Source organism: uncultured Microbacterium sp. (genome assembly GCF_945952435.1).
Taxonomy (GTDB): domain Bacteria; phylum Actinomycetota; class Actinomycetes; order Actinomycetales; family Microbacteriaceae; genus Microbacterium.
Map to the genome: position 1 here is coordinate 1 of NZ_CAMFHZ010000011.1, position 54,010 is coordinate 54,010.

The 54,010-nt window shown below is 70.6% G+C and carries 63 protein-coding genes and 1 tRNA gene (1 of these 64 cut by a window edge); 37 read left to right on the forward strand and 27 right to left on the reverse strand.

Features of this window, described 5'->3' with window-relative positions; translation table 11 throughout:
* Positions 1-204 precede the first annotated feature (204 nt).
* The 18 genes from Q0P88_RS07440 to Q0P88_RS07525 all read left to right on the forward strand — a co-directional run bounded on the left by Q0P88_RS07440 (position 205) and on the right by Q0P88_RS07525 (position 17,112).
* The gene (locus tag Q0P88_RS07440; RefSeq protein ID WP_295012679.1) at positions 205-1,077 is read left to right on the forward strand and encodes a hypothetical protein; all 873 of its coding nucleotides are present in this window, start codon (positions 205-207) and stop codon (positions 1,075-1,077) included.
* A gap of 20 nt (positions 1,078-1,097) precedes the next feature.
* A complete protein-coding gene (locus tag Q0P88_RS07445) occupies positions 1,098-1,922 on the forward strand; it encodes a hypothetical protein (protein ID WP_295012681.1) in 825 nt (274 codons plus the stop codon).
* The gene (locus tag Q0P88_RS07450) at positions 1,919-2,950 is read left to right on the forward strand and encodes an HAD-IIA family hydrolase (protein WP_295012683.1); all 1,032 of its coding nucleotides are present in this window, start codon (positions 1,919-1,921) and stop codon (positions 2,948-2,950) included. Before Q0P88_RS07445 ends, Q0P88_RS07450 begins: the two co-directional genes overlap by 4 nt.
* 24 nt (positions 2,951-2,974) lie before the next feature.
* On the forward strand, positions 2,975-3,145 hold the full coding sequence (locus Q0P88_RS07455) for a hypothetical protein (protein WP_295012685.1): 171 nt from the start codon (positions 2,975-2,977) through the stop codon (positions 3,143-3,145).
* Positions 3,145-3,945 (forward strand): TlyA family RNA methyltransferase, encoded by an 801-nt coding sequence (locus Q0P88_RS07460; protein ID WP_295012687.1) that lies wholly within the window; start codon positions 3,145-3,147, stop codon positions 3,943-3,945. Before Q0P88_RS07455 ends, Q0P88_RS07460 begins: the two co-directional genes overlap by 1 nt.
* Positions 3,942-4,850, forward strand: a complete 909-nt coding sequence (locus tag Q0P88_RS07465; protein WP_295012689.1) for an NAD kinase — start codon at positions 3,942-3,944, stop codon at positions 4,848-4,850. Before Q0P88_RS07460 ends, Q0P88_RS07465 begins: the two co-directional genes overlap by 4 nt.
* Positions 4,847-6,538, forward strand: a complete 1,692-nt coding sequence (gene recN / locus Q0P88_RS07470; RefSeq protein ID WP_295012691.1) for a DNA repair protein RecN — start codon at positions 4,847-4,849, stop codon at positions 6,536-6,538. Before Q0P88_RS07465 ends, recN begins: the two co-directional genes overlap by 4 nt.
* 17 nt (positions 6,539-6,555) lie before the next feature.
* Positions 6,556-8,241: a CTP synthase gene (locus Q0P88_RS07475; RefSeq protein ID WP_295012870.1), complete on the forward strand. Its 1,686-nt coding sequence runs from the start codon at positions 6,556-6,558 to the stop codon at positions 8,239-8,241.
* Between the two features lie 3 nt (positions 8,242-8,244).
* Entirely contained in the window at positions 8,245-8,811 is a 567-nt protein-coding gene (locus Q0P88_RS07480) for an NUDIX hydrolase (protein ID WP_295012693.1), read from the forward strand.
* Between the two features lies 1 nt (position 8,812).
* Complete coding sequence (gene xerD, locus Q0P88_RS07485; protein ID WP_295012696.1) at positions 8,813-9,715, forward strand: site-specific tyrosine recombinase XerD; 903 nt, start codon at positions 8,813-8,815, stop codon at positions 9,713-9,715.
* A 153-nt stretch (positions 9,716-9,868) separates the two neighbouring features.
* The gene (locus Q0P88_RS07490) at positions 9,869-10,732 is read left to right on the forward strand and encodes a ParA family protein (RefSeq protein ID WP_295012698.1); all 864 of its coding nucleotides are present in this window, start codon (positions 9,869-9,871) and stop codon (positions 10,730-10,732) included.
* A complete protein-coding gene (locus Q0P88_RS07495; protein WP_295012700.1) occupies positions 10,716-11,543 on the forward strand; it encodes a ScpA family protein in 828 nt (275 codons plus the stop codon). Before Q0P88_RS07490 ends, Q0P88_RS07495 begins: the two co-directional genes overlap by 17 nt.
* A complete protein-coding gene (scpB, locus tag Q0P88_RS07500) occupies positions 11,533-12,108 on the forward strand; it encodes an SMC-Scp complex subunit ScpB (RefSeq protein ID WP_295012702.1) in 576 nt (191 codons plus the stop codon). Before Q0P88_RS07495 ends, scpB begins: the two co-directional genes overlap by 11 nt.
* Before the next feature lies 1 nt (position 12,109).
* Positions 12,110-12,853 (forward strand): pseudouridine synthase, encoded by a 744-nt coding sequence (locus Q0P88_RS07505; protein WP_295012703.1) that lies wholly within the window; start codon positions 12,110-12,112, stop codon positions 12,851-12,853.
* A complete protein-coding gene (locus tag Q0P88_RS07510; RefSeq protein ID WP_295012705.1) occupies positions 12,850-13,971 on the forward strand; it encodes a prephenate dehydrogenase in 1,122 nt (373 codons plus the stop codon). Before Q0P88_RS07505 ends, Q0P88_RS07510 begins: the two co-directional genes overlap by 4 nt.
* Entirely contained in the window at positions 13,964-14,683 is a 720-nt protein-coding gene (cmk, locus tag Q0P88_RS07515; protein WP_295012707.1) for a (d)CMP kinase, read from the forward strand. The genes Q0P88_RS07510 and cmk overlap by 8 nt, the downstream gene beginning before the upstream one ends.
* Positions 14,676-16,196 (forward strand): ribosome biogenesis GTPase Der, encoded by a 1,521-nt coding sequence (gene der / locus Q0P88_RS07520; RefSeq protein ID WP_295012709.1) that lies wholly within the window; start codon positions 14,676-14,678, stop codon positions 16,194-16,196. Before cmk ends, der begins: the two co-directional genes overlap by 8 nt.
* Positions 16,197-16,206: 10 nt before the next feature.
* Entirely contained in the window at positions 16,207-17,112 is a 906-nt protein-coding gene (locus Q0P88_RS07525) for an NUDIX hydrolase (protein WP_295012711.1), read from the forward strand.
* Positions 17,113-17,238: 126 nt separating this feature from the next.
* On the opposite strand, the gene Q0P88_RS07530 is transcribed toward Q0P88_RS07525, so the two are convergent.
* Complete coding sequence (locus Q0P88_RS07530) at positions 17,239-17,604, reverse strand: RNA-binding S4 domain-containing protein (protein WP_295012871.1); 366 nt, start codon at positions 17,602-17,604, stop codon at positions 17,239-17,241.
* Between the two features lie 14 nt (positions 17,605-17,618).
* Positions 17,619-18,200 (reverse strand): GNAT family N-acetyltransferase, encoded by a 582-nt coding sequence (locus Q0P88_RS07535; RefSeq protein WP_295012713.1) that lies wholly within the window; start codon positions 18,198-18,200, stop codon positions 17,619-17,621.
* A 211-nt stretch (positions 18,201-18,411) separates the two neighbouring features.
* Between Q0P88_RS07535 and Q0P88_RS07540 the strand changes: the two genes are divergently transcribed.
* Positions 18,412-18,488 (forward strand) — tRNA-Pro (locus tag Q0P88_RS07540).
* Here the strand turns inward: Q0P88_RS07540 and Q0P88_RS07545 are convergent.
* Positions 18,451-18,966, reverse strand: a complete 516-nt coding sequence (locus tag Q0P88_RS07545) for a hypothetical protein (protein ID WP_295012715.1) — start codon at positions 18,964-18,966, stop codon at positions 18,451-18,453. The genes Q0P88_RS07540 and Q0P88_RS07545 overlap by 38 nt on opposite strands.
* Between Q0P88_RS07545 and Q0P88_RS07550 the strand changes: the two genes are divergently transcribed.
* Both Q0P88_RS07550 and Q0P88_RS07555 read left to right on the forward strand, forming a co-directional pair.
* A complete protein-coding gene (locus Q0P88_RS07550) occupies positions 18,965-19,264 on the forward strand; it encodes a transposase (RefSeq protein ID WP_295012717.1) in 300 nt (99 codons plus the stop codon). The two genes, Q0P88_RS07545 and Q0P88_RS07550, sit on opposite strands and share 2 nt — an antisense overlap.
* A 47-nt stretch (positions 19,265-19,311) precedes the next feature.
* A complete protein-coding gene (locus Q0P88_RS07555; RefSeq protein WP_295012872.1) occupies positions 19,312-20,121 on the forward strand; it encodes an IS3 family transposase in 810 nt (269 codons plus the stop codon).
* 100 nt (positions 20,122-20,221) lie between these two features.
* Here Q0P88_RS07555 and Q0P88_RS07560 read toward each other — a convergent pair whose 3' ends face one another.
* The 10 genes from Q0P88_RS07560 to Q0P88_RS07605 all read right to left on the reverse strand — a co-directional run bounded on the left by Q0P88_RS07560 (position 20,222) and on the right by Q0P88_RS07605 (position 25,639).
* A complete protein-coding gene (locus tag Q0P88_RS07560; RefSeq protein WP_295012718.1) occupies positions 20,222-20,536 on the reverse strand; it encodes a hypothetical protein in 315 nt (104 codons plus the stop codon).
* The gene (locus tag Q0P88_RS07565; RefSeq protein WP_295012720.1) at positions 20,533-20,694 is read right to left on the reverse strand and encodes a hypothetical protein; all 162 of its coding nucleotides are present in this window, start codon (positions 20,692-20,694) and stop codon (positions 20,533-20,535) included. Before Q0P88_RS07565 ends, Q0P88_RS07560 begins: the two co-directional genes overlap by 4 nt.
* A gap of 23 nt (positions 20,695-20,717) precedes the next feature.
* Positions 20,718-20,993 carry a metal-sensitive transcriptional regulator gene (locus Q0P88_RS07570; RefSeq protein ID WP_295012722.1) on the reverse strand — a complete coding sequence of 92 codons (276 nt, stop codon included), beginning with the start codon at positions 20,991-20,993 and terminating at the stop codon, positions 20,718-20,720.
* Between the two features lie 12 nt (positions 20,994-21,005).
* Positions 21,006-21,281 carry a YgaP-like transmembrane domain gene (locus tag Q0P88_RS07575; RefSeq protein WP_295012724.1) on the reverse strand — a complete coding sequence of 92 codons (276 nt, stop codon included), beginning with the start codon at positions 21,279-21,281 and terminating at the stop codon, positions 21,006-21,008.
* Positions 21,274-22,968: an FAD-dependent oxidoreductase gene (locus Q0P88_RS07580; RefSeq protein ID WP_295012726.1), complete on the reverse strand. Its 1,695-nt coding sequence runs from the start codon at positions 22,966-22,968 to the stop codon at positions 21,274-21,276. Before Q0P88_RS07580 ends, Q0P88_RS07575 begins: the two co-directional genes overlap by 8 nt.
* The gene (trxA, locus tag Q0P88_RS07585; RefSeq protein WP_295012728.1) at positions 22,965-23,345 is read right to left on the reverse strand and encodes a thioredoxin; all 381 of its coding nucleotides are present in this window, start codon (positions 23,343-23,345) and stop codon (positions 22,965-22,967) included. Before trxA ends, Q0P88_RS07580 begins: the two co-directional genes overlap by 4 nt.
* A gap of 23 nt (positions 23,346-23,368) precedes the next feature.
* Positions 23,369-23,743, reverse strand: coding sequence for a rhodanese-like domain-containing protein (locus Q0P88_RS07590; RefSeq protein WP_295012730.1), 375 nt, complete (start codon positions 23,741-23,743; stop codon positions 23,369-23,371).
* Positions 23,744-24,064: 321 nt separating this feature from the next.
* On the reverse strand, positions 24,065-24,496 hold the full coding sequence (locus Q0P88_RS07595) for a helix-turn-helix domain-containing protein (RefSeq protein ID WP_295012732.1): 432 nt from the start codon (positions 24,494-24,496) through the stop codon (positions 24,065-24,067).
* Positions 24,497-24,576: 80 nt separating this feature from the next.
* Positions 24,577-24,819 carry a tyrosine-type recombinase/integrase gene (locus Q0P88_RS07600; protein ID WP_295012734.1) on the reverse strand — a complete coding sequence of 81 codons (243 nt, stop codon included), beginning with the start codon at positions 24,817-24,819 and terminating at the stop codon, positions 24,577-24,579.
* 148 nt (positions 24,820-24,967) lie between these two features.
* Complete coding sequence (locus Q0P88_RS07605) at positions 24,968-25,639, reverse strand: flavin reductase family protein (RefSeq protein ID WP_295012736.1); 672 nt, start codon at positions 25,637-25,639, stop codon at positions 24,968-24,970.
* Positions 25,640-26,051: 412 nt separating this feature from the next.
* Between Q0P88_RS07605 and Q0P88_RS07610 the strand changes: the two genes are divergently transcribed.
* Positions 26,052-26,459, forward strand: coding sequence for a DUF6264 family protein (locus Q0P88_RS07610; RefSeq protein WP_295012738.1), 408 nt, complete (start codon positions 26,052-26,054; stop codon positions 26,457-26,459).
* A 65-nt stretch (positions 26,460-26,524) separates the two neighbouring features.
* On the forward strand, positions 26,525-27,247 hold the full coding sequence (locus Q0P88_RS07615) for a CocE/NonD family hydrolase C-terminal non-catalytic domain-containing protein (protein ID WP_295012740.1): 723 nt from the start codon (positions 26,525-26,527) through the stop codon (positions 27,245-27,247).
* 52 nt (positions 27,248-27,299) lie between these two features.
* On the opposite strand, the gene Q0P88_RS07620 is transcribed toward Q0P88_RS07615, so the two are convergent.
* On the reverse strand, positions 27,300-27,734 hold the full coding sequence (locus Q0P88_RS07620) for an SRPBCC domain-containing protein (protein ID WP_295012742.1): 435 nt from the start codon (positions 27,732-27,734) through the stop codon (positions 27,300-27,302).
* A 145-nt stretch (positions 27,735-27,879) separates the two neighbouring features.
* On the opposite strand from Q0P88_RS07620, the gene Q0P88_RS07625 reads away from it, so the two are divergent.
* Both Q0P88_RS07625 and Q0P88_RS07630 read left to right on the forward strand, forming a co-directional pair.
* The gene (locus Q0P88_RS07625) at positions 27,880-28,530 is read left to right on the forward strand and encodes a YoaK family protein (protein ID WP_295012744.1); all 651 of its coding nucleotides are present in this window, start codon (positions 27,880-27,882) and stop codon (positions 28,528-28,530) included.
* Positions 28,531-28,590: 60 nt separating this feature from the next.
* Positions 28,591-29,019, forward strand: a complete 429-nt coding sequence (locus Q0P88_RS07630; RefSeq protein ID WP_295012746.1) for a hypothetical protein — start codon at positions 28,591-28,593, stop codon at positions 29,017-29,019.
* 67 nt (positions 29,020-29,086) lie between these two features.
* On the opposite strand, the gene Q0P88_RS07635 is transcribed toward Q0P88_RS07630, so the two are convergent.
* Genes Q0P88_RS07635 through Q0P88_RS07645 form a run of 3 tightly spaced genes read right to left on the reverse strand, consistent with a single transcriptional unit; the run spans position 29,087 to position 31,074 of the window.
* Positions 29,087-29,248 (reverse strand): hypothetical protein, encoded by a 162-nt coding sequence (locus Q0P88_RS07635; protein ID WP_295012748.1) that lies wholly within the window; start codon positions 29,246-29,248, stop codon positions 29,087-29,089.
* Positions 29,249-29,276: 28 nt separating this feature from the next.
* Complete coding sequence (locus tag Q0P88_RS07640; RefSeq protein ID WP_295012750.1) at positions 29,277-29,870, reverse strand: HPP family protein; 594 nt, start codon at positions 29,868-29,870, stop codon at positions 29,277-29,279.
* Positions 29,871-29,886: 16 nt separating this feature from the next.
* A complete protein-coding gene (locus tag Q0P88_RS07645; protein WP_295012752.1) occupies positions 29,887-31,074 on the reverse strand; it encodes an NAD-dependent formate dehydrogenase in 1,188 nt (395 codons plus the stop codon).
* 127 nt (positions 31,075-31,201) lie between these two features.
* Here Q0P88_RS07645 and Q0P88_RS07650 point away from each other — a divergent pair, with 127 nt between their 5' ends.
* Positions 31,202-32,146 (forward strand): LysR family transcriptional regulator, encoded by a 945-nt coding sequence (locus Q0P88_RS07650; protein WP_295012754.1) that lies wholly within the window; start codon positions 31,202-31,204, stop codon positions 32,144-32,146.
* Here Q0P88_RS07650 and Q0P88_RS07655 read toward each other — a convergent pair.
* The 5 genes from Q0P88_RS07655 to Q0P88_RS07675 all read right to left on the reverse strand — a co-directional run bounded on the left by Q0P88_RS07655 (position 32,136) and on the right by Q0P88_RS07675 (position 37,967).
* On the reverse strand, positions 32,136-32,609 hold the full coding sequence (locus tag Q0P88_RS07655) for a carboxymuconolactone decarboxylase family protein (protein WP_295012756.1): 474 nt from the start codon (positions 32,607-32,609) through the stop codon (positions 32,136-32,138). The two genes, Q0P88_RS07650 and Q0P88_RS07655, sit on opposite strands and share 11 nt — an antisense overlap.
* 98 nt (positions 32,610-32,707) lie before the next feature.
* Positions 32,708-33,256 (reverse strand): type 1 glutamine amidotransferase domain-containing protein, encoded by a 549-nt coding sequence (locus Q0P88_RS07660; protein WP_295012758.1) that lies wholly within the window; start codon positions 33,254-33,256, stop codon positions 32,708-32,710.
* Positions 33,257-33,373: 117 nt separating this feature from the next.
* Positions 33,374-34,861 (reverse strand): amino acid permease, encoded by a 1,488-nt coding sequence (locus Q0P88_RS07665; RefSeq protein WP_295012760.1) that lies wholly within the window; start codon positions 34,859-34,861, stop codon positions 33,374-33,376.
* Positions 34,862-34,973: 112 nt separating this feature from the next.
* On the reverse strand, positions 34,974-36,389 hold the full coding sequence (gene pntB / locus Q0P88_RS07670) for a Re/Si-specific NAD(P)(+) transhydrogenase subunit beta (RefSeq protein WP_295012763.1): 1,416 nt from the start codon (positions 36,387-36,389) through the stop codon (positions 34,974-34,976).
* A gap of 3 nt (positions 36,390-36,392) precedes the next feature.
* Positions 36,393-37,967 (reverse strand): Re/Si-specific NAD(P)(+) transhydrogenase subunit alpha, encoded by a 1,575-nt coding sequence (locus Q0P88_RS07675; protein ID WP_295012765.1) that lies wholly within the window; start codon positions 37,965-37,967, stop codon positions 36,393-36,395.
* Positions 37,968-38,288: 321 nt separating this feature from the next.
* Between Q0P88_RS07675 and Q0P88_RS07680 the strand changes: the two genes are divergently transcribed.
* Together Q0P88_RS07680 and Q0P88_RS07685 are read left to right on the forward strand one after the other, a co-directional pair.
* Positions 38,289-38,792, forward strand: a complete 504-nt coding sequence (locus Q0P88_RS07680; RefSeq protein ID WP_295012767.1) for a flavin reductase family protein — start codon at positions 38,289-38,291, stop codon at positions 38,790-38,792.
* A 115-nt stretch (positions 38,793-38,907) separates the two neighbouring features.
* Positions 38,908-39,303: a hypothetical protein gene (locus tag Q0P88_RS07685; protein WP_295012769.1), complete on the forward strand. Its 396-nt coding sequence runs from the start codon at positions 38,908-38,910 to the stop codon at positions 39,301-39,303.
* Between the two features lie 39 nt (positions 39,304-39,342).
* On the opposite strand, the gene Q0P88_RS07690 is transcribed toward Q0P88_RS07685, so the two are convergent.
* The 3 genes from Q0P88_RS07690 to Q0P88_RS07700 are packed head-to-tail and all read right to left on the reverse strand — an operon-like array spanning position 39,343 to position 45,187.
* Positions 39,343-42,819, reverse strand: a complete 3,477-nt coding sequence (locus tag Q0P88_RS07690; protein ID WP_295012771.1) for an error-prone DNA polymerase — start codon at positions 42,817-42,819, stop codon at positions 39,343-39,345.
* The gene (locus tag Q0P88_RS07695) at positions 42,819-44,378 is read right to left on the reverse strand and encodes a DNA polymerase Y family protein (protein ID WP_295012773.1); all 1,560 of its coding nucleotides are present in this window, start codon (positions 44,376-44,378) and stop codon (positions 42,819-42,821) included. The genes Q0P88_RS07690 and Q0P88_RS07695 overlap by 1 nt, the downstream gene beginning before the upstream one ends.
* Positions 44,375-45,187, reverse strand: a complete 813-nt coding sequence (locus Q0P88_RS07700) for a hypothetical protein (RefSeq protein ID WP_295012775.1) — start codon at positions 45,185-45,187, stop codon at positions 44,375-44,377. The genes Q0P88_RS07695 and Q0P88_RS07700 overlap by 4 nt, the downstream gene beginning before the upstream one ends.
* Positions 45,188-45,421: 234 nt before the next feature.
* Here Q0P88_RS07700 and Q0P88_RS07705 point away from each other — a divergent pair, with 234 nt between their 5' ends.
* The 6 genes from Q0P88_RS07705 to Q0P88_RS07730 all read left to right on the forward strand — a co-directional run bounded on the left by Q0P88_RS07705 (position 45,422) and on the right by Q0P88_RS07730 (position 49,894).
* On the forward strand, positions 45,422-45,892 hold the full coding sequence (locus tag Q0P88_RS07705) for an A24 family peptidase (RefSeq protein WP_295012777.1): 471 nt from the start codon (positions 45,422-45,424) through the stop codon (positions 45,890-45,892).
* Between the two features lie 80 nt (positions 45,893-45,972).
* Positions 45,973-46,185 carry a response regulator gene (locus Q0P88_RS07710; protein WP_295012779.1) on the forward strand — a complete coding sequence of 71 codons (213 nt, stop codon included), beginning with the start codon at positions 45,973-45,975 and terminating at the stop codon, positions 46,183-46,185.
* Positions 46,178-46,804, forward strand: coding sequence for a CYTH domain-containing protein (locus Q0P88_RS07715; protein WP_295012781.1), 627 nt, complete (start codon positions 46,178-46,180; stop codon positions 46,802-46,804). The genes Q0P88_RS07710 and Q0P88_RS07715 overlap by 8 nt, the downstream gene beginning before the upstream one ends.
* An 85-nt stretch (positions 46,805-46,889) precedes the next feature.
* On the forward strand, positions 46,890-48,056 hold the full coding sequence (locus tag Q0P88_RS07720; RefSeq protein ID WP_295012783.1) for a type III polyketide synthase: 1,167 nt from the start codon (positions 46,890-46,892) through the stop codon (positions 48,054-48,056).
* Positions 48,046-48,768 carry a methyltransferase domain-containing protein gene (locus Q0P88_RS07725; protein WP_295012785.1) on the forward strand — a complete coding sequence of 241 codons (723 nt, stop codon included), beginning with the start codon at positions 48,046-48,048 and terminating at the stop codon, positions 48,766-48,768. The genes Q0P88_RS07720 and Q0P88_RS07725 overlap by 11 nt, the downstream gene beginning before the upstream one ends.
* Positions 48,755-49,894, forward strand: a complete 1,140-nt coding sequence (locus Q0P88_RS07730; protein ID WP_295012787.1) for an NAD(P)/FAD-dependent oxidoreductase — start codon at positions 48,755-48,757, stop codon at positions 49,892-49,894. The genes Q0P88_RS07725 and Q0P88_RS07730 overlap by 14 nt, the downstream gene beginning before the upstream one ends.
* 75 nt (positions 49,895-49,969) lie before the next feature.
* Here the strand turns inward: Q0P88_RS07730 and lpdA are convergent, their stop codons facing one another.
* On the reverse strand, positions 49,970-51,367 hold the full coding sequence (gene lpdA, locus Q0P88_RS07735) for a dihydrolipoyl dehydrogenase (RefSeq protein WP_295012789.1): 1,398 nt from the start codon (positions 51,365-51,367) through the stop codon (positions 49,970-49,972).
* Positions 51,368-51,482: 115 nt separating this feature from the next.
* Between lpdA and Q0P88_RS07740 the strand changes: the two genes are divergently transcribed.
* The 3 genes from Q0P88_RS07740 (at position 51,483) to Q0P88_RS07750 (ending at position 53,315) form a co-directional block, all read left to right on the forward strand.
* On the forward strand, positions 51,483-51,959 hold the full coding sequence (locus tag Q0P88_RS07740; protein WP_295012791.1) for an FHA domain-containing protein: 477 nt from the start codon (positions 51,483-51,485) through the stop codon (positions 51,957-51,959).
* A complete protein-coding gene (locus Q0P88_RS07745; protein ID WP_295012793.1) occupies positions 51,959-52,636 on the forward strand; it encodes a MerR family transcriptional regulator in 678 nt (225 codons plus the stop codon). The genes Q0P88_RS07740 and Q0P88_RS07745 overlap by 1 nt, the downstream gene beginning before the upstream one ends.
* A gap of 133 nt (positions 52,637-52,769) precedes the next feature.
* The gene (locus tag Q0P88_RS07750) at positions 52,770-53,315 is read left to right on the forward strand and encodes a MerR family transcriptional regulator (RefSeq protein ID WP_295012795.1); all 546 of its coding nucleotides are present in this window, start codon (positions 52,770-52,772) and stop codon (positions 53,313-53,315) included.
* Positions 53,316-53,478: 163 nt separating this feature from the next.
* Here the strand turns inward: Q0P88_RS07750 and Q0P88_RS07755 are convergent, their stop codons facing one another.
* On the reverse strand, positions 53,479-54,010 hold the 3' portion of the coding sequence (locus tag Q0P88_RS07755; RefSeq protein ID WP_295012873.1) for a ParA family protein. It continues 278 nt past the right edge of the window; the window shows 532 of its 810 coding nt (coding positions 279-810); the start codon falls outside the window, past its right edge; it ends in the stop codon at positions 53,479-53,481.

A 54,010-nucleotide genomic window follows, 5' to 3' on the forward strand; every position in this document is an offset into this window, starting at 1 on the left:
CACCGCCGGACTTCCTTTACCAGAAAGGCCACCCAACGATGGGTGGCCTTTCTGCGTTAACATGCATTTGCGGAAGGAGTCATTTCATGGCTGATGATGAGGAGCGCCGCCGCGCGCGCAAGAGCGCAGGTTCGCAGGGGCCGCGACGCTACGTCGACGGAGATCGCTCTCCCCGTTCCTTCCGTTCGGACGGTGGTTCGTCGGGTGGCGATCGGAGCCGCCGCGACGGTGACCGGCCCTTCCGCACCAACGACGATCGCCCTCGCCGTGACGCGGGCCGTCCCTCTCGCGGGACGGACGACCGTCCCCGTCGTGACGGCGACCGTCCCTACCGTGGCGCAGATGAGCGTGCGCGTCGTGACGCCGATCGCCCCTACCGTGGCAGTGACGACCGTCCGCGTCGTGACGGGGGAACCCCCGCTCGGCAGGGAAGCGGTGATCGTCGGTACCGTGGCAGTGACGACCGTCCCCGTCGTGACGGCGATCGCCCCTACCGCGGCGGTGCGTCTGATCGTGTCGGTCGTGAGCGTGATCGGCCTTATCGGGGCGGTAGTTCCGATGGTCCGCGTCGTGAGGGTGACCGTCCGTACCGCGGCTCGGACGATCGTCCGCGTCGTGAGGGCGATCGTCCGTACCGCGGCTCAGACGACCGTCCGCGTCGCGACGGTGATCGCCCGCACCGCGGGACGACGGACCGTCCGCGTCGTGAGGGTGACCGTCCGTATCGCGGCTCAGACGACCGTCCGCGTCGCGACGGCGACCGTCCGTACCGCGGCTCAGACGACCGTCCGCGTCGTGACGGCGATCGCCCGTACCGCGGGACGACCGATCGACCGCGTCGCGACGGCGACCGTCCGTACCGCGGCGCAGATGAGCGTTCGCGTCGGGAAGGGGATCGCCCCTACCGCGGGAACTCCGATCGTCCGCGGCGAGACGGGGATCGGGCCTTCCGTGAGCGTGACGACAGGCCGCGTCGCACGCAGTACGCGAGTGACCGTCCCCGGGATCCTGAGATCCCCGGGGACGTCACGGCGCGCGATCTTCACCCGTCCGCACGCAACGAGCTCAAGACCCTGAGCAAGGAGAACGCCGAGCAGGTGGCGCGACACCTCGCGATGGCCGCGCGCCTCATCGAAGAGGACCCGGAGCTCGCCCATCAGCACGCTCTCGCGGCTTCGCGCCGTGCGGGACGTGTCGCCGTCGTGCGGGAGTCGGTCGCGATCACCGCCTACGCGATGGGCGATTTCGCGCTCGCGTTGCGGGAGCTGCGCACCTACCGGCGCATTTCCGGCAACGACGATCAGATCGCGCTCATCGTCGACAGCGAGCGCGGCATGGGGCGCCCGGACAAGGCCTTGGAGGAGGCGCGCACGGTCGATCGCGCGGCTCTGCCGACCGCGACCCGGGTGGCTCTCGCGATCGCGATGTCCGGTGCCCGCCTGGACCGCGGAGAGACCGAACTGGCTCTCGGCGAGCTCGAGATCCCCGAGCTCGACCCGGACGTGGCGTTCGACTGGAGTCCCGCGCTGTTCTCCGCGCGCGCCGCGGTCCTCGAGGACCTCGGCCGCAGCGAGGAGGCGGAGTTCTGGCAGGAGCGCGCTGAGGTCGCCTCGGCCGCGCTGGGCCACGGCGAGGACGACGAGATCGTGATCGAGGACGTGTTCGAGGACCTCCCCGATGACGAGCGCGGCGATGCCGCCGACGACGATGCCGACGCCGATGCTGTGGACGACGGCGCGCCCGACACCACGCCGGAGACCGGCGCACCCGACGACGACGCCGGGGCCGACGCTGCGGACGACGGCGCGCCCGACGCCCCCGCGCCGGAGACCGGATCGCCCGAGGCAGCGGATACGGGCGACGGCTCGGAAGGCCCGTCCGCGGGCGAGGAGCCGACATCGTCGCAGGAGTCCGCGGAGTGAGTCTGTTCTCCCGGGAGAAGCGCACTCCGCTCACCGGCGTCGACGTGGTCCTCGCCGACCTCGACGGCGTCGTCTACGCGGGACCGGGACCGTTGCCCTACGCGATCGAGAGCCTGCAGCGGGTCGAACGTACGCTCCGCACGGGGTACATCACCAACAATGCTTCGCGCACGGACGCGTCCGTCGCCGCGCACCTCACAGAGCTGGGGCTGACCGTCGCGCCGGATCAGGTTGTGACCAGTCCGCAAGCCGCGATGCGCTTGCTCGTCGAGCGCGTTCCCGCAGGGTCCACGATCCTCGTCGTCGGCGGCGAGGGGTTGGTCGACGAGGTCGTCAAGGCGGGCTTCTCGGTGACGCGCAGCGCAGACGATGCGCCGGCCGCGGTCGTCCAGGGCTTCGCTCCCGACGTCGCCTGGACCGACCTCGCCGAGGCGGCGTTCGCGCTCAAAGTCCCCGAGGACGAGGGCGGGATCCCGTGGATCGCGACCAACAACGACTGGACGATTCCGCAGGCGCGGGGCATCGCACCGGGAAACGGAACGCTCGTCTCCGCCGTGCACACCGCGGTCGGTCGGCTGGCGACGGTCGCGGGCAAGCCCGAGACTCCGATCTTCCGGGAGGCGATCGCCCGCTTCGCGGCCACGCACCCGCTGTTCATCGGCGATCGTCTCGACACCGACATCGCCGGTGCGTCCCGAGCCGGCATCGCGTCCGCGCTGGTGCTCACGGGGATCGACCGGCCGAAGCATCTGCTCGCCGCTCCTGAGGGGTCGCGACCGACCTACATCCTCGGCGATCTGCGGGAACTGCACGAGCCGTACCCCGAGACCCGGATCCGGGGCGACGTGACCTCCGTGCGCGGCGCGTCCGTGCTCGTCGACGGACCCGACATCACGATCCTCAGCGAGGGTGATCGGCCGATCGATCTCGTGCGTGCGGGCGCGGAGGCGATCTGGCGCACGGGGCGGCAGATCTTCGGCTTCCGTGTGCCGGAACGGCTCTACGCCGATCCGTTCCACCGTCCCTGAGGACAGGAGCCGTAGGCTGGACCGGTGAGCGACAACGAGCACGCCGATGGCCTGTGGAGCCGGCTCCGCCTGATCGAAGGGCAGCCGCTCGATCAGCGCGCCGCCGCCTATTCGGCTCTGCACGACGACCTCGCGCGACGGCTGGAGAGCGCGCCGCGCGACACCGCAACGCCGCGCGCGGGTTCCGATCTCTGATGGCGCCCCGACTCGACGCCGCGCTCGCCGAACGAGGGCTGGCGCGCTCCCGCACCCACGCCGCCCGGCTGATCGCCGATGGTCTCGTCTCGGTCAACGGCCAGCCGGTCGTCAAGGCATCGTGGAAGGTGGAGGACGCCGATGCGATCGACGTCGCCGTCACCGACCACTACGTGAGCCGGGGCGCGCACAAGCTGATCGCCGCGCTCAACGCGTTCGGGATCGATCCGGACGGCCTGATCGCGCTGGACATGGGGGCGTCGACCGGAGGGTTCACGCAGGTGCTGCGCGAGCGAGGAGCCCGTCGCGTGCTCGCGGTCGACGTCGGACACGATCAGCTCGCCCCCTCGGTCCGCGAGGATCCCGCGGTGACCGTCGTCGAGGGGTTCAACGTACGGGACATGGACGCGGAGGCGCTCGCGGCGGCGACCGGCGAAGCGGAGCGACCCGCGCTCGTCGTGGGCGACCTCTCGTTCATCTCGCTGGCGCTCGTGCTCCCCGCGGTCGCCGCAACGGCCGCGGAGGACGCCGATGTCGTGCTGCTGATCAAACCGCAGTTCGAGGTCGGGCGCACGGCCGTCCGGGGCGGCCTGGTCACGAACCCCGCCGTGCGCGCCGACGCGGTCGCCCGCACGCTCTGGAGCGCCTGGGACCAGGGCTTCGGGGTTCTGGGGCTGATCCCCTCCCCGCTGCTCGGAATCCACGGCAATGCCGAGTTCCTCGTGCACATCGCCCGTGGACGAGGGAGCAATCCGACAGAATGGTTGAGCACGATCGACCGGTTGACAGGAGGCCGATGAACGCCCGCAGGATCCTCGTCGTCGCGCACGCCCGTCGCGAAGACACGGTGCACGCCGCGCATCGCGTGGTCGCCGCGCTCCGTGCCGCCGGGGCGGTCCCCGTCCTGTCCGCGTCGGATCGTGCCGAGCTCGCTGCCGAGGACGAGGTGTTCTCCGATATCCAGGTCCTCGGCACCGACGTTCCGGTCGAGGACGTGGAACTGGCCATCGTGCTGGGCGGCGACGGCACGATCCTGCGCGCTGCCGAGCTCGTCCGTGAGGGGACCGCGCCCATCCTCGGCATCAACATGGGGCACGTGGGGTTCCTCGCCGAGATCGAACGCGACGACATGGACGCCGCGGTCGCCCGCGTGATCGACCGGGACTATGCGGTCGAGGAGCGGATGGCGCTCTCGATCCGGGTCAAGGACTCCCAGGGCCACGTGCTCTACAGCACGTGGGCGCTCAACGAGGCGACGGTCGAGAAGGCGAGTCGCGAGCGGATGATCGAGGTCGTGCTCGAGATCGACGGGCGCCCGCTCACGAGCTTCGGTTGCGACGGCATGGTCGTCTCCACGCCCACAGGGGCCACGGCGTACAACTTCTCCGCGGGCGGGCCGGTGATCTGGCCGGGCGTCGAAGCGATCGCCGTCGTCCCGCTCTCCGCGCACGCCCTGTTCGCGCGGCCGCTCGTCGTCGCGCCCGGCGCCCCGGTAGCGATCGAACTTCTCGACCGCAACGACGCGACCGCCATCCTCTGGTGCGACGGTCGGCGGTCGTTCGAGCTGCCGCGTGGCGCCCGTGTGGTGGTGCGGCGGTCCTCACGCCCTGTGCTGCTCGCTCGGCTGCACCCCAGCGTGTTCACGGATCGACTGGTGCGCAAGTTCCACCTGCCGGTCGCCGGATGGCGGGGGTCCGACCAGTGATCGAGGAGATGCGTCTGCGCGATCTCGGAGTGATCGCCGAGGCCGTGCTGCCGATCGGCCCTGGATTCACGGCCATCACGGGGGAGACGGGGGCGGGCAAGACCATGGTCGTGACCGGCCTCGGTCTGCTCCTCGGCGCCCGTGCCGATTCCGGCGCGGTCCGCGCGGGGGCAGCGCAGGCGTCGGTCGCCGGCGTGTGGATCGTGCCGAGCGAGGGACCCGTCGCCGACACCGTCGCGGACGCCGGCGGGGAGCTCGAACCCTACGACGACGGCCGTGGCGAGCTCTACGTCTCCCGGACGCTCACGTCGGAGGGGCGCAGCAGGGCGAGCGTCGGCGGTCGCGCGGCGCCGGCCGGAGTCCTGGCCGGACTCGCGGATGAGCTGGTCGTCGTGCACGGCCAGTCCGAGCAGCTGCGACTCCGCTCCGCCGCCGCGCAGCGAGACGCGCTGGACCGTTTCGGCGGCGCACCGGTCACCGCCGCCCGTGCGACGTACGAGGCCGCCTGGGAGCAGTGGCGGGCTCTCGCCGCGCAGCTCGACGAGATCGCGGGCAATCAGGACAGACGTCGCGCGGAGGCCGACGAGCTGCGGACGGCGTTGGCGCTCATCGAGGCGACGGATCCCCAGCCGGGCGAGGACGATGCCCTCGCGGAGCGTGCCGAGCGGCTCGCCAACGCGGAGGAGCTGCGCCAGGCCGCGGCGCTCGCCCGAGCCGCGTTCTCCGACGAGGACGGCGCGGTCGATGTCTCGACGCTCGTGGGGGAGGCCCGTCGTGCGCTGGAGCGGGCGGGAGATCCCGAGCTGACGCCGATCGCCGAGGCCGTGGCCGAGCTGGGCTATCGCGCCGCCGACATCGCGGTGCAGCTGAGCGGCTATCTCGCCGACCTCGACGAGTCCGGGCCACATGAGCTCGCGGCCGTGGAGGAGCGCCGCGCCGCCCTGGCCGCCCTCGTCCGTGCGCACGGCACCCTGGACGCTGCACTGGAGCTCTGGAACACCGGATCCACCCGGCTCGCCGAACTCGACGACGACACCGACCACCTCGAGCGCCTCGCGGTCGAGCGGGACGCGGCGCGCCTCCGGCTCGACGAGGCGGCCGCGGCGCTGAGCACCCTGCGGCTCGACGCGGCCGCGCGGCTCGGTGCCGCGGTGACCGAGGAGCTGCACGCCCTCGCCATGCCCGACGCGCGCCTGGTCGTCGCCGTCACGGAAGGGGCGGAGAGCGCGCACGGCCGTGACGACGTCGCGATCCTGCTGGCCCCGCACCCGGGGGCGGATCCGCGATCCGTCGCGAAGGGAGCATCCGGCGGCGAGCTCTCCCGGGTCATGCTCGCGATCGAGGTGGTGATCGCGGGAACCGACCCCGTGCCGACCTTCGTGTTCGACGAGGTCGATGCCGGGATCGGGGGTGCGGCCGCGATCGAGGTCGGGCGGCGCCTCGCGCGCCTCGCGCGCAACTCGCAGGTGATCGCCGTCACCCACCTCGCGCAGGTCGCCGCGTTCGCGAACAACCACCTCAGCGTGGTCAAGCAGAACGACGGGCAGGTGACGGCGTCGAGCGTGCGTCGGCTCGACGGCGCGGAGCGCGAAGCGGAGATGGCACGGCTTCTGTCCGGACTCGCCGATTCCGACGCCGCGCTCGAACATGCCAGGGAACTGCTCGCTCTCGGCGACGTGATCGGCTGATAGGATTAAAGCCCGTGATGGAGACTTCAACCGCGCGGACAGACAACGACACCACCAAGCACATCTTCGTGACGGGCGGTGTCGTTTCGTCGTTGGGGAAGGGGCTCACGGCCGCCAGCCTGGGCAATCTCCTGACCGCCCGCGGGCTGCGCGTCGTGATGCAGAAGCTCGACCCGTACCTGAACGTCGATCCGGGCACGATGAACCCGTTCCAGCACGGTGAGGTCTTCGTCACGGACGACGGTGCGGAGACGGACCTCGACATCGGCCACTACGAGCGCTTCCTCGACATCGAGCTCTCCCAGGCCGCGAACGTCACCACCGGCCAGATCTACTCGCAGGTCATCGCCAAGGAGCGCCGCGGCGAGTACCTCGGCGACACTGTGCAGGTCATCCCTCACATCACCGACGAGATCAAGCGCCGCATGCGGCTGCAGGCCGACGAGACCCCGCGGCCCGACGTCATCATCACCGAGATCGGCGGCACGGTCGGCGACATCGAGTCGCAGCCCTTCATCGAGTCCGCCCGCCAGATCCGGCACGAGCTCGGCCGCAAGAACGTGTTCTTCGTGCACGTGTCGCTCGTGCCGTTCATGGGCGCGTCCGGCGAGCAGAAGACGAAGCCGACGCAGCACTCGGTCGCGACCCTGCGCTCGATCGGCATCCAGCCGGACGCCCTCGTGCTCCGCAGCGACCGTCCCGTCACCGAGTCCAACAAGCGCAAGATCGCGCTCATGTGCGACGTCGACGAGGACGCGGTCGTGAACGCGGTCGACGTGCCGAGCATCTACGACATTCCCACGATGCTGCACGATCAGGGTCTCGACGACTACATCGTGGACGCGCTCGGCATCGCCCAGGCCGCCGACGTGGACTGGACCCGGTGGCAGAAGGTGCTGCAGGCCGTGCACAACCCGAAGCACGAGGTCACGATCGGACTCGTCGGCAAGTACATCGACCTTCCCGACGCGTACCTGTCCGTGACCGAGGCGCTCAAGGCGGGCGGGTTCGGCCACGAGGTCGCGGTCAAGATCCGGTGGATCCCGTCCGACTCCTGCGAGACGCCGGAAGGGGCCGCCAAGGCGCTCGCCGACGTCGACGGCATCTGCGTGCCCGGAGGATTCGGCATCCGCGGCATCGAGGGCAAGCTCGGCGCCCTCCGCTTCGCACGCGAGCAGGGCATCCCCACGCTCGGCCTGTGCCTCGGTCTGCAGTGCATGGTCATCGAGTACGCCCGCGACGTCGCGGGGATCGAGGGGGCGTCGTCCAGCGAGTTCGACCCCGACACCGCCGAGCCCGTCATCGCGACGATGGCCGAGCAGGTCGAGATCCTCGACGGCGGCGACCTGGGCGGAACCATGCGTCTCGGCCTCTACAAGGCGGCGCTCGCCGAGGGATCCCTCGCCGCCGAGCTCTACGGCGCCGCCGAGGCCTCGGAGCGCCACCGTCACCGCTACGAGGTGAACAACGCCTACCGCACCCGCCTCGCCGAGGCCGGGCTGCGCTTCTCCGGCCTGAACCCCGAGCTCGACCTCGTCGAGTACGTCGAGCTGCCGCGCGATGTCCATCCGTTCTACATCGCCACGCAGGCGCACCCGGAGCTGCGGTCGCGCCCGACCGAGCCGCACCCGCTGTTCCGCGGCCTGATCGGTGCCGCGATCGAACGGCATCGTGCCAGCGAGCTGTTCGACGACGAGGCCTGAGCCGTGGCGGAGCTGCGCGACGAGGCGTTCTCGCCGGAGATCGTCTCCCGCGAGACGGCCTATCGCGGAGCCATCTGGGACGTGCTCGAGGATCGCGTCCGCTACGGCGAGGGCGAGATCGTACGCCAGTACATCGAGCATCCCGGCGCGGTCGCCGTGGTCGCGCTCGACGCGGAAGGGCGCGTCCTGCTCATCCAGCAGTACCGTCATCCGATCCGTCATCGCGACTGGGAGCTTCCGGCGGGACTTCTCGACGTGGTGGGGGAGGACCCGCTCGACGCGGCGCGGCGCGAGCTCGCCGAGGAGGCGGATCTCGTCGCCTCGGCGTGGGAGCCGCTCGTGTCGATCTGGAGCACCCCGGGCAGCAACTCCGAGCTCATCCACCTCTATCTCGCGAGCGGGCTGAGCGCGGCGCCCGAGGCGTTCGCGCGCGAAGACGAGGAGGCCGACATCCGCACGTCCTGGATCCCGCTCGCCGAGGCCGCCGACGCCGTCCTCGCCGGCCGGTTGCGCAACGGGATCCTGGCGACGGGCGTCCTCGCCGCGGAGCGCCTTCTCCGGCGGGACTGACGTGCGGCTCGACCGCGCCCTCGACGCGTACCTGCGGCACGTGACGATCGAGCGCGGTCTCGCCGACCACACGCTCGCCGCGTACCGACGGGATCTCGACGGCTACCTCGCCTGGCTCCAGGCCCGGGGGATCGACGACACCGCGGAGATCACCGCGGAGACGGTCGCCGCCTTCGCCGCGGAGCGCGCGTCGGCGGAGCCGCCCCCGGCGGCATCGAGCCTGGCGCGGCTGCAGTCGTCGGTGCGCGGCTGGCATCGCTTCCTCGCGAGGGAGGGGATCGCCTCGGTGGATCCGAGCGCGCGGCTGCGTCCGCCCCGGCAACCGCAGCGGCTCCCGAAGGCGCTCACGATCGACCAGGTCGAGCGGCTGCTCTCCGCGCCGTCCGCGGATGATCCGATCGGGATCCGCGACCGCGCGCTGCTCGAACTGCTCTATGCGACGGGCGCGCGCGTTTCGGAGGCGATCTCCCTCGACGTCGACGATCTCGCCCACGGGGACTTGCTCCGCCTGCGAGGCAAGGGGTCGAAGGAGAGGATCGTGCCGGTCGGGTCTTACGCGAGGGCGGCCATCGAGGCCTACCTCACCCGGGTGCGTCCGGCGCTCGCCGCCCGGGGGAAGTCTTCCGCGAAGCTCTTCCTGGGCGCACGGGGAGCGCCTCTGAGCCGGCAGAGTGCCTGGCTCGTGATCCGAGCAGCCGCGCAGAGCGCGCAGATCACGGCCGATGTCTCCCCGCACACCCTGCGGCATTCCTTCGCGACTCACCTGCTCCAGGGCGGCGCGGACGTGCGCGTCGTCCAGGAGCTGCTGGGGCACGCCTCCGTCGCGACGACGCAGATCTACACGCACGTCTCGGTCGATGCGCTCCGCGACGTCTACGTCACCGCGCACCCCCGTGCGCGATGAATCCCAGGGGTGAGAAGTGATCGGGGTGCAGTGGCACCCCGAGACCGACGACGATCCCGCGCTGTTCGACGGTTTGGTCCGTGCGGCGCGTGAGCACGTCCGAGGGCGGGGGCACGGCTAGACTCGACCGAGCACGACGAAGCAGGAGAACTGGTGGCGAAGAAGACGACGGACGACACCCCGATCGGCCCGACCGGACGTCCCTATCAGGGCTTCCCCATCCCGGCCCCTCTGAAGGCGCACGGACCCGCCCGCATCATCGCGCTGTGCAATCAGAAGGGCGGCGTCGGCAAGACGACCACCTCGATCAACCTCGCCGCCTCGCTCGCCGAGTACGGCCGCAAGGTGCTCGCCGTCGACTTCGACCCGCAGGGCGCGCTCTCCGCGGGGCTCGGCATCCCCACGCACGACATCCCGACGGTCTACGACCTGCTGCTCGACACCAAGCGTGACGTGCACGAGGCGATCGTGCACACGGGCGTCGAGGGACTGGATTTGATCCCGGCGAACATCGACCTGTCCGCGGCCGAGGTGCACCTCGTCAACGAGGTCGCACGCGAGACCATCCTCTCGCGCGTCCTGCGCCAGGTGTCCGGGGAGTACGACGTCATCCTCATCGACTGCCAGCCCTCGCTGGGCCTGCTCACCGTGAACGCCCTCACCGCGGCGCACGGCGTGCTGATCCCGCTCGAGTGCGAGTTCTTCGCCCTGCGCGGAGTGGCGCTGCTCATCGAGACCATCGACAAGGTGCGCGACCGGCTCAACCCGTCGATCACCCTCGACGGTCTGCTCGCGACGATGTACGACGCCAGGACGCTGCACTCCCGGGAGGTCCTGGAGCGCGTCGTGGAGGCCTTCGGGGACGACGTGCTGGAGACGGTGATCGGACGGACGGTGAAGTTCCCCGACGCCTCCGTCTCGGGCGTGCCGATCACCGAGTTCGCGCCGGAGCACCCCGCCGCGCAGGCCTACCTGCGTCTTGCCCGGGAGCTGGTCGCCCGTGGCGCCGTCGCCTGAGACGGATCCCGCGATCGCGGATCCCGCGACGGGGCCCGCCGAAGGGTTCCGGGTGTCGCTCGCGAACTTCGACGGTCCGTTCGATCTGCTGCTCACGCTCATCTCGAAGCACGAGATGGACATCACGGAGGTGTCGCTGAGCAAGGTCACCAACGAGTTCATCGCGTATCTGCGCGCCGACACGGATCTCGACGAGACCAGCGAGTTCCTCGTCGTCGCGGCGACGCTGCTCGACATGAAGGTGGCGGGCCTGCTTCCGCAGGGCGAGCTGGTCGATGCGGAGTCGGTCGCGCTGCTCGAGGCGAGGGACCTGCTCTTCGCCCGGCTCCTGCAGTACCGGGCGTTCAAAGAGGTCTCGGCGTGGTTCGCGCGGAGCCTGCAGCGCGAGGACCGAAGGCATGCCCGCGCCGTGCGGCTCGACGAGCGACATCGTGCGCGCACCCCCGAGCTCGTGTGGACGCTCAGCGCCGCCGACTTCGGCACCCTGGCGCTGCTCGCGTTCGCGCCCAAGGAGATCCCCTCCGTGGGGCTCGACCACCTGCACGCGCCGCTCGTGAGCATCCGCGAGCAGGCCGCGGTCGTCGTGGCCCTGCTCCGCAGCGCGGAGTCGGTGACGTTCCGGGAGCTCGTCGCGGGGACGACCGAGCCGGGCGTCGTGGTCGCCCGCTTCCTCTCCGTGCTCGAGCTGTACCGGCACGCGGCTCTCTCCTTCGAGCAGCTCGAACCGCTCGGCGAGCTGACGCTGCGCTGGTCGGCGGAGCACTGGTCCGATGACATGCTGGCGACGTTGGGAGCCGACTATGACCGCTGACGAGGCGACGCCAGAGAGCCCGCTGACCGAGCGTCTCGAGGCGATCCTGCTCATCGTCGAGGAGCCGCACAGCCTCGTCTCGCTGGCCGCGGCGGTCGGATCGCCCGTGCCCGCCGTGCGTCAGGCGATCGCCCAGCTCGTCGACGACTACGACGGGCGGGGTACCGGGCCCCGCCGCGGCTTCGAGCTGCGCGAGGTCGGCGGCGGATGGCGGCTGTACGTGCGTGAGGACCACGACGACCTCGTCGCGGACTTCGTCGGAGGGCAGGCGCCCGCACGGCTGTCGCAGGCCGCACTGGAGACGCTCGCCGTCATCGCGTACAAGCAGCCCGTCACGCGCAGCCAGGTCGCGTCGATCCGTGCCGTGAACGTCGACTCGGTGGTGCGCACCCTCGTCGGCCGCGGCCTCATCACGGAGCTGTTCCAGGACGCGGAGACCGGTGCTATCAACTACGGCACGACCGATCTGCTCCTGCAGAACCTCGGCATCAACTCGCTCGACGAGCTGCCGCCGATCTCCCCGCTGCTCGACGACGGCGCCGATGGATTCGAGGAGAGGGCCTGAGATGACCGAACCAGAGGGCGTGCGCCTGCAGAAGGTGCTCGCGAACGCCGGGGTGGCGTCGCGCCGCGTGATCGAGCAGTACATCGTGGAGGGACGGATCCGCGTGAACGGATCCGTGGTCACCGAGCTCGGCCGCCGCATCGACCCCGAGAAGGACCTCGTCGACGTGGACGGCATCGCGGTGCAGCTGGACACCGGCAAGCGCTACGTCATGCTGAACAAGCCGACCGGCGTCGTCAGCTCGATGAAGGACGAGAAGGGTCGCCCCGACCTCCGACGCTTCACGAAGGACTACGAGGAGCGCCTCTACAACGTAGGCCGCCTCGACGCCGAGACGAGCGGGCTGCTCATCCTCACCAACGACGGCGATCTCGCCCACGTGCTCGCCCACCCCTCGTTCGGGGTCACGAAGGTCTACATCGCGAAGGTCACGGGACGCGTCACTCCGCAGACCATCGCGACGCTCACGAAGGGCATCGAGCTGGAGGACGGCGTCATCCGCGCGGACAAGGCGCGTCTGCTCGACTCCTCGGGCGGATCCAGCCTCGTCGAGCTGACGCTGCACTCCGGACGCAATCGCATCGTTCGGCGCATGCTCGCCGCCGTCGGGCATCCCGTGACGGAGCTCGTGCGGCGCCAGTTCGGTCCGCTGCACCTGGGAACGCTCCCCGCGGGCAAGAGCCGGGAACTGACTAAAATCGAACTCGGCGCGTTGTTGACTCTCGCGCGCGAGGAGAACGAGTGAGCGACAGCACGAGGACGCCGTCCGACCGCGCCGCGCGCCTGTCCGGAACCGTCCGGATCGTCGGCGCCGGCCTCCTCGGCGCGTCCATCGGGCATGCGCTCACGGCCAAGGGCGTGGACGTCGCCCTCGTCGACGCCTCGCCCGCTCAGCTGCGCCTCGCGGTCGACTACGGAGCCGGACGGCCCGCCGCCCCCGGCGACGCGCCGTCGCTCGTCGTCGTCGCCGTGCCGCCGGACGTGACCGCCGACGTCGTGGAGGCCGAGCTCGCCGCGTTCCCGGATGCCGTCGTCACCGACGTCGCGAGCGTCAAACTCGAACCGCTCAGGGCGCTCCGTGCGCGCGGGGTCGATCTGACCCGGTACATCGGCTCGCACCCGCTCGCCGGGCGCGAGCGCGGGGGAGCGATCTCGGCCAGGGCCGACATCTTCATCGGCCGTCCCTGGGTGGTCTGCCGAGACGAGGAGACCAGGGCCGCCGACCTCGCGCTCGTCGAGGACCTCGCGCTGGACCTCGAGGCGATGCCGCTGGAGATGACGCCCGAGGAGCACGACCGTGCGGTCGCGCTCACCTCCCACGTGCCCCAGGTCGTCGCGAGCCTGCTCGCCGCCCGCCTCGCGGAAGCGGACGACGGGTTGCTGCGCCTCGCCGGTCAGGGCGTGCGGGACACGACCCGCATCGCCGCGAGCGCACCCGAGCTGTGGGTGCAGATCCTCGACGCGAACGCGGCCCCCGTGGTCGACGTGCTCGACGCGCTCGCCGCGGACCTCGCTCAGGTCGCCGATGCGCTGCGGGATCCGGAGCGGGCGGGATCCCGTCGCACGGTCGCCGAGGCGATCCGCCACGGCAACGAGGGCGTCGAGCGCCTTCCCGGCAAGCATGGCCAGAACCGGCGCTTCGAGCAGTTCGTCGTCATGGTCGACGACACGTCCGGCCAGCTGGGACGTCTGTTCGGCGAGCTCGGCGAGCTCGCTGTGAACGTGGAGGACCTGCGACTGGAGCATTCGCCCGGCGCGCAGTTCGGACTCGCGGAGATCAGCGTGGCCCCGGCCGCCCTGCGCGGAGCCGTGGAAGGACTGGAGGCCAGAGGATGGCGGATCGCGAGCATGCCCGATGACTGACGCGTCGAACGCCGCAGGCCCGGGGCCGTTCATCGTCGCGATCGACGGACCTGCCGGATCCGGGAAGTCCAGCATCTCGAAGGCCGTCGCCCGACGCCTCGGCTACGGCTTCCTGGACACCGGTGCGGCCTATCGTGCCCTCGCCTGGCACGTCCTGGACCGAGGCGACGACACGGGCGACGAGGGCTCCGTTCTCTCCGCGGCAGCGGACTTCCCCTTTGCCCAGGGGCTCGATCCGGACGACCGCACCGTGCAGGTCGGTGCGACCGACGTGACCGCGGCCATCCGCGAGCCCCGGGTCTCGGGCGCCGTGAGCGGCGTCGCGCGCGTCCCCGCGGTGCGCCGTCAGGTCAACGACGCCTTCCGGCGCATCGTCGCCGCGTCCGACTATCCGGCGGTGGTCGTCGAGGGGCGCGACATCACGACCGTCGTCGCCCCGGACGCGCCGGTGCGGATCCTGCTGACGGCGTCGCCCGAAGTGCGCGCCGGCAGGAGGGCCGCGGAGCTCGACGCCGAGGACGCGACCGCGGTCGCCGCCGCGTTGCATCGACGCGACGCCTCCGACAGCGCCGTGGTGGACTTCCTCACCGCGGCACCCGGAGTGGAGGTGGTGGATTCGTCCGACCTCGACTTCGACCAGACCATCGACGCCGTGATCGCGGTGATCGACCGACGCGCGCCCGGCGTGCAGCGAGGAGCCGACCATGGCTGACGAAGAGTACGAAGGCGGCGAGGACCGTCTCGCGGAGAAGCTCGACGCGATGGACGAGGAACTCGTCGAATCGCGCGCCGCGACGCTGCGCGCGGGACTCGAGGACTACGACCTGGACGAGGAGGACGCCGAGCTGCTCGCCGGTCTCGTCGCGGGCGAGGACGGCATCGAGTTCCTTCCGGCGCTGCCGGTCGTCGCGATCGTCGGCCGTCCGAACGTCGGCAAGTCGGCGCTCGTGAACAGGATCCTCGGTCGCCGCGAGGCGGTCGTCGAAGACACCCCTGGCGTCACCCGCGACCGCGTGACCTACAAGGCGGAGTGGAACGACCGCCGGTTCTCCCTCGTCGACACCGGAGGGTGGGAGCCCGACGCGAAGGGCATCGACCGGTCGGTCGCCGCGCAGGCGGAGGTCGCGATCGACCTCGCCGACGTCGTGCTGTTCGTCGTCGACGCGATGGTGGGAGCGACCTCGACCGACGAGCACGTCGTGCGCCTGCTGCGCAAGAGCGGAAAGCCGGTGTTCCTCGTCGCGAACAAGATCGACGACGCACGGCAGGAGCCCGAGGCCGCCGCGCTGTGGAACCTCGGCCTCGGCGAGCCGCACCCCGTCTCCGCGATCCACGGCCGCGGAGTGGCGGATCTGCTCGACGCGATCATGGCCACGCTGCCGGAGGTCTCGGCCGTCGCGAAGGCCGAGATCGGCGGCCCGCGACGGGTCGCGATCCTCGGCCGTCCGAACGTGGGCAAGTCCTCCCTGCTGAACAAGGCGGCGGGGGAGGAGCGCGTGGTCGTCAACGACCTCGCCGGCACGACCCGTGATCCCGTGGACGAGATCGTGGAACTCGGCGGCAAGCTCTGGCGTTTCGTCGACACGGCCGGCATCCGCCGGAGGGTGCACCTGCAGCAGGGAGCCGACTTCTACGCGTCGCTGCGCACCTCGGCCGCGCTGGAGAAAGCCGAGGTCGCGGTCGTCGTCCTCGACGTGAGCCAGCCCATCAGCGTGCAGGACCTGAACATCATCGACCTCGTCCTCGAGTCGGGGCGGGCGCTCGTGCTCGCGTTCAACAAGTGGGACCGTCTCTTCGACGACGACATGGAGAACCAGGACCGTCGGCGCTACCTCGAGCGGGAGATCGAACAGGATCTGGCGCACGTCGCCTGGGCGCCGCGCGTGAACATCTCGGCGAAGACGGGGCGACACCTGGACAAGCTCGTCCCCGCGCTGGAGACCGCGCTGGAGAACTGGGATCGCCGGATTTCGACGGGCAAGTTCAACGCTTTCCTCTCCGAGCTGGTCGCGGCGCACCCGCACCCGCTGCGGGGCGGCAAGCAGCCGCGCATCCTGTTCGGCACGCAGGCGTCCACGCGTCCGCCGACCTTCGTGTTGTTCACGACCGGTTTCCTCGATCCGGGCTACCGCCGCTTCATCCAGCGCCGGCTGCGCGAGCTCTACGATTTCGAGGGCACGCCGATCGTGATCAACATGAGGGTGCGCGAGCGGCGCCAGCGCTGAGGCTCTGTCGATGAGCGGACCCGAGAACGGCGACGCCTGGGTCGAGTCCTCGACCGGGGAGCGGTACTGGGGGCGCTTCGGCGCCGCCGGGCTGCTCGCGTACGATCCGGCGCGCGGCGTGCTCCTGCAGCACCGCGTCGCGTGGAGCCACCACGGCGGCACGTGGGCGCTTCCCGGGGGCGCGCGGCACGGCGGCGAGTCCGCCCGCCAGGGCGCCTTGCGGGAGGCGCACGAGGAGGCCGGCGTTGCGGACGATGCGGTGCGCGTGCGGTTCGAGAGCGTTCGGGATCTCGGGGTGTGGAGCTACACGACGGTCGTCGCCGATGTGGTCGTTCCGTTCGAGCCGGTCATCAGCGACCCGGAGAGCCTCGCGCTGGAGTGGGTCCCCGTCGACGAGGTCGCCGAGCGGCCGCTGCACCCCGGATTCGCGGAGGCCTGGCCGGAGCTCCGCGCCCTGCTGGACGTACGGCTCGTCGTCGTGGTCGACGCCGCGAACGTCGTCGGTTCCGTGCCGGACGGGTGGTGGAAGGACCGCGCAGGGGCGACCGCTCGACTGCGGGACCGCCTCGCCGCCTGGATCCGCGAGGGCGTCGAGGGATCGCGCGTGGCCCTGAGCGCCACGCGCTGCTATCCGCAGGTCCTGCTCGTCGTCGAGGGGCAGGCGAAGAAGGTCGCCGACCCGGAGGACGCGGCCGATGCCGCGTGCCCCCTGCGCATCGTGCGCGCGGGGGGAGAGGGTGACGACACGATCGTCGAGGTCGTGCACACGCAGCTGGCCGCGGCGGATCGCGTCATCGCGATCACGAGCGACCGGGGCCTGATCGCGCGGATCGACGCCCTCACGGGGCCGGACGGAATCCGGGCGAAGGTCCGCTCGTCGCGCTGGCTCCGGGATCAGCTCGACTCCGACTCCTGAGAGCCCTCTCGTGGACCCTCCGCGCCGGTCCCGGATGCCCCTCACGTCCCTCTCGGGCGGGGGCAACGGGCTGCCCGCGCGTCCCTCTCGGGTGGGATCGCGTCGGCCTGCCCTCGCCGGGGCGGATCAGTCTCCGTCTCGCCCCCGCAGCCGGTCGATCTCCCGCCTCTCGCGCTTCGTCGGTCGCCCCGCACCGCGGTCGCGCTGCCCGGCGAGGGCGACCGGATCGCGCGGCGGGGTCCGATCCTCGGCCGCGAGGGCGGCGATCGGAGCGCCGACCCGCTTGACGAGCGTGTGCCGGACCACGAGGATCCGATCGAAACCGGAGATCCGGATGCGGAGCTCGTCGCCGATCGTCACCGTCTGCGCGGCCTTCACCTTGTCGCCGTTGAGTCGTACGTGCCCGGCGCGGCAGGCCGTCGTCGCCGCGGAGCGGGTCTTGAAGGCGCGCACGGCCCAGAGCCAGCTGTCGATGCGGACCGGGCGGTCGATCCAGGGCTCGGCGGTCACGCGAGCCCGAGCCGGACCAGCGGACGCCCGCTCCGGAGCACACCCGCGGGCTCGAATCCGGCGGCCAAAAAGGTCGAGAGCGCCCCGTGGAAGAGCTCATTGGAGGAGACCTTTCCGGCGGAGGTGTCGACCGGATATCCCTCCACGACCCGAGCGCCCGAGGCTCGGGCGTAGTCGACGGCCGCGCCCAGCAGCACGCCGTTCACGCCCTGACGGCGCTGATCGCGTCGTACGGAGAAGCAGGTGACGGCCCAGACCGCGTCGTCGTCCAGGGGCTCCTCCGTGGCCGCCACGATCGCGCGCGTGTGCGCGAGTCGTTTCTGGGCGGGGCGTGGCCCGATCCGGATCCAGCCGGCGGCCTCGCCGTCGACGTAGGCGACAAGGCCGGGCGGCGGGCCCGTCTGGATCTCGTGCCGCAGGATCTCGACGCGCTCGTCCTTGGTCGTCTCGTTCCAGTCCTTGTTGCGCAGGATCGGCCAGACGCACTGGCACGAGGCGCCGTCGCCCCCGCCGGTGAGCGCCCGCTGCACGTCTTCCCATTCCGCGGGCGTCGCCGCCTTCGTCGTGATGGTGGTCATAGGGGAACCCTATGGGGTGCCCCGGACATCGGGGGGCGATACGGAGGGCGATGCGGCGAGGCCGGGGGATGAGACGTACGGGGCGGAGATTGTGGATCCGGGCTGAGCTGTGATCGCGATCTCGACGCCGCGCCCGGCCGACCCGGTTTCGTGGACGGCTCGCAATGCGGTTAGGATGGGGGAGTTGCCCGCGCTCCGGTGCGGTCGTCCACGGGCTGTGGCGCAGCTTGGTAGCGCACTTGACTGGGGGTCAAGGGGTCGCAGGTTCAAATCCTGTCAGCCCGACCATTTGATGGATGTTCAAACCTTTGGACTGAGTAAGCCGGTACAGGTCTGAAGAGGAGCCTTCCGCGAGATCGCGGGAGGCTCTCTTCGTTTTCGTGGGCGTGTGGGTTTGAGTGCTGAGCTGATTGTGCGTGCGCCAGTCATGTAGGACTTCATTGAGTTCGGTGCGCTGTGAATCGATCGTGACGTCGCGATCGGTGACACGGACATCCAATCGGCTGAAGAACGCGGAGAGAAGTTCGCGGCGGACGTTGTCGGGCAGTTGCTTGTAGAGCGCGCCCGGTTCTTCGAGCAGGTCGACGAAGGCGTACGCCTTGTCGACGCCCCTCTGGATGCGCTCGACGGTTCGGGTGAGCCTCTCGGTGATCGCACCTTTCTGGAGCGTGACGTACTCGAGGCGCTGGCGAAGCTTCTGGAGCTGAACCCGGTCTTGTGGACACCTGATCTGAGCGGCGAGAGTCGTTCGTGAAGGAGTCATCATGCCTGCAGCTCACCCGGTGGAGTTTCGTCGGAGGGCGGTCGCGCTTGTGCGGTCGAAGGAGAAGCCGGTCGCGCAGCTCGCGGCCGATCTGGGGATCAGTGAGTCGTGTCTGCGCTGGTGGATGAAGATCGCAGATGTTGACGAGGGCGTCCAGGAAGGCGTGACCTCTGACGAGCGCGCCGAGCTGGTCCGGTTGCGGCGCGAGAATCGTGTGCAGGCTGCGGAGATCGAGATCCTGCGTCAGGCGTCGGCGTATTTCGCGCGGGAGGTGGTTGGCCCAAAAGGGTCTTCCCGGTGATCGATCGCCTCGTCGCCACTGGGATCGACGCGGCCCTTGCCTGCCGGGTGTTGCGAGTCTCGCGGTCCGGTTTCTATGCATGGAAGAGCCGCCCTCCCTCGAAACGAGCACGGGCCGACGAGGAGCTGACCGTCACGATCGTCCGCATCCATCGGGACTCCCGAACCAGCTACGGAGCCCGACGGGTGCATGCGGAGCTGCGGCTCGGGCTGCAGATCCGATGCGGAAAGAAGCGGGTGGCTCGGCTGATGCGCCTGGCCGGGATCGCGGGGATCAGTCACCGCCGCAAACGCGGGAAGAATCGCCCGTTGCCAGCACCGCACGAGGATCTCGTGAAACGCCAGTTCGTCGCGGACGGCCCGGACAAGCTCTGGGTCACGGACATCACGGAACATCCGACGAGGACCGGGAAGGTCTCTTGCGCGGCCGTCGTGGACGTGTTCTCTCGCCGCGTGGTCGGATGGGCGATCGCCGACCACATCCGCGCAGAGCTCGTTGGTGACGCCCTCGACATGGCGCGGTGGCGGCGGAAACCGGAGCCGGGAACCGTGGTGCATTCGGACCGCGGATCTCAATACACGTCGTGGGTGTTCGGTCATCGACTGCGCCAGGCGGGGCTGCTCGGATCGATGGGCAGAGTCGCGTCCAGTGTCGACAACAGCCTCATGGAATCGTTCTGGTCGACGATGCAACGCGAGCTTCTCGACCAGCACGCCTGGCAGAGCCGTGACGAACTCGGGCAGGCGATCTTCGAATGGACCGAGGCCTGGTACAACCCGCGACGCCGCCATTCTGGCATCGGCGACGTCTCACCACTCGAGTCCGAGAACATCCATCACGCCGCTATCGCGGCATAATTCAACATACAATCCGTGTCCACCGAACCGGGTTCAGCTCCTATTGCCCTCTCCCGAGTTGTGCGGTCGCAGGGCGAGAACCCCGCCGTGTGCTGAGCCGTCAGATGCGGATGTACGCAGCGCCTTCGAACTGGGCTTCGGTGAGGGCGACGGCGGCGGAGGGGATGACCTCGATTCCCGCCCCCAGTGAGGCGGTGTCGATGCCGCGGCGTCCGAGGCCGATCGCGCAGGCCTCGACGCCCGGCAGCGCCTGGCCCTCGCGCAGTCCGTCGAGGGCGGCGCCGTTGACGATCACGCGCACCTCAGCGCCGGGGAACGCCTCGCGCAGCGACTGCGCGGTGGCGACGGCACGATCGAGGTCGGTCGGGTCGTCGCTGACGTGCACCACGACCCGGCGGGAGCCGTCCGTGCTCATCGTCCGAACAACTTCGCGAAGAAGCCGGTGCCCGTCTCGCCCTGATGGCCCTGGCAGCGTTGCGACGACGGCACGCCGCGCATGACCTGGTCGACGTGCTGACCGCATCCGGACCAGGTGGTCTTGCCGCACTTTCGGCAGGTGACGGCGTAACACATGGGGGTTCTCCTTCGTTGGGTGCTCAGGCGAGCATGAGGAAGAGCTTCTCGAGCTCTTCGGTGGTCAGGCCCTGTTCGTCACGGGCGGCATCCGGGTCGGCGATGCAGTCCTTCATTGCGGTTGCGACGATCGCGAAGCCGGCGCGGTCGAGCGCGCTCGACACGGCCGAGAGCTGGGTCACGACCTCACGGCACGAGCGTTCGTTCTCGACCGCCGCGATGACGGCGTCGAGCTGGCCGCGTGCGCGGCGCAGACGGTTCACGATGCGCTTGTGCGCCTCGGCGTCGGTCGTGCTCATGGGGGCCTTCTTTCAGGGTCGGGAGCGTATGTCGATGGGCTGGCGTGCCTCGTCGTAGCCGAGCGTATTCGCAGGCGTCTGGGCATCCCGGCGCACGAGCAACTGCGTCGGGCACCAGCCGGTCACCGCGCCGATCGTGAGGAACGTCGCGCACACGCTGGCGGGGATGGCGCACCAAGGCTGGTCGAGCGAGCTCAGCGAGAACGCTCCGAGGAAGACCGCGGCGAGGGCCATCAGCACGCGCTCCGACCTGCTGCGCGAGCAGGATGCCGCAGCAAGCCTACGCATCCGCGAGCACCTCGTGCCGCTCGAGCACCTCGGCCTGGCGCTCGCCGAGCCAGGCACGCAGCGTCAGCATGCCGCCCGACAGCGAGGCGGAGTCGAAGCCCGCCTGGGCCACGACCCGGTGGGCGATCGCCGACCGCACGCCCGACTGGCACATGACGCGCACCGGCCGACCCGCCGCGGCCTCGCGCACCTCGTCGAGGCGCTCCCGCAGCTCGGTGTGCGGGATGTTGAGCGAGCCCGGGACGGCACCGGTGGCGTACTCGGCCCGCGTGCGCACATCGAGGATCAGCGCGTTCTCCCGTGCCGACTCGAGCTCCTCCGGGTACCAGAGCCGCAGCGTGCCGGTCAGCACATTCTCGCCCACCATGCCGGTGAGGTTGACCGGGTCCTTAGCCTGCCCGTAGGGCGGGGAGTAGGCAAGGTCCAGGTCGATGAGGTCGTCGACGCGCAGGCCCGCGCGGATCGCGGTCGCCAGCACGTCGATGCGCTTGTCGACGCCTTCGGTGCCGACCGCCTGTGCGCCCAGCAGCAGGCCGTCGGCGGTGCGGATCTGCACGACGAGGTGCACCTGGGCGGCGCCGGGGAAGTAGCCCGCGTGCTGGTTCGGGTGCAGATGCAGGGTGCGGTAGTCGATGCCCGCGGCATCGAGCGCTACGCGGTTGGCTCCGGTGAGGGCGGCGGTGAGCTCGCCGACCCGCACGATCGCCGTGCCGACCGGGTGCGGCACGGCCCGGGCGTCGTCGGGGCGCAGGATGTCGTCGGCGATCAGGCGACCCGCGCGGTTCGCCGGCCCCGCGAGGGCGACCGGGCGACGCACGCTGGTGACGGCGTCGACCGAGACGGTCGCATCCCCCGCGGCCCACACCCCCGGAACGGAGGTGCGGCCGTGCGCGTCCACGATGATCGCGCCGCGCTCGCAGGCGATGCCGGCGGCCTCGAAGGGCGCCGTGTCGGGACGCACGCCGACCGAGAGCAGGACGATGTCGGCCGCAAGCCGGGTGCCGTCGGCGAGTACGACTGTGTCGGCGTCGGCCGCGTGCTCGACGCTGGCGGCGGCGATCCCGGTGCGAACCTCGATTCCGTGCTCGCCGAGCTCCTGCGTGATCAGCCACGCCAGCTCCGTCTCGAGCGGGGGCAGCGGATGCGGGGCGAGCTCGACGACCGAGACCGCCAGGCCTCGTCGGGCCAGCGCCTCGGCGGCCTCGATCCCGATGAAGCCGGCGCCGAGCACGACGGCTCGCCGGGCTCCCCCGAGCACTTCGTCGCGGAGAGCAACGGCATCCTCCACGGTGCGCAGCGTTCGCACACGCGGCGAGTCGAGACCCGGCAGCGGCGGGCGCAGGGCCGAGGCGCCCGGCGAGAGCACGAGCGCGTCGTAGGACAGCTCGTGGGCACCGTCGTCCGCCGACTGCACCGACACGGTCTTCGCGGTCGTGTCGAGGGCGGTGACCTCGCTGCGGGTGCGCACGTCGAGGGCGAGAGCCGCCCGCAGCGACGCAGGCGTCTGCACCAGCAGCGACCGCTCCTCGGTGATCTCACCGCCGACGAAGTAGGGCAGACCGCAGTTCGCGAACGACACGTGGGTGCCGCGTTCGAGCACGACGATCTCGGCGCTCTCGTCGAGCCGGCGGGCCCGGGCGGCGCAGCTCATGCCTCCGGCGACCCCGCCGACGATCACGATCCTCATCGCGCGACCTCCTGCTCCGCCTTCTGTGCGGCGACCTGTGCGCGCACGGCATCCATGTCCAGGCCCCGCACGCCCGCGATCAGTTGGTCGAGCTGCGGTGCGCCGAGAGCGCCGGGTTGCGAGAAGACCAGCACACCCTCGCGGAACACCATGAGCGTCGGGATCGAGGAGATGTGGAAGGCAGTCGAGAGCTCGCGCTGACCCTCGGTGTCGACCTTGCCGAACACGATGTCGCGATGCTGCTCGGACGCCTTCTCGAAGATGGGAGCGAACATCCGGCACGGGCCGCACCACGCGGCCCAGAAGTCGAGGAACACGATGTCGTTCTGATCGACGACGTCGTGGAATCCCTGGATGGTGATCTCTCGGGTGGCCATGTCGGGCCTTTCGTTGCGGGTCGTCAGTCGACGACGGTGAGTCCAGTCGCGGTCGCGGCGTCGGAGATGCCGCCCGCGTCATGGACGGAGGTGAAGCCGACCTGCTCCATCAGAGCGACCGCGCGGGAGGAACGGTTGCCGGACTGGCAGTAGACGACGTAGTCGGCCGTCGGGTCGAGTGCCGCGAGCTCAATCTCGAAGCCGGCGGCGCTGACGTCGAGGTTGACCGCGCCGTCGAGATGCCCGGCAGCGTACTCAGCGGGGGTGCGCACGTCGACGACGGTCGTCTGGGCCGTCACCTCGATCGTGGATGCCGCGGGCGCGCATGCCGTGACGGTCCCTGCTGCGAGCAGCAGCAGGGGGATCGCCAGCAGCAGGATGCCGCGTGTCCTTCTCACGCGACGCCCGCGTAATCGTGTCCCGGGCAACGGTCTCCCTCGGGCACACCCCACAGCGCCTCTTCGACGTGCTGGCCGCACCCGGTCCACGTCGCCTTGCCGCACTCTGCACATGTCACCTTGCTGCACATCTCGCACTCCTTGGACCATAAACCCCTGGGGGTATACACCAAGATACTCCCAGGGGTTTACTTCACGCAAGTTCGATTCGATGCTTCGACGCCGGAGAACGTGCCGGCGCACGAGACGCCTGCGCTGCTCCCGGAACACGCGCGACGCGAGACATGACGCAGTCTGAACTGTGCTGAAAGCATGCTCTCGCTACCGGCCCGTTGGCGGACGAAGCGTAATCCCAGTGGCGATGATCGCCACTCGCATGGTTTCTTGGTTCACGTCGAGATGCCTTGCGACTTGGGAGAGTGAAAGGCCGGACTCGTAGAGACGCGCCGCCTCGGTCACCTGATCGAGCGTCAACGACTGGCGGCGAACGACGATTCGAGCATCCCGAAGTATTCGGAGGATGGTGGACTTGGCGACACCGAAGTCAGCCGCCAGCGCAGTGGAAGTCGCTCCATCCTTGTAGCGCGCGACGACAACCGCCTGATCTTCGTCGCTCAGTCGGTTCCACCCACGCTTCACGCGGGGTTGGAGACTTCGCGCAGGATCCCCGATCGCCCCCGAAATCTCGCGGATCTGGGCGGCCGTAACAGAGGTCGATGATTTATTGGAACAGAGGTAGACAATGTCGACCACATTGAGGCTCGGAATCACGGGGACGTCGCGCGGTTCCGGGCCTCTGTCGTATCCGCCGTAGTGCCGTGGTTGTGCGCTCGTTATGCAGTTGCTCGCGGAACGAGCGCTGAAGCGCCCTCCGCACCACGTCGAGCGGCATCGCCGATCAGGTGTGTGTAGATGCCGCTCGTGACCGAGATCGACGAGTGGCCGAGTCGCTTTGACACGAGTGCGATGTAGGCACCGCTCGCGAGCGTCAGCGACGCGTGCATGTGTCGCAGCCCGTGCGGCGTCATCGCGGGCAGCGCGACGTCACGACGCAGCGAGTCGAACAGGCGCGTCACGTAAGCGGGTGACCGCGGCGCCCGGAGTCCGAGGCCAGTAACGGCTCGATCCGCTCCCACTGCTCGCCCGTAAAGACCCGATACCTCGAACCCCTTGACGTCACCCAGCTAGAATCCCGCGAGCCCAACTGGACAGGGGCGACATTCCCTAGATCCTTTCGAGCCTTCCCGGAATGTCCCATGCTGCTGCCAGCCTTGAAGGAGTGAGCGGCTCCGCGGCTCCGAAGAAGTCGCAGAACTTCATCAGGAGAGGGTTCCAGAGAGCCGGATCGACGTAGTCCGTGCCCGGGACGATCAGGCTCGTATCGACATGTGATCTGAGGATATGCGCGTGGATTGCCCGCGCATTGCCGAAGTCGTGCATGTCGACGACCTTGCACTCCAGTTGGATCGGGCATTCGGCGACCATGTCGGCTGCGACGAGGTCCGCTGGTTCAGGTGTGAGGCCTGCCGCTTCGAACTTTCGGGGCTCGTACCTGTATCCCTTCTCGAGCTTATGAGGGCTGAGTTCTTCTTCTCCGGTGAGAAGCGCGAGCCGATCGACGTGGTGAACCAAGTCGGCAGAGGCCAGATTCAGGACGAGTTCGCCGGTCCGCGCTGCATTGGTGGTCGTGCGAGACGAGCGACTCATTCCGAGCATGGCGTCTGAATCGAGCCACCACGCCGAAGACATGGGGGCGATGTTGGTACTTCCGTCCGGATTCAGGGTCGAGATAAGAACGACGGGGGTTCCGTAGTAATGAACTTTGAGCGGTACGACCTTGTGCACGGGACCCATTGTTTCCTCTGGGACGGTGCCGTTCTGGCGGTTATCGGTCATCGCATCGAGCTGAAGTGTCGTCCAAGAGCCGGCCTCGCTGAGGATGGCGCAAAGAGTGACGCCGACGAGGACGGTGGTCGCGAGCGTGTTGTCCCGGCGAGCGGCTCTCGGCCGGATGGCCGACCGGTTCGCGCTGCAGCGCGCCCAACTGTTTGCGATCGCTCACCGCACATTGGGCGCGCCGTGGAGCGCCGACGCGGCTGCGGGACTCCGAGGTCGAGGTGTCGAGCGACGCCACCGCCGTGCGGCGTCCGCAGCGGGAACCGCTCAGGGCGCGCCGCTGCTGGCCGATCGCGTCCGGGGCGCCGGCGCGGTCGCCACCTCTCTCGCTGTGTACGTTCGAACGCTCGTGACGACGGCGTAATCAGTCGGCCCCTTCATCATCGCGGCCCGATGTGAGAACAATGGAGACATGACGATGCAGCCCCCGGAGAGTTTCCCGCCTCCTGCCGTGCCGTATGGCCTTGCGTCCCCTCAGGATTCTCGCAGTTCCGGCGCACGGACGGCGGACCTGGTCGTAACCATCATCCTGCTGATCGCAGGCGTCTTCGGATTCGCGATACTCGCGTTCGTGTCGCTCTTCCTCGCAATGATGTCCGACGGATGCATGGGCGGCACGTGCGACACCGGTCTCATGTCGATTGGTTGGTTGATCGCTCTGATCGCACCTCCCATCGTGTTCATCGCAACGGTCGTATGGACCATCGTCCGCCTTGTGCGTCGAAGGATCGCCTGGTGGCTTCCCCTCGCTGGCGGGATCCTCGCCGTGCTGATCTGGCTGGGCGGCGTCGCTCTCATGGACGCGGGCCTCACGCGGTGATGCCTCGGGGGTGCCGATGGCCCTCCGAGCGGCCGCGGTGGCGCGAGGGCTCCCGGGACGACTCCGTGCGTGGATGCGCTCCAGGTGTCAGGAGCCTGCGCCCGCGTCGACCGCAGGATCCCCCCGGGTGCGGTGCCGCCGGGACGGTTCCGACGACGTTCTTCCTCGACGGCCGTACGCGACGGCTCACGCCCGAGGCGCCCGCGGATCCGGCCACCGTCGCCTACGAGGTCGGCAAGAACCCGGACGCGGCCTCGTTCCTCGTGCGTTTCGAGACCGCGACCGAGCTCGTCGGCTACCCCACGGCCCACCTCTTCGTCGAGGCGGTCGACGCCGACGACATGAATCTCTTCGTCCTGATCCAGAAGCTCGACGCCTTCGGGACGCCCCTGGAGCAGTTCACCGTGCCGAACCAGAGCGCGATGGCACACGATCTCACCGACCACGGCGCCACGATCCTGAAGTACAAGGGATCGGATGGGCGCCTGCGCGTCTCCGCCCGCCATCTCGACGAGACGGCGACGACCGAGGACGTTCCGGTGCACTCCTTCGACCGGGTCGACAAGCTCAGCCCGGGGGAGGTCGTGGAGGTCGACATTGAGCTGCTCCCTCTCGGACTCTCCTTCGCGCCGGGGGAGCAGCTGCGCTTCATCGTCAACGCCCGCAATCTCCTGGGCACCCTCATGCCCGGGATCGTCGAGTACGTCCCCGAGAACCGGGGTACGCACATCGTCCACACGGGCGCCGAGCGTGCCTCGTACCTGCGGCTGCCCGTCCGCACGCGGTGACCCGGCCCGGCTCAGTCCTCTGCGCTCAGCTCCCGCCGTCAGAACCCGCCGATCAGCGTTGTTCCGCGATGTCGCGCAGCGTGTTCAGTAGCTGTCCCCACATCGCGCTCGAATGCGCGGCCGCCTCTGCGGTCGGGTTGTTGTCCTGCGTGAGCACGACGTCCGTGCCGTTCCCGTGCTCCGACAGCTTGAAGGTCAGGGTGTGGTGGTTCTCCGGCACGTCCGGCTCTCCCGAGAGCGGGCTGAAGTGGGTGAACCGGAGGAGCCTGTCCTGTTCGACGGCGAGCACCTCGCCCCGGTCCTGATACCGCTTTCCCTCCCATTCGCCCGACCAGGTCACCACGGTGCCCGGCGTCCACTCGGCCGTCACCGATGCGCCGTGCCAGAGGGCGGACGCGTGTGCGGGATCGAGGAGGGCGTTCCAGACCTGCGCGGCGTCGGCCGCGATCCGCACCCGTGCGGTCGCGAGGTGATCCTCTGAGCTCATCGTCCGCCTGCTTTCGCCGTGTTCGTCGAGTCTCCTCCGCGACGGCGCCGCTGTCGAGGGCGCAGGTCGTTTGCTCCGCGGAGAACGCGGCGCGCACAATGGAGCGGACCGATGCACGGGGATCGGTCCGGGGAGGAGAGCGCGCGTGCGCAGGGTGTCGCGTCGGGGCTGGGCGATCTCGCTGGCGTTGAGCATCGTCGCCGGATACGTGGACGGCATCGGCTTCATCGAGACCGGCGGCTTCTTCGTCTCGTTCATGAGCGGGAACTCGACGCAGGCCGGAGTCGAGCTCTCCGCAGGGGAGGGGGTGCGCGCGCTGTTCCCCCTGTTCCTCGTCGCGGCGTTCGTTCTCGGCGTCGCGCTGGCCGCGGCGGTGGTGGGGGAGCGCCCTCGCAGGAGGGCTGCGGCGGTCGGCGGAGCGGCGCTCGCGGTCGGGCTCTGCGCCGTCTGGGGGGCGAGCGCCCCGGGCGTTCTCTGGCGCTTCGGCCCCCTCGCTCTCGCGATGGGGGCGCTCAACACGCTCTATCTCGCCGAGGGGCGTGCGCGTGTCGCGGTCACCTACGCGACCGGGACTCTGGTGAGCCTCGGGCTGGCCCTCGCCGCGCTCGTCACCGGTCGCTCGCGGACGGCCTGGCGCAGGCCCTTTTTTCTGTGGGGATCGTTGGCGGGGGGAGCGGTGATCGGGGCTTTCGTCCATCGCTTCTGGGGCGGCGGTGCCTTGGTGGTCGCCGCGTCGGCCCTCGCGGTCCTGGCTGTCGTCGTCGCCACCGTCGGGGGGACGGAGCAGAACGCCTGACCGGACCGTCGCCTAACACGATCGGTGGCGGAGTGGGTGAGGTAAGGCTAACCTAAGAGGGTGAATGACGCCTTCAGAGATCGAGAGCACTTCGTCCTGGCCGGCGTGGTGAGCGACGCTCCGTTCCTCAACCGACTTCTCGCGGCGCTGCCGGCGAACGGCTACGGTCAGGTCTTCGTCGAGAGCACGGGACAGCCGACGCTTCTGAGCTGGCCCGGACCGGCCGACGTGGTTCCGTTCTGGGCCAGGCAGGATCTCGCGCCGGCTAGGGACGGCCGGCTTCCGCAGCCGGGCGAGGTGCTCGCGGACGTGCTGCGCGCCTGGGTGGCCGAGTGGCTCCCGGAGCCGGGATGCGACGACGTGCTGCCCTACACGATGTGGATCGGAGCGGCGGGGCACCCTCCGGTGGACGCGCTCTGCCGGGAGCTGGCTCGGGACTATCCCTGGCTGCACCTGCATCACCCGGTGACGGTCGCCGCGCAGGACTGAGCACCGCGGGCGGTGTGCCGAGACGACGGGAGGCCGCGTCCGCATCGGAACGCGACCTCCTGCGCCGTCACTCGCGCGGCAGCCCCTCCTTGCGGCGAGCGTCCTGCGATCCGAGATCGTCGACCTGTCCGCCGGTCTCGTCGAACACGGTGTCGCGGATCTCCTGACGGTCCTCCTTCTGCTCCCTCGCGTCCTCGCGCAGTTCGTCGTTGTCCTTGTGGTGTCCCATGGGGAGTCCTTCCTATCCGTGTGTGGGTTCAGTCTGCAACGCTCGGCGGCGTCGCGCCAGCGCAGGCCGCCCTTGCTCGACGCGCGGCGACCCGATGCAGGGCGACGCGGTAGGCGAGAGCGCAGGCGCTGAGGATCAGGGCCCCCGCGAGCACGGGAGTGAGGAGATAGCCCCACCCCGCCTGCCCCAGCATGATCGCGATCGGCGTCCCTCCGGCGGGCGGGTGGACGACGCGGAGAACGGCCATCGCCGCCATCGCCACGCCGACGGCGAGACCCAGACTCCACCACGCCACGGGCAGGACCGTATGCGCCAGGAGGCCGCACACCGCGGAGACCAGATGGCCCCCGACGACGTTGACCGGTTTCGAGAGCGCGGCGTCCGGGAGCAGGAAGACGAGCACGCAGGACGATCCGAACGCGGCGATGAGGATCGGCGTGCGAACGACGTCGCCGCACAGCCCGAGCACGGCGATCGTGAGCCCTCCCGAGAGGGAGGCCGCGAGCACCGCGTGCCAGGGCAGCGTCTGCGGAGCGCGGCGCAGGGACTCCGCCAGCCCGGAGGACAGCCGCGCACGGGGCGCGGTCCCCTCCGGGCCGGAGGTGCGGTCGGAGACGCTCATCGATCCCCTCCGCGTGTCAGCGCACCGGCGCCGCGTCGGCCTGCACCGGCTGCTGCGCGTAGGAGTGCGCCCCGGTGCCGCGGTACGCACCGCCCTCCACGATCAGGTACTCGGGACGGATCGGGTTGCCGGCGAACCAGTCCTCGAGCACCTCGCGCGTGCCGGCGGCGTAGCGGGCCTGACCCGACAGCGACGTGCCGGACGTGTGCGTCGTCATCGCGTTGTGCGGCATGGTGCGCCACGGGTGATCCGCCGGGGCGGGCTGCGGATCCCACACGTCTCCGGCGTATCCGGCGAGCTGCCCGGATTCGAGGGCGCGCACGATCGCGTCCCGATCCGCGATCGCTCCTCGCGCCGGATTGACGATGTATGCTCCTCTCGGCATGCTGGCGAGCAGCTCATCGTCGAGGAGGCCGCGCGTGGACTCGGTCAGCGGGGCGTGCACGGTCAGGACGTCGCTCTCCTTGACCAGGTCCTGGATGCTCTCGTGGAAGGTCAGGCCGTACTTCTCCTCGTACTCCTCGGGAAGGCGGAACCGGTCGGTGTAGCTCAGGCGCACCCCGAACGGGGCGAGCCGCTCGATCACGGCGCGACCGATGCGGCCGGCGGCGAACACGCCCACGCGCATCCCCTCGAGGTCGTAGGAGCGCTCGACCGCATCGGCGATGTTCCAGCCGCCGTCGACGGCGATCCGGTGCTGTGTCACGAAGTCCCGAACGAGCACCAGCACCTGCATCACGGTGTGCTCGGCGACGCTGATGCTGTTGCTGTAGGTCACCTCGGCGACCGTGATCCCGCGGGCGTTGGCGGCATCGAGGTCGGTGTGATCCGATCCGATCCCCGCGGTGACGACGAGCTGCAGCCTCTTGGCCTTCTCGATGCGCTCGGGCGTGAGATAGGCGGGCCAGAACGGCTGCGAGATGACGACGTCGGCGTCGGGGAGCTCCCGTTCGAAGACCGAGTCCGGACCTTCCTTGTCGCTCGTGATGACGACCGTGTGCCCTTCGGACTCCAGCCAGTCCTTCAGGCCGAGCCCGCCGGAGACGCTGCCGAGAAGCTGCCCCGGCACGAAGTCGATCGCCCGGGGGGAGGGCACGGTCGCGCCGCCGGGGTACTCGGTGATCTCGGGGATGCTGTCCCGCGCATACTCGGGCGGATATCCGTTGATCGGATCCGGATAAAGGACGATGAGGACTTTGGCCACGATCTCTCCATTCAACGGGGGCGTCCCAGCGGCGCCCCGCACATTCCACGTTAGGAATGCGGCGACGGCACGACAACGAAGCCCTGGTTGCCATCCCACAAGCGACGGTTGTGCCTACGATGTAGTCGTGTTCAGCCGCCAGATGCCCGACCTCCACGCCCTGGAGCTGCTGGACGCGATCGATCGCACGCAGTCGATCACGCGGGCGGCGGGAGAGCTCGGCATCACCCAGCAGGCCGCATCGCTCCGCCTGCGCCGACTCGAGCAGCGACTGGAACGGCCGCTCGTCGTCCGCGCGGGGCGTGCCTCACGGCTGACGGTGGACGGCGAGGGGCTGCTCCGGATCGCGCGGCCGGTGCTCGTCGCCGCCGAGCGGATGGACGCGGAGCTCGACGCCGTGCTCGCGCAGGCGCGTCCGCTCGCCATCGCGGCCAGCCTCACGATCGCAGAGCACTTCCTTCCCCAATGGATCCGCGCACTCGTCGCCGCGGGGCAGGACCCCCGGCTGGTCCGATCGCGGGCGACCAACACCCGCGACGTCGCGCGACTCGTGGCCGAGTCCGTCGTGGACATCGGGTTCACGGAGGGCAGCGAGCCGCCACGAGGACTGCACTCGGCCTTCCTCGCCCAGGACGAACTCGCCGTGCTCGTCGCGCCGGGTCACCCCTGGGCCCGCAGCGCGCGCGTCGGAGCGTGGACGCTGGCAGCGACGCCGCTCGTCACGCGCGAAGAGGGCTCGGGATGCCGGGCGGTCGTGACCGCGAACCTGCGTGCCCACGGCGTGGTCGCGGCCGAGATCGCGGCGCCCGCGCTCGAGATGCCCTCGAACACGGCGGTGCTGGAGGCGGCGGCGGCCGGGGTGGCTCCCGCGGTGATCAGCGTCCGGGCCGCGGAGCCGTACGTGCGCGACGGGCGGCTCCTGCGCGTCCGGGTCGAGCATGTCGAGTTCCGGCGCCGACTGCTCGCGGTGTGGAAGGACGGAGAGGAGCCGGTCTCGCTTCCGGCCAGGGCCCTGCTGCGGATCGCGACGGGGGAGCTGCGCGCGGCGGGCGACGACGCGCTCAGCGGATGAGCGCTCCCTCTGCGTCGCGCGGACGGACCGGGTGCTCGCTGAGGATCGAGACGCGGTTGAACAGGTTGATCGTCGCCGCGACCCACTCCGCGGCCGCGAACGCCTCGTCGCCGAGCACGCTCCGCGCGGCGGCGAGATCCGCCTCTCCGTTCTCGTCCAGCGGCAGTCGCGTCGCGGCCTCGGCGATCGCGAGCACGGCCTTCTCCCGTTCGGAGTAGAGCGAGGATTCGCGCCACGCGGGCAGCACATCGAGCTTCTGCGCGGGGATCCCTGCGGCGCGCGCCTCGCGGGAGTGCAGGTCGAGACAGAACGCGCAGGCGTTGAGCTGCGAGGCGCGCACCTTGACGAGCTCGGACTCGACCTCGGTGAGCCCGCGCTCGCGTGCGGAGACGGCGAGGACGTCCGAGAACGCGGATGCCGCCTTCCATACGTCGGGCAGGGCCTTGTCGAGGTACGGGCGCATGATGATCCTCTCGTGGCGGGCGGCGATGCGACCAGATCACCGTATCGCGGCGCCGGGAGCCCGCGCCCCTCGAGGGCCCCAGGGGCGCGGGCGAGCGGTCACGCGGTCGGAGCCGCGTGCGGTGCCTCGCCGATCGCGTTCAGCAGCGCCGCGTCGAACGCCGGGAGGTCATCGGGTGTGCGGCTCGAGACGAGCCCCTGATCTTCGACGACCTCTTCATCGACCCAGTCGGCCCCGGCGTTGCGCAGATCGGTCTTCAGGCTCGGGTAGCTCGTGAGCGTGCGCCCCTCGACCACTCCCGCCTCGATGAGGATCCACGATCCATGGCAGATCACCCCGACGGGCTTGTGCTGCGCGAAAAAGGCGCGCGCGAAGTCGACCGAGGGCTCGTCCATCCGGAGTTGGTCCGCATTCACAACGCCGCCGGGCAGCACGAGCGCGTCGAACCCGCCGGCGTCGGCGTCCCGCGACGATGTGTCGACGCGCTGCTCGTGTCCGTTCTTGCCCGTGATCTCCTCGCCCTCCGGGGCGATCATCGTCGCGGTGGCTCCCGCGGCGGTGACGGCGTCCCAGGGGCTGGTCAGTTCGCTGTCCTCGAAGCCGTTCGTCGCGAGGAACGCCACTCGGCGTCCGGTGAGCTCGGCCATCATCCGTCCTCTCGTCCACGGAAGCGGGCGCCTCCGTCGTTCGAGCATGAGGCACCGCACCGCGTGCACCGAGGGGGTGGCCTACACAGCGCGAGAATGGTAGGGCAGGGCTCCCCGCTAGGACACGCCGTGCTCGGGCGGGCCGTCGGCGGCCTCGCCCGCGGAGCGGGCCGAGGAGGACGAGTCGTGCCGCGGGCTGTTCGGCGAGAGCAGAGAGTGCCGCTTCGAGTACGCGAAGTACACGATCAGGCCGAGCACGAACCACACCGCGAACCGCACCCAGGTCTCCCAGTGCAGGTAAGAGATGAGCCAGAGGGAGGCGATGACGCCGATCGCCGGGACGACGGGCATCAGCGGCAGCCGGAAGTTCCGCGGGATGTCCGGCCGCCGGTAGCGGAGGACGATGACGGACGCGCAGACGACGACGAAGGCGAGCAGGATGCCGATGTTGGTGAGTTCGGCGACCGTCGAGATCGGAACGATCCCGGCGAGGATCGCGGCGGCGATCCCCGCGATCCACGTGACGCGGGTGGGCACGTGCCGCTTGGGGCTCGTCTTCGCGAACCACTCGGGCAGCAGGCCGTCGCGGCTCATCGAGAACCACACCCGGGTGACGCCGAGCATGAAGGTCAGCAGCACGGTGATGATCCCGATGATCGCCCCGATCGCGATGATGTTGGCCGCACCGTCCAGGCCGACCGACGCGAAGGCGGTGGCGAAGCCGCTCTTGGGGTCGATGTCCTTGAAGTTCTGCATCCCGGTGAGCACGAGGGTGGCGAGGACGTACAGGATCATCGCGATCCCGAGGGAGAGCAGGATCGCCTTCGGCATGTGCTTTCGCGCATCCTTCGACTCCTCGGCGGCCGTGCTCATGGCGTCATAGCCGAACACGGCGAAGAACACCGTGGCCGCACCGGTCATCACCCCGCCGAAGCCGAATGGGAAGTACGGGTGGTAGTTGGCGCTGTTGATGTGGAAGACGCCGAGCGCGACGATCAGCACGACGATGAGCACCTTGATGCCGACCGCGACGAACTCGAAGCGCGCCGCGCTGCGGATCCCACGGGTGAGCACGAAGGCGGTGAGCAGACAGAGCAGAACCGCGAACACGTCGACGACGCGGCCGGGTCCCGTGCCCGCGGCTCCGAGCATCCAGTCCGGCAGGTGCACCCCGAGCTGCGTCACGAGGAAGCCGATGTAGCCGGAGATGCCGATCGCGACCACCGCGACGATCGCGATGTACTCGAGCAGCAGGTCCCAGCCGATGAACCAGCCGACGAACTCGCCGAGCACCGCGTAGCCGTAGGTGTACGCGGAGCCCGCCTTCGGGATCATCCCGGCGAACTCGGCGTACGAGAGCGCCGCCGCCGCGCTGGCGATGCCCGCGATGAGGAAGGAGATGAGCACGGCGGGGCCGGCCGTCTGATGCGCGACCTCGCCGGCGAGGGTGAAGATGCCGGCGCCGATGATGCCGCCGACGCCGATCGCCGTCAGCTGCCACAGCCCCAGCTCACGCTTGAGCCCTCCGCTGTCGGTCTCGTCGTCGATCTGGTCGATGGGCTTGCGCCGGAAGATACCGTCGGGTCCCGTGCTGCGTCTGCTCATGTCGAACCGCCCTCCGTCGCGCGCCCCTTCCGGCACGCTACGCCTTGACGGCGAGGAGGGGGAGCTCCGCCCGGCGCGTCGTGCATCTCGCGCGACGGCCGGACGGACCCGGTCAGAGCACGCGGAGGATGTCCTCCACGCGCTGCTTGGCGTCGCCGAACAGCATGTGCGCGTTGTCGCGGAAGAACAGCGGATTCTGCACGCCCGCGTATCCGGCGGCCATCGAGCGCTTGAAGACGATGACGTTCTCGGCCTCCCACACCCGCAGCACCGGCATCCCGGCGATCGGGCTGCCCGGATCCTCGGCGGCGGCCGGGTTGACCGTGTCGTTCGCGCCGATGACGAGCACGACCCCGGTCTCGGCCAGGTCGTCGTTGATCTCGTCCATCTCCAGGGCGATGTCGTACGGCACCTTGGCCTCGGCCAGCAGCACGTTCATGTGCCCGGGCAGACGCCCCGCGACCGGGTGGATGCCGAACCGCACAGGCACGCCCCGCTCGCGCAGCTTGGCCGTGAGCTCTGCCACCGGATACTGGGCCTGTGCGACCGCCATGCCGTAGCCGGGCGTGATCACGACGCTCGAGGCGTCGCGCAGCAGCGCGGCCGCGCCCTCCGCATCCAGCTCGCGGATCTCGCCCTCCTCGTCGTCCCCGGCCGCACGGGGAGCGGCGATCCCGAAGCCGCCCGCGATGACGGAGAGGAAGGATCGGTTCATCGCGGTGCACATGATGTACGACAGGTACGCACCGCTCGATCCGACCAGCGCGCCGGTCACGATGAGCAGGTCGTTGTTGAGCAGGAAGCCCGCCGCGGCCGCCGCCCAGCCGGAGTAGCTGTTCAGCATCGAGATCACGACGGGCATGTCGCCGCCGCCGATCGAGGCCACCAGGTGCCAGCCGAGCAGCAGCGCCAGGATCGTGACCACGATCAGGAGCCACAGGGCGGGAGTGATCACGTACCAGACCGTCAGCGCCACGAACAGCACGAGCGCGCCGAGGTTGAGCACGTTCTTGCCCGGAAGCATGAGCGGGGCGGACTTCATCCGCGCCGACAGCTTGAGGAACGCGACGATCGATCCGGTGAAGGTCACCGCGCCGATGAACACGCCGATGAACACCTCCGCATGGTGGATGTCGCGCAGCGCGCCGCTGAGGGAGTTCTCCTCGAGGGCGCCGTTCCAGCCGACGAGCACCGCCGCGAGGCCGACGAAGCTGTGCAGCAGGGCGATCAGCTCCGGCATGCCCGTCATCGCGACGACGCGTGCGCGCCACAGGCCGATCGATCCGCCCACGAGCACGGCGACGACCAGCAAGGTCAGCCCGATCCCGAGGGAGGCGGATCCCCAGGCCTCGACGACGACGGCCCAGACCGTCGCGACGAGGGCGATCGCCATGCCGGCGATGCCGTAGCCGACACCGGCTTTCGCGCTCTCGTGCCGGCTGAGTCCGGCGAGGCTGAGGATGAACAGGAGGGCCGCGACGAGGTACGCGGCTCCGGCGATCGACGCCGGCGTCAGCAGGGTCTGCATGCGTCAGGCTCCCGTCTTCTCGGACGAGCCGGCGGCCGGCGGCGTTCCCTTGGCGAACATGGCGAGCATGCGGCGCGTGACCGCGAAGCCGCCGAAGATGTTGATGCTGGCGAGCAGCACGGCCACCGCCGCGAGGATCTGGACGACGAGCGACTGGCCGGTGAGCTGCAGCATCGCACCGACGACGATGATCCCGGAGATCGCGTTCGTGACGCTCATGAGCGGCGTGTGCAGCGCATGGGCGACCTTGCCGATCACGTAGAAGCCGATCACGATCGCGAGCATCAGCACCGTGAAGTGCTGCGGCAGCGGAGCAGGCGCGAAGGCGTTGACGAGGAACAGCGCCGCGGCGCCGAGGGCGACGAGGGCGAGCTTCGCACGCGCCGAGAGGCCCTTCCTGCTGGCAGCCTTCGGAGCGGGCGGCGGAGCGGCCGCCGCGGAGGCGGGAGCGGCGGAGACCTGCACCGCGGGCGGCGGCCAGGTGACCTCTCCTCCGCGGGCGACCGTCACTGCACGCTGGACGACGTCGTCGACGTCGAGGGTCAGCGCCCCGTCCTTGCCCGGGGTGAGCAGCTTCATCAGGTTGACGACGTTCGTGCCGTAGAGCTGCGAGGCCTGGGTGGGGAGCCGGGACGCGAGGTCGGTGTAGCCGAGGATCACGACGCCGTTCGGGGTGACGATGCGTTCGCCGGCGACCGAGCCCTCGACGTTGCCGCCCTGGCCCGCGGCCATGTCGACGATGACGCTGCCCGAGCGCATGCGTGCCACATCCGCCGCGGTGATGAGGCGAGGGGCGGCGCGGCCGGGGATGAGCGCGGTCGTGATGATGATGTCGACGTCGGCCGCCTGCTCGGAATAGATCTCGGCGGCCCGTCGGTCGTAGTCCGCGCTCGTCGCCTTCGCGTAGCCGTCCGCGGACTGCTCGACCGCGACCTCGACCTTCAGATACTCGCCGCCGATCGACTTGACCTGATCGGCGACCTCTGGGCGCGGATCCGTCGCGCGCACGATCGCACCCAGGCTCGACGCGGCGCCGATGGCGGCGAGACCGGCGACACCGGCGCCCGCGACGAGGACCTTCGCGGGCGGGACCTTGCCCGCCGCCGTCACCTGACCCGTGAAGAAACGGCCGAACTCGTGCGCGGCCTCCACCACCGCGCGATATCCGGCGATGTTCGCCATCGAGCTCAGCACGTCCATGGACTGGGCGCGCGAGATCCGGGGCACGGCGTCCATCGCGAGCGCGGTCACCCCGCGGTCGGCGAGCGCCGCCAGCAGTTCGGGGCGGAAGGCCGGCGCGAGCAGTCCGACGAGCACGGTGCCCGGGCGCAGGGCGTCGATCTGAGCCGGGGTCGGGCCGTTCACGGTGAGGACGATGTCCGAGTCCAGCACCGAGGCCGCGTCGACGATCTCGGCTCCGGCATCGGCATACGCCTCGTCGGGAAAGGCCGAGGCGGTTCCAGCCCCGCGCTGCACCGCCAGGTCGTACCCCAGCGCGATCAGCTGCGTCACGGTCGCGGGAGTGGCCGCGATCCTCGTCTCGGGGGGTTGCTCGGCCACCACGCCTATGCGCGTCATCGTGTCTCCTTCGGCACGTCGTCGGGGAGTCGGTGCGGCGGGGTCCGCACGCTCCCGGGCCGTCGCCGAGGCGGATCCTGAGGTCCTCCGGCGAGCGACTTGTGCGAGCGTAGCGGAGGGCCCCGGCGGATTCCGGCGGACTGAACGTTCCGTGACGACGAAAGAATCGCGGAGTTTGCGGATTCGGCAAGGGCGCGGCGATCCCGGCCCCATGCGTCGCCATGTTTCCGCTTCCGCGTCCTCCGCCCCTGCAACGGGCATACCGTGGAACTCGGTCGCAGGAGTCGCGCGGCCCGCCCAGAGGACAGAGAGAGAAGCACGATGAGCACGCCGAGGCTGGAGCAGGACGTCACCGAGAAGTTCAAGACCGCGTTCCGACACCATCCCGCCGGCGTCGCGCTGGTCTCCGCCACCGCACCGGACGGACCGGTCGGCCTCACGCTCTCCAGCGTCGCCTCGGTCGCCGCCGATCCGGCGGTCCTCGTCTTCTCCGTCACCCGCGCGACCGGCAGCGCCGGCGGGATCCTGAGCGCACCGAGCATGCTCGTGCACTTCCTCGTCGCAGGGCAGGAGCCCATCGCCGATGCGTTCGCGCGCTCCGGGGAACCCCGCTTCACGCCGGAACAGGGCTGGGAGATCCTTCCGACCGGCGAGCCCTTTCTCCCCTCGGCACGCGTCGCGATCCGTGGCACCATCCGCGAGACGCACCCCGTCGGTCCCTCGTCGCTCGTGCTGCTCGATGTGAAGGACGTCCTGGAGGGGACGCCCGGCGCTCCGTTGCTCTATCACGACCGGCACTACGACAGCCTGGCGTCCTGGGCCTGACGCGAAGGCGTCCCTGACCTGACGCGAAGGACGAGAGCCCCGGGGCGTTCCGGGCCGCTCTCGAACCGTAGGGCGACCTCTGGACAGCGCGGTGCGGGTGGGGGAAGGTGGAGCCATGTCGGTGACTCTGATCCTGCCGCTTCCCGCGCCTCTCGGCGTCGGAAGGGTCATCGCCGTCGAACACGAGTACGGCGCGATCGGCATCCGCGATCTCACCACCGGTGTCGTCTACCGCGCGCCCGCGCCGGCGCGCGAGGACCCGGTCCTTCCTGAGCTCGGGACGCTGCCGTGGCGCGGGCGCGTGGAGGCGTGCACGGTCGTGGCGACGGAGGACGGCGTCGTCACGGAGCTCGTGCTCGATGCCGTGCCGGTGACGGGATCCGCGCCGCGCACCGGTGCCGCCGATGCCCTTCGCGGTGCCCAGCGCGCGGCCGACGACGCCCGCGATCAGGCGGCGAACTGGGGCGGCACCGATCGTCGCGCCCACGAGATGCCCGAACGATACTGGTGACGCTGCCCGGGTGGCCCCGCGCCCTGGGGCGCAGCGCGGTCATTGGAAGTCCCGGGAGGTATGCGCGACTCCGACCTGGAGGGCTTCGAACGCGTCCGCCAGCAGATTGGTCACGCCCTCGGGAGAGCGCTCCAGGATTCCGCGGACGATGAGCGCCGGCGACTCGCGGGCGATCCGGCGATAGCGCAGCCAGACGCCCTGGGTGCAGATGACGTTCACGAGGCCGTGCTCGTCCTCGAGGTTGAGGAACGTGACCCCACCGGCCGTGGCGGGGCGCTGACGGTGGGTGACCAGGCCTGCCGCCTCGACGCGCCGCCCGTTCTCGTGCGTGCGCAGCGCCGCAGAGGAGAGTACCCCGCGGGCGTCCAGGTCGGGGCGGAAATGGGTGATCGGGTGGTCGTCGATGGACATCCCGGTCGCCCAGAGGTCGGCGGCGAGCCGCTCGTACGAGGTCTGGTCGGGGAACAACGGCGGCTGCACGGCGACGACGGAGTCCGGCAGATAGCGGGCGCGATCCTCGGCGGCTGATCCGGCCAGCCAGATCGCCTCTCGGCGCTGCAGCCCGAAGGAGTCGAACGCTCCGGCGGTGGCCAGCGCCTCGATCTGGGTGGCCGTGAGATCGGTGCGCCGCACCAGATCGTTCAGATCGCGGAAGGGTCCGTGCGCCGCCCGTGCGGCGACGATCCGTTCCGCCGTCTTCAGGCCGATCCCCGTGACCCCGGCGAGCCCGAGGCGGACCGCGAAGCGGCCGTCGCGTCGATGGGCGGCGGACTCGTCGGGCGCCGACGGATCGAACGGATCCGGATCGACGCCATCGGGGAGGGCGGGACGCTGATGCGTGCAGGCGTCGAGGCCGGTGGCACGGTTCTCGGTGCCGGTGGCAGGGTCTGCGGTGCACTCGCCGGAGCTCTCGGAGGCGAGCGGCTCGAGCTCTTCTGTCGCCCCCGATCGGGCGATGTCCGGGCGGCGCACCTCGACCCCGTGTCGCCGAGCGTCCCCCGTGAGCGTCGCCGCCGAGTAGAACCCCATCGGCTGCGAGCGCAGCAGACCCGCGAGGAACGCGGCGGGGTAGTGCAGCTTGAGCCACGAGCTCGCATAGACGAGCAGGGCGAAGCTCAGCGAATGCGACTCCGCGAAGCCGAAATCGGAGAACGCCTGGATCTGGGCGTAGATGCGGTCCGCCGCCTCACCCTCCAGCCCGTTCTCGCGCATCCCCTCGTAGAGGCTGTCGCGGATGCTGTCGATCCGCTCCAGCCCTCGCTTCGAGCCCATCGCCCGGCGCAGCGTATCGGCCTCGTCGGCCGTGCAGTTGCCGAGCGCGGTCGCCATCTGGATGAGCTGCTCCTGGAACACGGGGATCCCGAGGGTGCGCGCGAGGACCGGCTCCAGCTTCGGGTGCGGGTACGTCACCGGTTCGGTCCCGAGCTTGCGCCGTACGAACGGGTGCACGGCACCGCCTTGGATCGGGCCGGGGCGGATGAGCGCGATCTGGATCGCGAGTTCGTAGAACTCCCGGGGCTGCAACCGGGGCAGCAGCCCCATCTGGGCCCGGGACTCGACCTGGAAGACGCCGATCGAGTCGGCGCGGCAGAGCATGTCGTAGACCGCGGGCTCCTCCTTCGGCAGGTTCTGCAGGGTCCACTCCTCCCCAGTCGCCGCTCGCACCAGGTCGAAGCAGTGCCGCAGCGCGGAGAGCATGCCGAGTCCGAGCAGGTCGAACTTCACCAGACCCATCCACGCCGCGTCGTCCTTGTCCCATTGGATGACGGTGCGGTCCTTCATGCGGGCGTGTTCGACCGGCACGACCTCGCCGACCGGGCGCCGGGTCAGCACCATGCCGCCGGAGTGGATCCCGAGATGGCGGGGCGCGCGCAGCAGTTCGTCGGCGTAGGCGACGACGCGATCCGGGATGTCGTGATCCGCGGCGGGGGAGAGGTCCGTGCCCCAGCGCTCGACCTGTTTGGACCACGCGTCCTGCTGTCCCGGAGAATGCCCGAGGGCGCGGGCCATGTCCCTGACCGCGTTCTTCGGCCGGTACTGGATGACGTTCGCGACCTGGGCTGCGTTCTCTCTGCCGTACTCCCGGTACACCCACTGGATGATCTCCTCGCGCCGGGAGGAGTCGAAGTCCACATCGATGTCTGGCTCCTCGGTGCGCGTCGTCGCGAGGAACCGTTCGAACGGCAGCCCGTACAGGATGGGATCGACCGCGGTGATCCCGAGCAGATAGCAGACGGCGCTCGCCGCCGCGGATCCGCGCCCCTGGCAGAGGATCCCCCGCGTCTTCGCCTCGGCGACGATGCCGTGCACGATGAGGAAGTAGCCGGGGAAGTCCTTCTCCTCGATGACGTCCAGCTCCCGGGCGATCCTGGCGCGCCCCTGAGCGGTCAGCTCCGGGTACAGCGCGGGGACGGCGGCCCAGACGAGAGCGCGCAGACGGCCCATCGGCGTTTCGCCGGGACCGACCGCGATCGTCGGCAGATCGGGCTTGGCGCGGCGCAGGGGAAAGGCGCAGGCCTCGGCGATCTCCAGTCCTGCCCGGATCGCGCCGGGATAGCGGGCGAAGCGCGCCGTCATCTCGGCGCCGCTGCGCAGATGCGCGGAACCGTGCGCGGGCAGCCAGCCTTCCAGATCACGCAGGCTCCTGGTCGCGCGGACGGCCGCCACGGCCTCGGCGAGCTCCGCCCTGTCCGGGGTCGCGTAGTGCACGTTGTTCGTCGCGACCACGGAAAGGGAGTGCGCCGCGGCGAGGGCGGCGAGGGCGTCGTTGCGACGGGTGTCCAGGGGATCGCCGTGGTCGATGAGCTCGACGGCGACCCGATCCGGCCCGAAGAGGTCGACGAGCAGACGCAGCGCCCGTGCGGCGCCGTCGGACCCCTCGCGCTCATACGCTCGCCGGACCGCACCCTTGCGGCATCCGGTGAGGATCGTCCAGTGTCCGCCCGCCCGGTTCGCGAGGTCTTCGAGCACATAGCGGGGGCGCCCCTTCTCCCCTCCGCGCAGCTGCGCCTCGGTGATCGCGGCGGAGAGGCGGTGGTATCCCTCCTGGCCCCGCGCGAGCACGAGCAGGTGCTCCCCGAGCGGGTCGGCGGCACCGCCGCGCGCGGGGGCGGGGCCGTGGTCGTCGCTCAGGGAGAGCTCCGCGCCGAACACGGTCTGCAGCCCCGGGGCGAGGTCCGCCGCCTCGGCGAAACGTGCCGCGCCGTAGAAGCCGTCGTGGTCGGTGACGGCGAGGGCGCTCAGCCCCAGCCGTTGCGCCTCGGCGACGAGCCGGTCCGGGGCGGAGGCGCCGTCGAGGAACGAGTACGAGGAGTGCGCATGCAGTTCGGCATAGGGGACGGCGTCGGTCGGCCGCACGACGTCTCCGAGGGAGAGGGGAAGACGCTTCGAGGCGCGGGAGGGGGCGTCCTCCGCAGCGCGGTCGTGCAGGGAGGCCTTCTTCTCCGGCTTCTCCGGTCGGCCGGAGAGCGTGCGCTCCAGATCCCCCCACGACATGCTCGGGTTGTGGAAGCCCATCAGTGATACCGCCCTTCGGCCCACCAGTGGCCGCCGTCGTCCCCGGGCGTGTGCAGCACGAGCCATGCCCGCTCCTGCGCGTCGACGAGCTGCAGGCGCTCGCCGCGGAGGATCCCGCCCGGCTCGCCCCGTCGCTCCCGCAGCGGCCAGGGGCCGGCCCAGTGCCGCACGGGGCAGTCCTCGATCGCCGCCGGGTCCGCGGTGAGCAGTCCCCGGTCGTCGACGTCGACCGGGGATCCGTCCGCTGCGGTCACCGCGACGCGTCGGGGCGGCGCGAAGACCTCTCCGGGCAGGGGATCGGGCAGCCGACCCGGCCACGGCTGCCCGGCCGCCCGGAGCGGGACCGCCCGTTCGCCCCAGGGGGTGAGCTGCTGGCGTTCGGCGGCGAGACGACCGCCCGCGACGACCGCGGTCAGCACGCCCTCGTGCCCGAGCAGGGTCTGCACCCGGGAGATCGCATGATGCAGCCGGTCGTCGGTGCCAGAGCCGAACAGCCCCGGCTGATGGTGCGCGGCGTCGTCGACCGCGATCGGGGCGATCCGGACCCGGACGATCCCGCGGAACCGGTGCGCCTCGTCCGCCTCCTTGCCTGTCTGCGCCTGGGCGAGCGCCTCCAGCTGCCAGCGCACTCGGTCGACGAGGTCCGTGGCCTCGAAGCAGGTCGGATGCAGCCAGGTGCGCGAGGCGACGCCCTCGTCGTCGTCGGTGAGGTCGATGCGCACCTCCGTGCACACGAGCGACGCGTCGGCGAGGGCGAGCACGACGCGGTCGGCGCTCTGGCGCACGGCGAAGGCGATCTGATCGGACTGTCCCAGCGGGGAGTCGAACTCGATCTCCGCAGCGAGCTCCGGATCCACGGGGCGCGGGACGACCGGGCGGGAATCGGCCCCGGCGGCGAGGCGGTGCAGGCGTGCCCCGCGCTCGCCGAAACGTTCCGCCAGCCGGGTGGCGCCCAGGGCGGCGAGCTCGCCGAGCGTACGGATGCCGAGGCGGAGCAGGAGCGCGGTGACCTCCTCGTCGCGCAGCGCCTGCACGGGGAGGGGGGAGAGGAAGGCCGCGGCTTCGCCTTCGGCGACGACGAGCACCGGATCCGCTCCCCGGGCCGCGAGCTCGGCGGTGAAGGGGCCGTCCGCCACGCCGATCCGCACCTCGGGGTGGCCCTGATCCGCCAGCAGGGCGTGCAGGGCGAGCCCTGCCTCCGCTTCCCCGCCGTGGTAGCGGGACACGCCCCGTGCCCGGAGCAGCGCGAGCCCCGGACGCAGCACCTGGGCGCCGGGGGAGTGTCCCTCGATGAGGCGGAGCACCGGCAGGAACGCACGCTCGTCCCGTGCCGGGTCGGCGGGCAGGATCCGCAGGTCGGGGACGAGTCCCTGCGCCTCGCGGCGCCGTTGGCCGATGCGCACGCCCTGGGCGCGTGCGGCCGCGGAGCACGCCTGCACGCGGTTCGCATGCAGGATGGCGGCGGGCTCTGCGGCGTCGGCGCCCAGAGCCGCACGCAGCGGCCAGTCGGGGAACCACAGCACGATCACCCGGACCGGGGCCGGGACTTCGCCGCTCATCCTGCTGCCGCCAGCGTCGGGGGCGCGGCGGCGGCCGAAGCCTGCGCCCTTCCGGCCTCGGAGGACCCGGGAGGGCGGAGCGAGGGGAGCGGTACGAGCCGGGGGGCGGTCGTGGTCTCGATCGCTTCGAGCACGCCGCGGCGGCCGGGCAGGCGCACCCGCACGCTCTGCGGTACGGGGGAACGACGGGTGCGGGCGGTGACGGTGACCTCGCACTCCTCCAGCGCACCCCAGCCCGATCCCAGTCCGTGCCAGCGGGCATCGTGCACGCGGATGCTGCCCTCGCTCTGAGGCCAGTCCTCGATGCGGGCGGCGGCGTTCCCCGCCACGACGAGCAGCGTGCAGCCGCGATCGCGCAGCCGTGCGCCCAACCGGGACAGCTCGGCGGACCGGGCGGGGCCGGAGGGGCGGATCGCGATGAGCGGGACGACCTCGCTCAGGGCGGAGACCGCGGAGAGCCAGCGCGCCCCCGGTTCGGGCACGAACAGCATGCGGTCGAGGTCGACGCCGTGCCCGGCGAGCGCTTCGACGCCCAGGGTCGGCATGCCCACGGCCGCGCACCAGGCTCCGGTCGCGGAGGCGCCGGCGAGGAGGGTCGCGATGAGCCCGGGCGACGAGGAGAGGGAATAGGTCGTGCCCACCTGCAGTCCCCCCTCGGGAAGGATCGGCTGCAGCACGGGTGCGACGGGGAGAAGCGGCAGATCGCTGCGTCGCCGTTGCAAGCGCGAGATCTCACGACGCAGGCGGAGGACGTCCCCCGCCCTGCTGTCCGCGGTGGGGGCCATCATGGATTCGAGAGCCATCCCCATGAATACGATCCTCGAACATTTCTTCTAGAGTTGCAACGTACTCGGGAAGAATAAATCGTACATCCGACATTCCTGACATCCGGAGGAACAGCGTGCCGACCGTGCGGGCGGCGAGGCGGTCGACGGAGAGCGAGGTCTCGGTCCAGGACGGGGCCCTCCCGGCGGGGGCGCCGTACGCGGCGGTTCTCCACAGGGCCGGAACACGCCTGCGCCGCTTCTGCCAGGCTTCCGGGCATGGATCTCCACGCGCTGCTCGTCCTGCTGGCGCACGGCGCGCTCCTCGCGGTCGGCGCCCGTCTGATCGTCGTCGACGTGCAGACGCACCGCCTTCCCGATCGGATCGTGCTGCCGACGCTCGCGGGGGCGATCCTGCTCGTGCTCGCGGAGACGGCGGCTGGCGAAGGGCGTGCGAGGGCGGACGGAGCCCTCTGGGGCATGCTGCTGCTGACGGGCTTCTACGCGATGCTGCGGGCCATCGGACGGGACGGCATGGGCGGGGGAGACGTCAAGCTCGCCGCGGTGATCGGGCTCGTCCTGGGCTGGCACGGCGGGGCGGCCCTCCTCATCGGCGGGGCGGCCGCCTTTGTCCTCGGAGCCGGGCATGCGCTCTGGATGATCGCGCTGCGCCGGGCAGACGGCTCGACCCATCTCGCGTTCGGGCCGTGGATGATCCTCGGCGGCGTTCTCGGGATGGCGGCGGGGTGACAGCGGCGGGGTGAAGGCGGTTGGTGACGCGGCCGCCCTCGCGTCACGGAACGCACGGGCCGCGGGACTAGGGTGAGCACATGGCACTCGCACGGCTTCACGGCGGCCCCCTCGACGGGCAGATCATCCCCCTCGACGACACGCAGGGCAGGTTGATCCTGCCCTACAGCGAATCGCAGATCGTGTACGAACAGCGCGGAGGAGAGAAGAACACGGGCCCGCACGACGGCCCCACCGAGATCGACTACTGGTACGAAGAGGCCCTCGAGGACATCAATCCGGCCGATGTCTGACCCGTCCAGGACGGTCGAGGTCGAGCGCAAGTACGACGTCGACGCAGAGACCCCGCTGCCGGTCTGGGACGACGTCCCCGGGGTCGACGCGGTCACGGCGGGCGAGGTCAGGGCGCTCGACGCCCGCTACCTCGACACCGCCGACGGACTCCTGGCCCGTTCCGGCGTCGCCCTGCGGCGGCGCACGGGCGGTCCGGACGAGGGATGGCATGTGAAGGGCCCCCGGCAGGGCGACGGACGGCTCGAACTGGGCTGGCCTCTCGGCGACGACGAGGCCGTGCCGGAGGCGGTCGAGGCGGCGATCGCCCGCTGGACGACGGATCCGCTGACGCCGCTCGCGCGCATCGAGAACGCTCGCACGGCCTACCTGCTCACCGGCCCTCGGGGCGTGGTCGCGGAGTTCGTGGACGACCGCGTCCGCGGGACGGATCTGCGTGCGACCGACGGACGCGGATCCGTCCGCGAATGGCGGGAATGGGAGATGGAACTCGGACCCGCAGCTCCCGCGGACGCGGTCGGCCGGGAGGAGTTCTTCGCCGCCGTCGAACGCGCGGTGCAGAACGCCGGCGGTCGTCCCTCCGCGTCGTCGTCCAAACTCGCCAGAGCCCTCGGCGTCTGATCCGGGGCCGGTCCAGGATCCTACGCGCTCCTCCGGACGGCACAACCCCCTTCCCGCACGGCCCGGCGCGTGCTTGCATGGCCCCATGAGCAGCCCCGCCGTGCTGAGGTCCCTGCGGACGACGGTGCCGGACACGATCCTGCACCAGGACGAGGTGCGCGACGTCTTCGCCGCGCAGCCGGGGTTGGGGCGGCTCGCGAAGAGGATCGTGACCGCCTCGTTCGACGGATCCGGGATCGACACCCGGCGCACCGTGATCGAAGAGCTCTCCTCGACCGCGGACGTCGACGAGCCGATGTTCTTCGATCGCGGGTCCGGGCTGCTGCTCTCCCCGGGCACGAAGGCTCGCAACGATCTCTACACGCGCGAGGCGCGGCGTCTCTTCGTCGACGCCGCACGGGCCGCGCTCGACGCGGATCCCTCCCTCGGATCCGAGGACGTCACGCACGTCGTCACGGTCTCCTGCACGGGATTCCACGCGCCCGGTCCCGAGTACGAGATCGTGCGGGAGCTCGGGCTGGCCGAGTCGGTGCAGCGCTACCACCTCGGCTTCATGGGCTGCTACGCCTCGATGCCGGCGCTGCGTGCGGCCGCCCAGTTCTGCGCCGCGGATCCGGAGGCCGTGGTGCTCGTCGTCAGCGTCGAGCTGTGCACACTGCACCTGCGCTCCTCCGAGGATCCCGACGTCATCGTCGCCTCCTCCCTGTTCGCCGATGGCGCGGCGGCGGGGATCGTCACCGCCCGTCCTCTCGCCGACGGCGTGCGGGGGCTGCGTCTGGACCGGTTCCATACGGCGATCGCGCCGCAGGGCGAGCAGGACATGGCCTGGACCATCGGCGACCACGGTTTCGAGATGGTGCTCTCCACGGCGGTGCCGCAGATCATCGGCGAGACGATCCACGAGGCCCTGCGCCCTCTGTACGCGGCCGACTTCGCCGAGGCGTTCGAGGACGGCACGATCGGATCCGCCGTGCGGCACTGGGCGATCCATCCCGGAGGCCGCAGCATCCTCGACCGGGTGCAGGAGCGGCTCGGACTCAGCGCGCTGCAACTGGACCCCGCGCGCGAGACGCTGAGGGAGAACGGGAACATGTCCAGCGCGACGGTGCTCTTCGTGCTGCGCCGGATCCTCGAGGGCACGCGTGAGGGCGGCGGGGCGGCCGTGGGCGATCGCGTTTCGGCGATGGCCTTCGGGCCGGGACTCACCGCGGAGAGCGCGCTGATGACGGTCGTCGACGCGGATGCGCCCTGACCTCCGGGCGCGCGCCACGGCCGAACGCGAGCTCATGGACGCGGCGGACGCGGACCCGGCGATGCTGGAGCGCACCTACGAGCGCTTCCGCCTCGTGAACGCGATCGTGTCCCGTCCCGGCGCCGTGTACCGCCGGGACGTGCGTCCGAGAGCCCGTCGACGGAGGATCCGCGTCCTCGACGTCGGTGCCGGCGGCGGCGACCTCTGCCGGGCGCTCACCGGGCGACTGCGTCGGGACGGCGTCGACGCGGACGTCACCGCGCTCGATCTGGATCCCCGGGCGGTGGCCTGGGCGCGCGCGCACGACGACGGTGCAGGCGTCGTCTACCGCTGCGCGCCGGTCTCGGAGCTCGTCGCGGGCGGGGAGGGCTTCGACATCGTGCTCTCGAACCATCTGCTGCACCATCTCGGCGAGGCGGAGCTGCGCCGGTTCCTGGCGGATACGCGGCGGCTGGTCGCACCGGGCGGGCTCGTCGCACATCACGACATCGCGCGCAGCCGCCTGGCCTACGCGGCCTTCGCCGCGGCGACCCTCCCTTTCGCCGGCACGCTGCTGCGCGGATCGTTCATCCGTCCCGACGGCCTGACGAGCATCCGGCGCTCCTACACCGCGGCCGAGCTCTCCGCGGCCGCGCAGCCGGGCTGGTCCGTCCGGCGCGGCTTCCCCGCCCGGCTGGAACTGCGGTGGGAACGCGACGATGGCGATCACTGATCCCGTCCTCGACCACGACGTGGTGGTCATCGGGGCAGGGCCCGTCGGTCTGCTGCTCGCGTGCCTGCTCGCGCAAGAGGGGGTCGACACCGTGGTCTGCGAGCGCAGGGACGCCGTCGACCCTCGCAGCAGGGCCATCGGGATCCATCCCCCGGGACTGCGCGAGCTCGCGGAGGCCGGTGTGGGCACGGCCGTTCGAACGGAGGCGCTGACGCTGTCCGGAGGGGAGGTGCGCAGCCGCGGTCGTGTGCTCGCCGCTCTCGCGTTCCCGCCCGAGCGCCCCGTGCTCGTGCTGCCGCAGCAGCGCACGCACGCTCTGCTCCTGGATCGTCTGGCGGAGCTGTCTCCGACGGCGCTGCACGGAGGCTGCACCGTGCGCGCCGTCCGGGACGAAGGACGCTTCGTGCGGATTCGCGTGGACGACGGTCATCGGCGGCGCGAGCTCACCGCCGCGTTCGCCGTCGTCGCGGACGGGGTGCGCAGCGGACTCAGGGGCGAGCTCGGTCTCGGCTGGCGTCGCCGCGCGGGCCGGTCGGGCTATGCGATGGCGGACGTGCCGGATCCGGATCCGGGCTCGCAGGCAGTGCTGCACTGCGGGCCGGACGGCCTCGTCGAGGTCTTCCCCCTGCCGGGAGGCCGACGCCGATGGGTGCTGCGGCGGGGACGTGACGCGGGGGCGATGCCCGGCGATCGTTTCCGCGCGGAGATCGCGGCCAGGATCGGCGAGGATCCGCCCTTCGGGGCCGACGTCGAGCCGGTCTCCTTCGTCGCCGCACAGCACCTGGCGGGCGCGGTGGTCCGCGGTCGGGTGGCGCTGCTCGGCGACGCGGCGCACGAGATCAGCCCGATCGGCGGCCAGGGGATGAACCTGGGGTGGGTCGACGCGGGGCGCCTCGCGCGAGCGCTGCGGGCCGGTCTGGATCGGGGCGATGCCGACTTGCGCGACTATGCCCGCCGGACGCTCCGCTCCGCCCGCGACGCCCAGCGCAGGAGCGCCTTCTACATGGCGATGGGGGCGCCCGCCGACGGGATCGTGCTGCACGGGAGGGAGGCCCTGATCCGCGCTCTCGGATCCGACGCCCTGCGGGACTGGGCCGCGGGGCTCGTCACGATGCGCGGCGTCTGATCCGCGGCTTCGAGCGCAGACGCACGAGGGCCCGGCGCGCGGGTGCGCGACCGGGCCCTCGTGCAGCCGGGCGGATCAGAAGTTGATCATGTGCCCGGCGAGGCCGTGGAAGCCCTCCTGCAAAGCCTCCGAGAGCGTCGGATGCGTGTGGACGTTGCGCGCGAGCTCGAGCGCCGTGAGGTCCCACTTCTGTGCGAGCGTGAGCTCGGGCAGGAGCTCCGAGACATCGGGGCCGATCATGTGCGCGCCGATGAGCTCGAGGTGTTCGGCGTCGGCGATGAGCTTGACGAAGCCGACGGGCTCGCCCAGACCGTGCGCCTTGCCGTTGGCCATGAATGGGAACGTCGCAACTTTGATCTCGCGTCCCTCGTCCTTCGCCTGCTGTTCGGTGAGACCGAAGGAGGCGACCTGGGGGGAGCAGAAGGTGGCACGCGGCATCATCCGGTAGTCGCCGAGCGTCATGGTCTCCGCCTTGCCGATGGTCTCGGCGGCCACGACCGCCTGCGCCTCCGCGACGTGCGCGAGCTGGAGCTTGGCCGTGACGTCGCCGATCGCGTAGATGCCCTCGACGTTGGTGCGCATGTGGTCGTCGATGTCGATGGCGCCGCGCTCGGTGAGCTTCACGCCCGTCTTGTCGAGTCCGAAGCCGTCCACGTTCGGCGCGAAGCCGACCGACATGAGCACCTTGTCGGCGGTGATCGAGCCCTGCTGGCCGTCCTTGCCGGTGTAGGTGACGGTCACGGCGTCGCCGTTGTCGACGACGGATTCGACCTTGGTCGAGGTGAGGATGTCGACGCCGTACTGCTTGTACTGCTTCTGGATCTCCTTCGACACGTCCGCGTCCTCGTTCGGCAGCGCACGGTCGAGGAACTCGATGATGGTCACCTTGACGCCGTAGTTCGTCATGACGTAGGCGAATTCCATGCCGATCGCGCCGGCGCCGACGATGACGATGGAGGTGGGCAGATCGCGGGAGAGGATCTGCTCCTCGTACGTGACGACGTTGTCGCTGAGCTGGACGCCGGGGAGGAGACGGACCGTGGATCCGGTCGCGATGATGACGTTGTCGAACGTGACCTCCTCCGTCGAACCGTCCGCCTTGGTCACGGTGATCGCCTTCGGGCCCGTGAAGGTGCCGCGACCGTCGTACTCGGTGACCTTGTTCTTCTTCATGAGGAAGTGGATGCCCTTGACGCGGCCGTCCGCGACGACGCGCGAGCGGTCGAAGGCCTTGCCGTAGTCCATCGTGAACTCGCCGGAGATCCCGAAGAAGTCGGCCTTGTGGTTCAGCGTGTGCGCGAGCTCCGCGTTCTTCAGGAGCGCCTTGGAGGGGATGCACCCCACGTTGAGGCAGACACCGCCCCAGTACTTCTCCTCGATGATGGCGGTGGACAGGCCCAGCTGCGCGCTGCGGACGGCGGCGACGTAACCGCCAGGACCTGCACCGAGGACGACGACATCGTAATGTGGCATGCCTCCCAGCCTATCGCCCGGCAGACCGTGGCCGGGCGGCGCATCCGGCCCCGGATCCGGCTCCCGACGCCCCGCGCCATCGGATAGTCTGGAACGCCAGGAGGAGGGGTGCACAGTGAGTGAGAACGACGTTCCCGACGGCGCGGTTCGCCGAGGCGGCGAACCCGCCCATGACACGACGCAGACGTTCGGGCACGACTCGGATCTGTCCTTCGTCCCGTTCGGCGCGGATCTGACCGACGTCGAGCAGGCGGCCATCGCGGCTCTCCCGTCGGGTTCTGCGCTGCTGCTGGTGCGCTCGGGTGCGCTGGCCGGAGCCCGCTACCTGCTCGACACCGCCGTCACGACGGTGGGGCGCCACCCCGAGGCGGACATCTTCTTCGACGACGTGACCGTCTCCCGTCGGCATGCGGAGATCATCCGCACCGGCACGGCGTTCGAGATCGTCGACCAGCGGTCGCTCAACGGCACCTACGTGAACGGCGAGCGCGTCGACCGCAGCGAGCTCGACAACGGCTTCGAGGTCCGGGTCGGGAAGTTCCGGTTGAACTTCTTCGCCTCGCCGGCGGACCTCGCCCAGGCGACCGCCTGATGGCGGCCGCGGCCGCCGAGCGATCCGCCCCCTCCGGGCTGCTGAGCATCGGCCAGGTGCTCGCGCGCCTCACGCCGGAGTTCCCCGATGTGCGCGCCTCCAAACTGCGCTTCCTCGAGGAGAAGGGGATCGTCACACCGGTCCGCACGGCCAGCGGCTACCGCAAGTTCTCGCCCGCCGACCTGGAGAGGATCCGGGTCGCCCTCACCCTGCAGCGCGATCAGTACCTGCCGCTCAAGGTCATCCGTGAGCATCTGCAGGCGCTCGACGCCTCGGGATCCGCTGCGGAGCTGCCGGCCTCGATCGTCGCCGGTCCCCGGCGCTACCGCCGTGACGAGCTCCTCGCGGCCTCGGGCGCGACGGCCGCCCTCTTGAGCGACGCCGTGTCCAGCGGCATGCTGCCGGCCGCCGAGACGTACCCCGAATCGGCCGTGTCCCTGCTGCGCGCCCTGGCCGCGCTCGACGGGCACGGCATCGGCCCGCGGCACCTGCGGCCCCTGCGCCAGAGCGCCGAGCGCGACATCGCGCTGGTCCAGTCCGCGCTGTCGGCGCTGCTGCGCCGCACCGACACCCCGTCGCGTGCCAGGGCGAGCGAAGTGGCCCCCGAGCTCGCGTCGCGACTGGACGAGGTGCGCTCCCTGCTCGTCAAGGACGGGATCGGCCGACTGCTGTCGTAACGAACGGGTTGCGACACACCTTCGCCAGAGGCCCGATGTCGTTGTCGAGGATGGGGTGCTGTTCTACCGTGGAGCTACCGACCTTCACGCACTGGTTGAAGGAACGCTGCAACGCACAACAGGAGGAGATGGCATGAGCGCCGAGGAACGGGGCGACGCACCGTCGTTCGGGGACGATCTCCTCTTCACCGACGGTCTCCCGGCGATGGACGACGAGGTGGGCTACCGCGGTGCGGTGGCCGCCCGCGCCGCCGGCATCACCTACCGCCAGCTGGACTACTGGGCGCGCACCGAGCTCGTCGTCCCCACGGTCCGCGGCGCGAGCGGATCCGGATCGCAGCGTCTCTACGGCTTCCGCGACATCCTGGTGCTCAAGCTCGTCAAAGAGCTCCTGAACACCGGCATCTCCCTGCAGCAGATCCGGACGGCGGTCGACCAGCTCCGCGCCGCCGGGATCCGCGATCTCGCCGGGACGACGCTGATGAGCGACGGAGCCTCGGTGTACCTGTGCACCTCGAATGACGAGGTCATCGACCTCCTCAGCCGGGGACAGGGGGTCTTCGGCATCGCGGTGGGGAAGGTGTTCCACGAGGTCGAGGCGACTCTCGTCGAGTTCGACGCGATGACCCCGGATCCGATGGACGACCTCGCGGCGCGGCGGGCGCGGCGCACCGCCTGAGGCGAGGCCTGGGGGACGCGTTTCGTCTCGGGCGCCTTCGGCGTCCTCGCTCAACGACCCCGGAGGGGTCGGACGTGCACGGGGGTCCTCGTTCGACCCCTCCGGAGGGACGGACGCCCAGCGGCGTCTTCGTTCGACGTCCCCGGAGGGTCGGACGACCGGATCAGGCGCGGGGGTCGTCGGGCAGCGGGATTCGGCCGGTGCGGATCACCCGGTCGAGCAGCGTGTCGAAGTCGGCGGCGAGCTCCTGCGCGGAGTCGCCGGGCCAGATGTGCAGCGGCTTCGCGGCGCCCTGGGCCTGCTGCAGGGACGTGCGCTCGGGGAGCTGCGGGCTGAGCACGAGCGGGCCGAACATGTCGCGGAGCTCCTTGATGCGGAACTGGTGCTCGATCGACTGCGGGCGCACCCGATTCACCACGATGCCGAGGGGCTGCAGACGGGGGGAGAGACCGCGACGGATCTCCTCGATCGCGCGCAGCGCGCGGTCGGCGGCCGCGACGGAGAACAGTCCGGGCTCGGTCACGACCATGACGCGATCGCTCGCGGCCCAGGCGGTGCGGGTGAGCGCGTTCAGCGACGGGGCGCAGTCGATGAGGACGAGGTCGTAGTCGGCCTCGACGGCGGCGAGCGCCTCCTCCAGCTTCCACACGTCGCGGACGCTCGGATGGGGTCCATCGAAGTTGATCGCGGACGGG

What these genes read in the sequence shown, in the direction of transcription:
- Q0P88_RS07460 (WP_295012687.1), top strand. Translation starts at nt 3,145, where the DNA reads ATGGCGCCCCGACTCGACGCCGCGCTCGCCGAACGAGGGCTGGCGCGC.
- Q0P88_RS07465 (WP_295012689.1), top strand. Translation starts at nt 3,942, where the DNA reads ATGAACGCCCGCAGGATCCTCGTCGTCGCGCACGCCCGTCGCGAAGAC.
- Q0P88_RS07475 (WP_295012870.1), top strand. Translation starts at nt 6,556, where the DNA reads ATGGAGACTTCAACCGCGCGGACAGACAACGACACCACCAAGCACATC.
- scpB (WP_295012702.1), top strand. Translation starts at nt 11,533, where the DNA reads ATGACCGCTGACGAGGCGACGCCAGAGAGCCCGCTGACCGAGCGTCTC.
- Q0P88_RS07505 (WP_295012703.1), top strand. Translation starts at nt 12,110, where the DNA reads ATGACCGAACCAGAGGGCGTGCGCCTGCAGAAGGTGCTCGCGAACGCC.
- cmk (WP_295012707.1), top strand. Translation starts at nt 13,964, where the DNA reads ATGACTGACGCGTCGAACGCCGCAGGCCCGGGGCCGTTCATCGTCGCG.
- der (WP_295012709.1), top strand. Translation starts at nt 14,676, where the DNA reads ATGGCTGACGAAGAGTACGAAGGCGGCGAGGACCGTCTCGCGGAGAAG.
- Q0P88_RS07525 (WP_295012711.1), top strand. Translation starts at nt 16,207, where the DNA reads ATGAGCGGACCCGAGAACGGCGACGCCTGGGTCGAGTCCTCGACCGGG.
- Q0P88_RS07535 (WP_295012713.1), bottom strand. Translation starts at nt 18,200, where the DNA reads ATGACCACCATCACGACGAAGGCGGCGACGCCCGCGGAATGGGAAGAC.
- Q0P88_RS07550 (WP_295012717.1), top strand. Translation starts at nt 18,965, where the DNA reads ATGCCTGCAGCTCACCCGGTGGAGTTTCGTCGGAGGGCGGTCGCGCTT.
- Q0P88_RS07545 (WP_295012715.1), bottom strand. Translation starts at nt 18,966, where the DNA reads ATGATGACTCCTTCACGAACGACTCTCGCCGCTCAGATCAGGTGTCCA.
- Q0P88_RS07560 (WP_295012718.1), bottom strand. Translation starts at nt 20,536, where the DNA reads ATGAGCACGGACGGCTCCCGCCGGGTCGTGGTGCACGTCAGCGACGAC.
- Q0P88_RS07565 (WP_295012720.1), bottom strand. Translation starts at nt 20,694, where the DNA reads ATGTGTTACGCCGTCACCTGCCGAAAGTGCGGCAAGACCACCTGGTCC.
- Q0P88_RS07570 (WP_295012722.1), bottom strand. Translation starts at nt 20,993, where the DNA reads ATGAGCACGACCGACGCCGAGGCGCACAAGCGCATCGTGAACCGTCTG.
- Q0P88_RS07575 (WP_295012724.1), bottom strand. Translation starts at nt 21,281, where the DNA reads ATGCGTAGGCTTGCTGCGGCATCCTGCTCGCGCAGCAGGTCGGAGCGC.
- Q0P88_RS07580 (WP_295012726.1), bottom strand. Translation starts at nt 22,968, where the DNA reads ATGAGGATCGTGATCGTCGGCGGGGTCGCCGGAGGCATGAGCTGCGCC.
- trxA (WP_295012728.1), bottom strand. Translation starts at nt 23,345, where the DNA reads ATGGCCACCCGAGAGATCACCATCCAGGGATTCCACGACGTCGTCGAT.
- Q0P88_RS07605 (WP_295012736.1), bottom strand. Translation starts at nt 25,639, where the DNA reads ATGACCGATAACCGCCAGAACGGCACCGTCCCAGAGGAAACAATGGGT.
- Q0P88_RS07610 (WP_295012738.1), top strand. Translation starts at nt 26,052, where the DNA reads ATGACGATGCAGCCCCCGGAGAGTTTCCCGCCTCCTGCCGTGCCGTAT.
- Q0P88_RS07620 (WP_295012742.1), bottom strand. Translation starts at nt 27,734, where the DNA reads ATGAGCTCAGAGGATCACCTCGCGACCGCACGGGTGCGGATCGCGGCC.
- Q0P88_RS07635 (WP_295012748.1), bottom strand. Translation starts at nt 29,248, where the DNA reads ATGGGACACCACAAGGACAACGACGAACTGCGCGAGGACGCGAGGGAG.
- Q0P88_RS07640 (WP_295012750.1), bottom strand. Translation starts at nt 29,870, where the DNA reads ATGAGCGTCTCCGACCGCACCTCCGGCCCGGAGGGGACCGCGCCCCGT.
- Q0P88_RS07655 (WP_295012756.1), bottom strand. Translation starts at nt 32,609, where the DNA reads ATGCGCCCGTACCTCGACAAGGCCCTGCCCGACGTATGGAAGGCGGCA.
- Q0P88_RS07660 (WP_295012758.1), bottom strand. Translation starts at nt 33,256, where the DNA reads ATGGCCGAGCTCACCGGACGCCGAGTGGCGTTCCTCGCGACGAACGGC.
- Q0P88_RS07665 (WP_295012760.1), bottom strand. Translation starts at nt 34,861, where the DNA reads ATGAGCAGACGCAGCACGGGACCCGACGGTATCTTCCGGCGCAAGCCC.
- pntB (WP_295012763.1), bottom strand. Translation starts at nt 36,389, where the DNA reads ATGCAGACCCTGCTGACGCCGGCGTCGATCGCCGGAGCCGCGTACCTC.
- Q0P88_RS07675 (WP_295012765.1), bottom strand. Translation starts at nt 37,967, where the DNA reads ATGACGCGCATAGGCGTGGTGGCCGAGCAACCCCCCGAGACGAGGATC.
- Q0P88_RS07680 (WP_295012767.1), top strand. Translation starts at nt 38,289, where the DNA reads ATGAGCACGCCGAGGCTGGAGCAGGACGTCACCGAGAAGTTCAAGACC.
- Q0P88_RS07685 (WP_295012769.1), top strand. Translation starts at nt 38,908, where the DNA reads ATGTCGGTGACTCTGATCCTGCCGCTTCCCGCGCCTCTCGGCGTCGGA.
- Q0P88_RS07690 (WP_295012771.1), bottom strand. Translation starts at nt 42,819, where the DNA reads ATGGGCTTCCACAACCCGAGCATGTCGTGGGGGGATCTGGAGCGCACG.
- Q0P88_RS07695 (WP_295012773.1), bottom strand. Translation starts at nt 44,378, where the DNA reads ATGAGCGGCGAAGTCCCGGCCCCGGTCCGGGTGATCGTGCTGTGGTTC.
- Q0P88_RS07700 (WP_295012775.1), bottom strand. Translation starts at nt 45,187, where the DNA reads ATGGGGATGGCTCTCGAATCCATGATGGCCCCCACCGCGGACAGCAGG.
- Q0P88_RS07705 (WP_295012777.1), top strand. Translation starts at nt 45,422, where the DNA reads ATGGATCTCCACGCGCTGCTCGTCCTGCTGGCGCACGGCGCGCTCCTC.
- Q0P88_RS07710 (WP_295012779.1), top strand. Translation starts at nt 45,973, where the DNA reads ATGGCACTCGCACGGCTTCACGGCGGCCCCCTCGACGGGCAGATCATC.
- Q0P88_RS07715 (WP_295012781.1), top strand. Translation starts at nt 46,178, where the DNA reads ATGTCTGACCCGTCCAGGACGGTCGAGGTCGAGCGCAAGTACGACGTC.
- Q0P88_RS07720 (WP_295012783.1), top strand. Translation starts at nt 46,890, where the DNA reads ATGAGCAGCCCCGCCGTGCTGAGGTCCCTGCGGACGACGGTGCCGGAC.
- Q0P88_RS07725 (WP_295012785.1), top strand. Translation starts at nt 48,046, where the DNA reads ATGCGCCCTGACCTCCGGGCGCGCGCCACGGCCGAACGCGAGCTCATG.
- Q0P88_RS07730 (WP_295012787.1), top strand. Translation starts at nt 48,755, where the DNA reads ATGGCGATCACTGATCCCGTCCTCGACCACGACGTGGTGGTCATCGGG.
- lpdA (WP_295012789.1), bottom strand. Translation starts at nt 51,367, where the DNA reads ATGCCACATTACGATGTCGTCGTCCTCGGTGCAGGTCCTGGCGGTTAC.
- Q0P88_RS07745 (WP_295012793.1), top strand. Translation starts at nt 51,959, where the DNA reads ATGGCGGCCGCGGCCGCCGAGCGATCCGCCCCCTCCGGGCTGCTGAGC.
- Q0P88_RS07750 (WP_295012795.1), top strand. Translation starts at nt 52,770, where the DNA reads ATGAGCGCCGAGGAACGGGGCGACGCACCGTCGTTCGGGGACGATCTC.